The following is a 57,671-nucleotide window of genomic DNA, read 5'->3' as shown; positions in this document are numbered from 1 at the left end:
GGACGCGGCGATCAAAGTCCTTGCCGGGCAGGACCGCCCGATGGTCTTTATTCTCTGGGGACGTCCCGCACAGCGCAAAAAAGAGATGATCCACAATCCAAAGCATCTGGTGCTGATGTCCGCTCATCCGAGCCCGCTCTCTGCATACCGCGGATTTTTCGGCAGCCATCCGTTTTCCAAAACGAACGAATATCTGGAAGAAAACGGTCTTGCGCCGATTGACTGGCAGATCGAAAATGTAATCCGGGGAGCGAAAGAATGAGTAAAAAGAAAAATACGTTACTGAGAAATACTTCTATTTTAATGGCTGCAACGATTATCTCGCGTGTGATCGGCCTTTTATACCGGTCGCCGCTCGGCGAAACCATTGGAAATGAGGGGCTTGGTTATTACAGTACAGCGAGCAATCTGTATACGATCCTGCTGCTGATCTCGTCCTACAGTATTCCGATGGCAGTATCGAAAATCGTATCCGAACGTCTGGCATTAAAAGAGTACCGAAATGCACATCGCGTGTTCCACGGTGCCCTTCTTTACGCCGTGATCGTAGGTGGAGTTGCTGCACTGGTGGCATTCTTTGGCGGGAAATTCCTTCTGCCGTATAACCAGCAGAATGCACTCCTCGCCCTGCGTGTATTGGCGCCGACGATCTTTTTCTCGGCTGTTCTCGGCGTTCTGCGTGGCTATTTCCAGGCCCACAGCACGATGATTCCGACCTCAATTTCACAGATCATCGAGCAGGTATTCAACGCCGCATTCAGTATTGGCGCCGCCTGGTTCTTCATCCAGCAGTTCGCGACAAACGATACCGAACATGCCAAATTCGGTGCCGCCGGCGGAACCCTCGGAACAGGAGCCGGTGTCCTGGCAGGCCTCTGCTTCATGTTGATTGTCTATGGCGTAAATCGGAAAACCATTCTGCGGAAAGTGGCAAAGGACACGCGCCACCGCGAAGAATCCTACCGCGAAATTTTTCAGGTTCTTTTTCTGATGGTAACACCGGTTATCTTTACGACCTTTATTTATAACTGCAACGCTTACCTGGACAATTACCTGTTCTTCACCATCCTCGGATGGCACGGAGAGAATCAGAAAGCACTGAATGCCGCATATGGAGAGTTTTCCAACTATTATGTTACCCTGATCAACGTCCCGCTTGCTATGGCAAGTGCATCCGCATCCGCGATGATGCCGGAGGTATCCTCGTGTTATGCGACCGGTGATCTCGATGAGGCAAACGACAAGATTCTTGAGACGATCCGTCTGACGATGTTCATCTCCATCCCGGCAGCTGTCGGTCTTGGCGTCCTGGCATTCCCGATCACAGGAGTTCTGTTCCCGTCAAGCTCGAGCCTTTCCGGCAAACTGTTGATGATGGGTGCAGTCTCAGTTGTGTTTTCGGCACTGTCCACCATTACCAACAGCGTCCTGCAGTCCATCGGCCAGCAGAAAAAAGCCCTGCACAACGCTGCCATTTCCCTTGGAATGGATCTTGCCATCCTGGCTTTGATTCTCGCAGTCTTCCCGAAGACAAATATCTATGCTGTTGTCTTTGCGGGAATTCTGTTCTCCCTTAGCATGTGTGTATTGAATAACCTTTCGATCCGCAAGCACCTGAACTTCCGCAATGAGTTCAAAAACACGTATGTAAAACCATTGATCGCCGCTGCCATCATGGGTGTTGTAACCTGGGTTGTTTATTATGGCCTGTTCGCCATCACAAAACGCCCGTCGATCAGTATGCTGGCCGCAATTCTGATCGCAATCGTGGTATACCTGATTGCTTTCGTAGTCGTAACCGGCACAACCGAAGCCGAAATGCGCCGCATGCCAATGGGAACCAAACTGGTAAAAGTTCTCCGTATCCTGCGGATTTACCGATAAAAACAGAAGATACACCTTAACAAAGAAGACCCCGGTCGGAAAACATGAAAAACTGTTTTCCGACCGGGGTCTTTTGAAATGAAAAAGGATTATGTAATTTTTTACGCGTTTTTCTCTCCGTCAAGTTCCTGTTTCAGGTTCTTGTTCGCGGTAGAAAGCATCAGCTTAATACGGTTCAGCTGGTTAACCTCCGAAGCGCCTGGATCGTAGTCAACTGCCACGATATTTGCCTTCGGATACTCCTTGCGAATGGCTTTAATAACACCTTTACCGACAATATGATTCGGCAGGCACGCAAACGGCTGGATGCAGACGATATTGTAAACGTCGCTGTGGATCAGCTCCATCATCTCGCCTGTCAGGAACCATCCCTCACCTGTCTGGTTACCGCAGGAAACAATCGGAGAAGCATACTTCGCCAGATCCCGTACATCAGCCGGCGGATCAAAGTGTTCGCTCTTCTTGAACTCTGCAACTGCCGCGCTCCGCAGCCAGTTGATCAGCTTAATGCCCGTATTTCCGAGCATCGAAGAGCTCTTCTTGAATCCAAGGTGCTCTACCTTGAAATTCGTATTGTAGAAGCAATAGCAGAAGAAATCGATCAGATCCGGCACAACCGGCTCGGCGCCTTCGCTTTCGAGAAGCTCCGCCAGATGGTTATTGGCCGCCGGAAGGAACTTAACCAGAATTTCGCCGACAATACCGACACGCGGTTTTTTCTCGTCCGTAATCGGAATATGGTCAAAGTCGCGGATCATGGTGCGGCAGATCTGTTTAAACCGGGTATGGCTCAGGTGTTTGGAAGAAATGAAATCAATACAGATTTTCTCCCATTTTTTGTGAATCCGGTCTGTCGTTCCCTTCTTCTGCTCATAAGGACGCATCCGGTAGATACATTTCATCATGATATCACCGAACTCCGCTGCATAGCAGAGACGAATCGCAAGATCCGGTGTAATCTTAAAGCCCGGATTTTCTTCCAGACCGCTTAAGTTAATCGAGATGACCGGAATCTGCGTCATATCGGCCTTCTCCAGTGCACGGCGAATAAATCCGATATAGTTTGATGCACGGCAGCCGCCGCCGGTCTGGCTCATGATGACGGCTACTTTATTCAGGTCATACTTACCGGAGAGCAGCGCCTGCATAATCTGTCCGACCACCATCAGAGACGGATAGCAGGCATCGTTGTTTACGTATTTCAGGCCGACGTCAACCGCCTCTTTGTTGTCATTTGGAAGCACTTCCAGATGGTATCCGGCAGCATTGAATGCAGGCTGCAGAATCGAGAAGTGAATCGGTGACATCTGCGGGCAGAGGATCGTGTAATCTTTGCGCATCTCTTTTGTGAAGACCGGCTTCTGGATCGAAGATGGAACAATTTCACGTACCGCCTGTTTGCGGTCATGTGCACGCAGAGCGGCGAGCAGAGAACGGACACGGATTCTGGCAGCACCGAGGTTGTTGACCTCATCAATCTTCAGGCAGGTGTAAATTTTACCGCTTCTGGTCAGGATTTCATAAACCTGATCGGTTGTAACGGCATCCAGACCGCAGCCGAACGAGTTCAGCTGGATCAGGTCAAGATCATCGCGTGTCTTTACGTAGTTTGCAGCCGCATACAGACGGGTGTGATACATCCACTGGTCATTGACACGAAGCGGGCGCTCGAGCGGTGCAAGATGGGAAACAGAGTCCTCTGTTAAAACGCACAGACCGTAGGAGTTAATCATATCCGGAATACCATGATGAATTTCCGGATCGATGTGGTACGGTCTTCCGGCAAGCACGATACCTCTGCGGCCGGTTTCTTTCATATACTGCAGCGTCTCTTCCCCTTTTTTCTGCATATCACGTCTTGCAGCGGCGAGCTCCTCCCATCCGGCATGGACAGCGGCGCGGACCTCATCCTCCGGCAGGCCGGAAAATTCTTTTGCCAGGCCGTCGGCGAGAACCTTTTCACTCGTAAATGCGAGGAACGGATTGCGGAATGTGATGGAGTCGTCCTGGAGCTCATCCACGTTGTTTTTGATGTTCTCCGCGTAGGAAGTAACGATCGGGCAGTTATAGTGGTTGATGGCCTCCGGGAACTCGGTACGCTCGTACGGGATACACGGATAGAAGATGAATTTTACGCCGTGGCGTAAGAGCCAGGTCACATGGCCGTGGGCCAGTTTCGCCGGGTAACACTCGGATTCACTCGGGATCGATTCGATGCCGAGCTCATAAATCTTGCGGCTTGAAGTCGGGGAGAGTACCACGCGGTATTTCAGCTGCGTGAAGAAGGTGTACCAGAACGGATAGTTCTCGAACATATTGAGGACTCTCGGAATGCCGACCTCTCCGCGGATTGCTTCATCCTGCGGCAGCGGCTGGTAGCCGAAGATTCGTTTGTATTTGTATTCGAACAGGTTCGGAATATGATCCTTGTTTTTCTCTTTTCCGATACCGCGCTCGCAGCGGTTTCCGCTGATGTACTGACGGCCGCCGGAGAATTTGTTGATGGTCAGACGGCAGCTGTTCGTACAGCCTTTGCAGTTTGCCATCGTGGTCGAGTATTTCAGCTCATTGATCTTTTCGATGGAGAGCATCGTAGTCTCCTGATCTGCCGAATAGCGCTCTCTTGCGATCAGCGCCGCACCGAACGCACCCATAATGCCGGCGATGTCCGGGCGGATGGCTTCGCAGTTGGCGATCCGCTCAAAGCTTCGAAGAACGGCATCGTTGTAGAATGTACCGCCCTGTACGACGATGTGGCGTCCCAGCTCGGTGGCATCGGAAACTTTAATTACCTTATACAATGCGTTTTTGATGACGGAGCAGGCAAGTCCGGCAGAAATATCAGCAACGGATGCGCCTTCTTTCTGCGCCTGTTTTACCTTGGAATTCATAAATACGGTACAGCGGGTACCAAGATCGATCGGGTGTTTTGCGAACAGTGCTTCGTGTGCAAAATCCTGTACACTGTAGTTCAGGGACTGCGCGAAGGTTTCGATAAAGGAACCGCAGCCGGAGGAACATGCTTCATTGAGCTGTACGCTGTCTACAGTGCCGTTTTTGATCTTGATACATTTCATATCCTGACCGCCGATGTCGAGAATACAGTCGACTTCCGGATCGAAGAATGCTGCGGCATAGTAATGAGAAATCGTTTCAACCTCACCCTCGTCCAGCATCAGCGCAGCTTTGATGAGTGCTTCGCCGTAACCGGTGGAACAGGACCAGGCGATCTGTGCGGAATCCGGCAGTTTGGAGTAGATTTCCTGGATCGCGCGGATCGAGGTGCCGAGCGGATTTCCGTGGTTGTTGCTGTAGAAGGAATACAGAAGAGCGCCATCCTCACCAACGAGTGCAGCTTTTGTGGTTGTGGAACCGGCATCGATTCCGAGATAGCAGTTTCCTTCGTAAGTGGAAAGATCAGCCGTTACAACATTGTTGACGCTCTGGCGGGCCAGGAATGCATCGTACTCCTCCTGGTCTTTAAACAGCGGTTCGAGACGGGCAACCTCAAAATCAATGGCTACTTTTTCTTCGAGCCGTTTTTTCAGCGCGAGAAGAGAAACCTCGGTCTTTCCCTCTGCATTCATTGCAGAACCGATGGCTGCAAACAGATGAGAGTTGTCCGGCACGATCGCGTGCTCGTCATCCAGTTTTAAGGTGCGGACGAACGCTGTCTTTAATTCCGAGAGGAAGTGCAGCGGGCCGCCAAGGAAGGCAACGTGGCCGCGGATTGGTTTACCGCAGGCAAGACCGGAAATGGTCTGGTTGACGACTGCCTGGAAAATAGAAGCGGCAAGATCCTCTTTTGTTGCACCGTCGTTGATGAGCGGCTGGATATCCGTTTTTGCGAATACACCGCAGCGGGCAGCGATCGGGTAGATGGCCTGGTAATGTTTCGCATACTCATTCAGGCCGGTTGCATCGGTCTGCAGAAGAGAAGCCATCTGGTCGATGAACGAACCGGTACCGCCGGCGCAGATACCGTTCATACGCTGTTCGACATTGCCGCCTTCAAAATAGATGATTTTGGCATCCTCGCCGCCGAGCTCGATGGCAACATCGGTCTGCGGAGCCAGCGCTTTTAACGATGTGGAAACTGCGATAACCTCCTGCGTGAATGGAATGCCAAGATGGTTGGCAAGCGCGAGTCCGCCGGAACCGGTGATGACCGGCTGCAGGGTCAGTTCGCCCAGTTTTTCGTGGGCTTCCCCGAGCAGATGGGCAAGTGTTTCCTGGATGTTTGCAAAATGGCGCTCGTAATCGGCAAAGAGAAGCTGGTTCTCTTCGTCGAGGATCGCAATTTTAACAGTAGTGGAACCGATGTCGATTCCAAGAGTATATTTTTTATCAGTCATGAATCAAACTCCTTTTATAATAAGAAACAATCTCAACACATTATACGACAAAAAATAAGGAAATACAATTGGAAAAAAGGCGATGTCTTATGAAAAAAGTATAAAGTCCTTGTGAAAAATGGAGAAAGCGGGAAAGAAAAAAGAGAGAAAAAAGAAAATTCAGGCATTGTCAAAAACAGATTTTGCCTGTATACTAAAAATAGTATGCCCTGCATGAAAACAGGAGGCAGGGATCATTGAGAAAGGATGAAAAGCGTTATGTATAAAATTCTGAAAATGGAAGGAAGAGCGAAGCGCGCCCATATGGAAACCGTGCACGGCAATATCGAAACGCCGGTATTCATGAATGTCGGAACTGCAGCAGCAATCAAGGGAGCTGTTTCCACCGAAGATCTCCAGCAGATCGGCACGCAGGTAGAACTTTCCAATACGTATCACCTCCATGTGCGCCCGGGAGATGAAGTCGTAAAGAAGATGGGCGGACTCCACAAATTCATGGTCTGGGACAAACCGATCCTGACCGATTCCGGCGGATTCCAGGTGTTTTCTCTGGCAGGCCTTCGGAAAATCAAGGAGGAGGGTGTCTATTTCCACTCGCATGTAGATGGAAGAAAGATCTTTATGGGACCGGAGGAGAGTATGCAGATCCAGTCCAACCTGGCTTCAACCATCGCGATGGCTTTCGACGAGTGCCCGTCGAGTGTGGCAGAGCGCCGTTATGTGCAGAACTCGGTCGACCGCACGGCGAGATGGCTGCAGCGATGCAAAAATAAGATGCAGGAGCTGAACCAGCGGGAAGACACGATCAACAAACATCAGCTTCTGTTCGGCATCAACCAGGGTGCGATCTATGAAGACATCCGCATCGACCATGCAAAACGGATTTCCGAGATGGATCTCGATGGCTATGCAGTCGGCGGTCTGGCAGTAGGAGAGAGCCACGAGGAGATGTACCATATTCTCGACGAAGTCGTTCCGTACCTGCCGAAAGACAAACCGACGTATCTGATGGGCGTTGGAACGCCGGCAAACATTCTGGAAGGCGTAGAGCGCGGCATCGATTTCTTCGACTGCGTATATCCGAGCCGGAACGGACGCCACGGCCACGTTTACACAAACCATGGAAAAATGAACCTGTTCAATCAGAAATACGAGCTGGATCCGCGTCCGATCGAGGAAGGCTGCCAGTGCCCGGCGTGCCGTCACTACAGCAGAGCCTACATCCGTCATCTGCTGAAAGCAAAAGAGATGCTCGGCATGCGGCTCTGTGTTCTGCACAACCTGTATTTCTACAACAATATGATGACAGAAATCCGGACCGCGCTGGACGAGGGCAATTTTGCTTCCTACAAACGGGCAAAACTCGCAGGATTTGAGGAATACGACAAAAAGTAATCGGGAAAGTATGAAATCTTTGGAAAATATCCGAAAAAGACTTGCCCATCGGTTCCGGATTGTGTATTATGATAGGTGTGTCTAAAGAACGGGATGTACTCTCGAATAACAGGAGGAAAGAAAATGTTTTTAGCAACAACAACAGCAGCAAACAGCGGTGTGATGAGCACTGGTATGTTAATTATGTGGCTGGTCATCATGTTCGGTATGATGTATTTCTTAATGATCCGCCCGCAGAAGAAAGAGCAGAAAAAACTGCAGGCAATGCTGAATGACCTCGCAGTCGGCGATGCAGTCATCACAACAAGCGGTTTCTACGGCGTAGTCATCGATATCACAGACGACGATGTCATCGTAGAGTTCGGAAACAACAAAAACTGCCGTATCCCGATGCGCAAAACAGCCATCACAGAGGTTGAAAAACCGGAGACAGCAGTCGTTGAAGAGAAAACAGAAAAGAAAAAATAATTTCACACGGCGAAAAGCCAGGAAAAACGCAGGTATTCAAAAAGAACGAATGCCTGCGTTTTTTTCGCCCCCGAAACTTCTTCGGCGGAACACGGCGAAAACGGGGAAAAATGCCGCGTATTTTTCTTTTAAATGGCAAAAAAGCAAAAAGATTATTGCGTTTCGTCCGATGCAAAGAAATTTCGTGTTGAAATTACCGGAAAAATGGCGTATAATTTAGAAATGCTATAGACGCAGAGAAAATAGAACGGTTTTTCAGCCGGAAGAAAAGAGGGAGAAAGATATGGAATACCGTATTGGATTAATTCACGGTGACGGAATCGGACCGGAAATTGTAAAGGAAGCAAAAAAAGTTCTGGACGCTGTCTGCGAGAAATATGGACATAAGTTTGAATATACCAACCTTCTGCTGGGCGGAGCCTCCATTGATGTGCACGGCGTGCCGCTGACAGATGAAACCATAGAAGAAGCAAAGAAATGCGACGCTGTCCTGATGGGCTCCATCGGAGGAGATGCAAAAACATCCCCATGGTACAAATTAAGCCCGGACAAGCGCCCGGAGGCAGGACTCTTAAAAATCCGGAAATCGTTAGGTCTGTTTGCAAACCTGCGTCCGGCTTACCTGTATCAGGAATTGAAAGATGCCTGCCCGTTAAAAGAAGAGATCATCGGCGAGGGCTTCGACATGCTGATTATGCGTGAGCTGACCGGCGGCCTGTACTTTGGAGAGCGCAGCACTGTAGAAGAAAACGGCATCCGGAAAGCAACCGATACGCTGACCTACAGCGAGACCGAAATCCGCCGCATTGCAATCCGTGCATTCGACATCGCCATGAAGAGAAAGAAAAAAGTAACGAGTGTAGATAAAGCAAACGTTCTCGATTCCTCCCGTCTGTGGAGATCCGTGGTAGAGGATGTTGCAAAAGATTACCCGGAAGTTACCTTAGAGCATATGCTGGTCGACAACTGTGCGATGCAGATCGTCCACAATCCGTGCCAGTTTGACGTCGTTCTGACCGAGAACATGTTCGGAGATATTCTTTCCGATGAGGCAAGTATGGTAGCAGGCTCGATCGGAATGCTTTCTTCCGCCAGCCTGAACGAGACAAAATTTGGTCTGTACGAGCCAAGCCACGGCTCTGCACCGGACATCGCAGGAAAGAACATCGCAAACCCGATTGCAACGGTTCTGTCCGCAGCCATGATGCTCCGCTATTCCCTGGATCTCGATCAGGAGGCAGAGGCAGTCGAAAATGCTGTACAGAAAATTTTAAAAGACGGATACCGCACCGTAGACATTATGTCTGAGGGATGTACCCAGGTATCTACATCCGAAATGGGAGATCTGCTGGTAAAAGCACTGGCATAAAACTGTAAGATAAGAAAAGAGGAAAAAATCATGAGAAGTGATGCTGTAAAAAAAGGAATCGCACAGGCGCCACAGCGTTCTCTGATGCGTGCGCTGGGTCTGACCGAAGAAGAAATGAAAAAACCGCTCGTAGGAATTGTAAGCTCCTACAATGAGATCGTACCGGGTCATATGAACCTGGATAAAATTACAGAAGCTGTAAAAATGGGCGTTGCCATGGCAGGCGGAACACCGATCGTGTTCCCGGCCATTGCAGTCTGTGACGGTATTGCCATGGGCCACATCGGAATGAAATATTCCCTCGTTACCCGTGACCTGATCGCCGATTCCACCGAGTGTATGGCAATGGCTCACCAGTTTGATGCACTGGTATGTATCCCGAACTGTGATAAGAACGTACCTGGCCTTCTGATGGCAGCAGCAAGAGTCAATGTTCCGACCGTATTTGTCAGCGGCGGTCCGATGCTTGCCGGCCATGTAAAAGGTGAGAAGAGAAGTCTTTCCAGCATGTTCGAGGCGGTTGGATCCTACGCTGCCGGAACTATGACAGAGGAAGATGTTTATGATTTTGAGTGCAATGCATGCCCGACCTGTGGTTCCTGCTCCGGTATGTACACTGCAAACAGCATGAACTGCCTGACCGAGGTTCTCGGCATGGGCTTAAAAGGAAACGGAACGATTCCGGCCGTATATTCCGAGCGTCTGCGCCTGGCCAAGAGAGCCGGTATGCAGGTTATGGAGCTGTTAAAACAGAATATCCGTCCAAGAGACATTATGACAAAAGAAGCATTCTTAAATGCTCTGACCGTCGATATGGCACTTGGATGTTCCACCAACAGTATGCTGCATCTGCCGGCCATCGCGCATGAGGCAGGCGTAGAGCTGAATCCGGAGATGGCAAATGCCATCAGTGAGAAGACCCCGAACCTCTGCCATCTGGCTCCGGCAGGATACCACTACATCGAGGAGCTGAACGAGGCCGGCGGTGTTTATGCCGTTATGAACGAGCTGAATAAACTGGGACTTCTGCACACCGAGTGCATGACCGCAACCGGAAAGACCGTTGGCGAGAATATCAAAGGCTGTGTCAACAAAAACCCGGAGATCATCCGTCCGGTAGAAAATCCATACAGCAAGACCGGCGGTATTGCTGTCCTGAAAGGAAACCTGGCACCGGATACCGCAGTCGTCAAACGTTCTGCCGTTGTACCGGAGATGCAGGTTCACGAAGGACCGGCCAGAGTCTTCGACTGTGAGGAGGATGCCATCGAGGCAATCCGCGGCGGCAAGATTGTGGCAGGCGACGTTGTTGTCATCCGTTATGAGGGACCAAAGGGAGGCCCTGGTATGCGTGAGATGCTGAATCCGACCTCTGCGATTGCAGGTATGGGACTTGGCTCTTCCGTAGCTCTGATTACAGACGGCCGTTTCTCCGGCGCATCCCGCGGTGCATCCATCGGCCATGTCAGCCCTGAGGCAGCAGAAGGCGGTCCGATCGCGCTCGTTGAGGAAGGCGACCTGATCCGCATCAATATTCCGGAGCACAAGCTGGAGCTTGCCGTATCGGATGAAGAGCTGGCACGCAGAAAAGCTGCATGGACTCCGAGAGAGCCGAAAGTAACCACAGGCTATCTGAAACGCTACGCAAAGATGGTTTCCAGCGCAAATAAGGGAGCCATTCTGGAGTTCTAATAGAAAAAAATCATATCAGCCGTCCGAACGTGCATTTTCATCGGATGGCTGATTTCATACACAAAGCCAAAAGATAAGGAAGGAATCATACAGACATGGAATTAACTGGATCACAGATTGTTATTGAGTGCCTGAAGGAGCAGGGCGTGGACACCGTGTTCGGCTATCCGGGGGGAACGATTTTGAATATCTATGATGAGCTTTACCGTCATCCGGAAATCCACCACATCCTGACCTCCCACGAGCAGGGTGCTGCCCATGCGGCAGACGGGTATGCGCGTGCGACCGGAAAAACAGGCGTATGTATGGCAACAAGCGGCCCTGGTGCGACAAATCTTGTCACTGGAATTGCAACTGCCTACATGGATTCCACCCCGATGGTAGCCATCACCTGCAACGTAGGAAAGGCACTGCTTGGAAAAGACAGCTTTCAGGAGATTGACATTGCAGGCGTTGCGATGCCGATCACAAAATACAGCGTGATCGTAAAAGATATCACGGTTCTCGCAGACACGCTGCGCCGTGCGTTTTCGATTGCAAAGAGCGGAAGACCGGGCCCGGTTCTGGTGGATATCACGAAAGATGTCACGGCGGCAACGTATGAATATGAGCCAAAGACACCGGAAGCAATCGCACCGTCTATCGAAAAAATCACAGAAGAAGGACTGGATCACGTTGTATCTCTGATTCGGGAGTCGAAAAAACCGTATATTTTCGTGGGCGGCGGCAGCATCATCTCAGGTGCGGCCGAGGAAGTGCGTGAACTGGCACACCATATACAGGCGCCGGTCTGCGATACCCTGATGGGAAAAGGCGCTTTCCCGGGAACCGATAAGCTGTACACCGGCATGCTCGGTATGCACGGAACAAAAACATCGAACTATGGCGTGACGAAGTGCGACCTGCTGATCGTGCTCGGTGCAAGATTTTCCGATCGTGTCACCGGAAACGCCGCAAAATTTGCAAACAATGCAAAAATCGTTCAGATCGATGTAGATGCGGCAGAAATCAACAAGAATGTTGTTGTCGAGTCGAGCATCATCGGAGACGTCAAAGAAGTCTTAAAACGCCTGAATGCGAAGCTGGAGCCGATGCATCATGACGAGTGGATTGCCGAAATCGAGGCAATGAAAGAAAAATTCCCGTTAAAGCATGAAGAAGGCCTTACCGGACCGTTCGTGATCGAGGAGATCTATAAGGCAACCGACGGCCAGGCTGTCATCACGACCGATGTCGGACAGCATCAGATGTGGGCGGCGCAGTATTATCGGTATACGAGCCCGAGAACCCTTTTAACCTCCGGCGGTCTTGGAACCATGGGATTCGGTCTTGGAGCTGCCATGGGCGCCAAAATGGGACGCCCGGACAAAACCGTTATCAACATCGCAGGCGACGGCTGCTTCCGCATGAATATGAACGAACTGGCAACCCTTTCGAGACACAACATTCCGGTGATCGAAGTCGTTGTCAACAACCATGTACTCGGTATGGTACGCCAGTGGCAGACACTGTTCTATGGAAAACGGTATTCCAACACTGTTCTGCAGGATCAGGCGGACTTTGTCAAGGTTGCTGAGGCGCTCGGCGTAAAGGGCATCCGTGTGACGAAGAAAGAGGAAATGGGACCAGCCATCCGTGAGGCGATTGCGAGCGGAAAACCGGCACTGATCGACGTATGGATCGACTGCGATGAAAAAGTATTCCCGATGGTTCCGGCCGGAGCACCGATCGAGGATGTCTTCGATGCAGAGGATCTGGCAAAAAAGGAACAAGAAAAGGATTGACATATTTCTAACAAAGAGGTATCATAGTTTCAACGTGGTAAAGTAATACCGTATTACCATATGAATTGCAGACTTGTAAGAAAAACTGCAATACAGGTACAAACGATTACAAGGAAAACCACCGGCATAGGAACGGTGGTTTTCCAGTAATATAAAGTAGCAAGAGAAACAGGAGGATGAAAAATGAGCAGAGTTTATAATTTTTCCGCAGGACCGGCAGTTCTGCCAGAGGAAGTGTTGAAAGAAGCCCAGGAGGAAATGCTGGATTACCGCGGATGCGGCATGTCCGTCATGGAGATGAGCCACCGTTCCAAAGTATTCCAGAATATTATCGATGAGGCAGAAGCAGACCTTCGCGATCTGATGGGAATCCCGTCAAATTACAAAGTCCTGTTTCTCCAGGGCGGTGCATCGCTGCAGTTTTCCATGATCCCGATGAACCTGATGAAAAACGGTGTCGCAGATTACATCGTAACAGGCCAGTGGGCAAAGAAAGCATACGCAGAAGCACAGAAATACGGAAAGGCAAACAAAATTGCCTCCTCTGAGGATAAAACATTTTCCTACATTCCGGACTGCAGCGATCTTCCGATCAGCCCGGATGCCGATTATGTTTATATCTGTGAAAACAACACCATTTACGGAACCAAATACAAAAAACTGCCGAATACCAAGGGTAAAACCCTGGTGGCAGACGTCTCCTCCTGTTTCCTCTCCGAACCTGTTAATGTCTCCGATTACGGCATCATCTACGGCGGTGTCCAGAAAAACATCGGACCTGCCGGAATGGTCATCTCCATTGTCCGTGACGATCTGATTACCGACGATGTCCTGCCGGGAACACCGACCATGATGAAATTCAAAACGCATGCAGACGCCGGCTCTCTGTATAACACGCCGAACTGCTACTGCATCTACATGTGCGGCAAAGTGTTCAAGTGGCTGAAGAAAATGGGCGGACTGGAAGTCATGAAACAGCGCAACGAAGAAAAAGCAAAACTGCTGTATGATTTCCTGGATCAGAGCAAGCTCTTCAAAGGAACCGTTGTACCGGAAGACCGTTCTCTGATGAACGTTCCGTTTATCACCGGAAATGCAGATCTGGATGCCAAATTCATCAAAGAGTCCAAAGAAGCCGGACTTGAGAACCTGAAAGGTCACCGTACCGTCGGCGGTATGCGTGCAAGTATCTACAATGCAATGCCGAAAGAAGGCGTAGAAGCACTCGTAGCCTTCATGAAAAAGTTCGAGGGGGAAAATCTCTAATGTTTCAGTATCATTGCTTAAATCCGATTGCAGGCGTAGGCCTTGCAAATTTTAATGAAAACTATCAGCAGAGTGAAAGCCTGGAGGGAGCCGATGCGGTTCTCGTCAGAAGTGCAGCCATGCACGGTATGGAGCTGCCGAAAAGTATTCTTGCCGTAGCAAGAGCAGGAGCCGGTGTCAACAACATTCCGCTTGCCGACTGCGCAGAGCAGGGTATCGTTGTATTCAACACACCGGGAGCCAATGCAAATGGCGTCAAAGAGCTGGTGCTTGCCGGCATGCTGCTTGCATCCCGCGATATCGCAGGCGGTATTGAGTGGGTGAAGAGCGACAAAGAAGACGGCGACATTGCAAAGACAGCAGAAAAACAGAAAAAGAAATTTGCCGGCTGTGAGATCAGCGGAAAGAAGCTCGGTATCATCGGACTTGGCGCGATCGGTCAGCTTGTAGCAAATGCAGCGACGCACCTTGGCATGGAAGTATACGGATATGATCCATACATCTCCGTCGATGCAGCATGGAACCTGTCCCGCGACATCCATCACATCCAGAATGTGGAAGATATCTACCGCACCTGCGATTATATCACCATCCATGTGCCGCTTTTGGACAGCACGAAAGGTATGATCAACAAAGCAGCAATCGATGAGATGAAAGACGGCGTCGTTCTTCTGAACTATGCAAGAGACCTTCTCGTTGACGAGGATGCTGTTCTCGCGGCTTTAAAGGCCGGAAAAATGAAGAAATATGTGACCGACTTTGCAAATCCGAAGGTAGTCGGTGCAGAGGGAACGATCGTTACCCCGCACCTTGGAGCCTCCACCAAAGAATCCGAGGACAATTGTGCTGTGATGGCAGTCAAGGAAATCCGTGATTTCCTTGAGAACGGAAACATCAAAAACTCCGTCAACTTCCCGAATTGCAGCATGGGTGTATGCACAGGCGCAGGCCGTGTGACGATCTGCCACAAGAATATCCCTGGTATGCTGGGAGCATTCACCACCGTTATGGGTAATGCAGGTGTCAACATCAGCGATATGACAAACAAAGGTAAAGGCGATTACGCTTACACGATGATGGATCTGGAAAGCGAAGCAACCGAGGAGATGGTAAAGGCCCTCGAAGCAGTTGATGGTGTATTAAAGGTTCGTATCATTCAATAAAGAGAATCAAAGAAAATCCAAAAGTGACAGGAAAAGGCGGTGCCCGAAAACAGGGGCACCGCCTTTTCCTGTCAAGAACGGCAGAAGTTACTGCTGTTTGACTTCCTTTGAGTAAAGAACGGCACAAAAAAGAGAACTGCCCTGGGACAGTTCTCTTTGCCTGTAATGTATGGTTACGAAAAGATTTTCAGATTCGTTTCCAGACGGCTCCGCCGCGTACATCGGCAACTTCAATGCCCTGTGCTTTCAGATCGTCACGGATCTTATCTGCGTCCGCAAAGTTTTTGGCTTTCTTTGCTTCATATCGTTTTAAAATGAGCGCATCAATCTCCGGATCTCCCTCGCCGGTAATCTGATAACCGGATGCAGTGGAAGCGGAAGTTGTCTTTGCGGCCTCTTTTCTCTTTGCTTCTGCATGGGAGAGAAGGGCAAGACCGAGCACCTGATCGAAATTGTCGAGAAGTGCCAGTTTCGTTGCGTCGTTCATGTCTGCCTTTAAGACATCATACAGCGTTGTGATGGCAAGCGAAGTATTGAGGTCAGCGTCGAGTGCTTTCTGGAATTTTTCTTTTAAAGCAGTCATAGAAGCTTCATCGACGGATCCGTTCTCCGGGTTTAAAGCGGCGATACGGGCGATCAGCTTGTCGTAGGCGATTTTTGCGTTGTCCAGGTTCTCCCAGGTAAACACAAGCGCCTTGCGGTAATGGGACTGCAGGCAGAAGAAACGGTAGATAAGCGGATCGTAGCCTTTTTCTTCCAGAAGAGAAACCGTCAGGAACTCACCTTTTGATTTCGACATTTTTCCGGTCGAGGTATTCAGGTGATGTACATGGAACCACTGCGGGCACCATGCATGGCCAAGGTAGCTTTCGGACTGCGCAATCTCGTTGGTGTGGTGCGGGAAGGCATTGTCCACGCCGCCGCAGTGCAGGTCGAGGTATTCTCCGTTGTATTTCATGGAGATACCGGAGCACTCAATGTGCCATCCCGGATAACCGACGCCCCATGGAGAGTCCCATTTGAGCGCTTGGTTCTCGAATTTTGATTTGGTAAACCAGAGAACGAAATCGTTTTTGTTGCGTTTGTTGGTATCTTCCTCTACGCCCTCGCGGACACCAACGGCAAGATCATCCTCATCGTGGTCGTTGAATACATAGTAGTGGTCAAGACGGCTGGTGTCAAAGTAAACATTTCCGCCGGCAAAGTAAGCGTAGCCGGTGTCCATCAGTTTTTCAATGATTTTAATATATTCGTCAATGCATCCGGTCGCCGGCTGTACGACATCCGGGCGCTTGATATTCAGCTTTTTGCAATCCGCAAAGAATGCATCGGTGTAATACTGTGCGATTTCCATGACTGTTTTATGCTCGCGCTTGGCACCTTTGACCATCTTGTCCTCACCGGTGTCCGCATCGGAGCTTAAATGGCCGACGTCGGTAATGTTCATGACACGGTTGACGTTGTAGCCTTCATAGCGGAGTGCCTTTTCAAGAACGTCCTCCATAATATAACTGCGCAGGTTTCCGATGTGCGCAAAATGATAAACGGTAGGTCCGCAGGTGTACATTTCTACACGGCCCGGTGTGTGTGTCTGGAATTCAGCTTTTTTATGGGTTGCAGAATTATAAAGATACATAAAAGAAGTCTCCTTTTTTCTTTTCGTGCGGATACGGATGCAGAAGTGATGATACACAGGAAAGCAAAAAAGCGTCTGCTGTATCCGACAAGGATATCAGAGACGCCGCGTGCGGTGCCTGTTTTCCGTGTACTGCACTGGTTCCTTATTAAAATTAATATTAGCAGGATTTTTTTTTGCTGTCAATAGTCCGGAGACTGTCGAAGACAAAAAGTAAAACGCATTTGATAAGAAGAAACACATTTTTCAGAAATAAAAAGGCAGTGCTGCAGAACGCAAATGGAAAGAAACAATTATTTGTGTAATCTTTTTTTATTCTAAAACCGAAGAATACAGGAAAATAGAAAAACAGCATCAGAACAATACCCAAAAAGAGGAAAATAGAGGATTTTGATGACTTTAAATGCAGTTTATACACTTTTCTCCTGCATCGGATATTGACAAACAGAGAGAGTTCTGGTTATAATGAACCCAGTTGTTTTTGGACAAACGGACAAATGTACGGGCATGAGGGATGAAGAAAACAAATCTTGTTGGACGCATCTCCTTTTTGTACTATTCGTTTTGATGTGGTAAAGTGCCAAAATGAAAAACGGTGGAATGGCGAAGCCGTTCCGGTAAATGTCCGGATGATGCAAAAACAACGCGAATCCATGAAAGGAGTTAGGAAGAAATTATGAAAAGAAAAATTGTAAGCGCATTACTTGTTATGAGTATGACTGCAAGCCTGGTTGCCTGTGGAAATTCCGGCAGCGGAAGTTCTGATCCGGCGGATGAGAGTGTAAGCGTAAGCAGCAGCGCATCTTCCGAAAGCAATGCAAGCGCATCTGCAAGCAGTGAGAGCGAAGCCGAGGCAGAGGAGTCCGAAATGCCGGAAGGATACGACGAGACCAGCACAGAGCTCTATAACGAGGCACTGGGCGATTTCAACGATGCACTTGCTACTGCAAAGGAAGCAGAAACGGTGGATGAGAGATATGCCCTGATGGCAGTTGCCGAGGGAAAACTGATGGAGTCCGCCATGATGTACCCGCTCACCTCAAGAGGTGGTACGTACGCGATGTACAGAATGGCTCCGCGCACCAAGGACTATACCCTTTGGGGAAGCGATAAAGACCGTTATCATCAGTATGTTGTAACAACTGACTTTATCAAGGCAGAAGATTACAACGAGATGAGAGCAAAATGGGATGAGCTTAAAGGAACAGGAACCTATGAGAGCTGGGTAAAAGAATATCTGGCAGGAAAAGGTTACACCTTAAAAGACAGCTTCTCCATGCCGTATGCGAGCGATCCGGTAACATGGGACGGACTTGCAACTTCCCGTGCGGCAGATACCGATGCGATCATCAATACCTATGACGGACTGATGGAGTACGATGTAGAGGGAACTCTGCAGCCGGCACTGGCAGAATCCTATGAAGTATCTGATGACGGACTGACCTATACCTTCCACCTTCGTAAAGATGTAAAATGGACCGATTCCCAGGGACGTGAAGTGGATACTGTAAAAGCAGATGACTTCGTGGCCGGAATGCAGCATATGTGTGATGCACAGGGCGGTCTGGAATACCTGGTACAGGGCGTGATCAAAAACGTATCCCAGTACATCAGCCGTGAAGTTACCGATTTCGACGAGGTTGGTGTAAAAGCTGTTGATGACTATACCGTAGAGTACACACTGGAAGAGCCATGCAGCTACTTCATGACCATGCTTGGCTACACCATCTTCATGCCGATGAGCAGAAGCTACTATCAGTCCCAGGGCGGTAAATTTGGTGCTGAGTACGATTCCTCCGCAGCAGATTATCAGTACGGAAAAGATTCCAACTCGATCGCATACTGCGGACCGTACCTGGTAACCAACGCTACAGCGAAAAATACCATCGTATTTAAACTGAGCGATTCTTACTGGAACAAAGACAACGTAAACATTAAAACCCTGACCTGGCTGTTCAATGACCAGTCTGATGTTACCAAAATGTACACAGATGCAAAAGCAGGTACCGTTGACTATGTAAACCTGAACACCTCCACTATGGAGACAGCAAAATCCGAAGGTCTGTACGACCAGTACGCAGTAGTTTCAGATACCGATGCTACTTCTTTCATGGCATTCTACAATATCAACCGTACTGCGACTGCAAATGCCAACGACGGAACAACAGCAAAGAGTACAAAGTCTGACGAAGAAATCCAGAGAACGAACAAAGCACTGCAGAACGTTCACTTCAGAAGAGCGATCAGCTTTGCAGCAGATCGTGGCGCTTACAATGCACAGCAGGTTGGCGAGGATCTGAAGTATACTTCCCTTAGAAATACCTTTACCCCGGGATATTTCGTAAGCCTGTCAAAAGACACTACCATTCAGATCAACGGAACCGACACAACCTTCCCGGCAGGCACCTACTATGGTGAAATCGTACAGAAACAGATCGACGCCGACGGCGTGAAGATCAAAGTATGGGATGCCGAAAACAAGACCAGCGATGGTTTTGATGGATGGTACAATCCGGAAAACGCAGTAGAAGAACTGAATACCGCAATCGAGGAGCTCGCAGAAGACGGTATCACCATCGATGAGAGCAACCCGATCCAGATTGAGTATCCATATCCGTCTGCAGTAGAAGTTTACACCAACAAAGCAAACTCCTACAAGAAATCAGTAGAGGCTGCCCTTGGCGGAAAAGTTGTGATCAATCTGGTTGATGCCGTAGACCTGGATGGATGGTACTATGCAGGATACTATGTAAACTATGGTTATGAACAAAACTACGACGTATATGATGTCTCCGGATGGGGTCCGGACTTTGGTGATCCGTGCTCTTATCTGGATACCATGCTTCCGGACTACGAAGGATACATGACCAAATGTTTCGGTATCTTCTAATTTTGGAAAAGGTAAAATTGGAAAGACCAGAACAGTTGAAAGCCAATGAATAAACCGGCAGGGGGATGGGGACAAAAAAAGCCATTCCCCTGTCATATTGTGTTAAGGAATGAGAGAATATGACAAAATATCTTTTTAAGCGTTTGTTGCATGGCCTTGTTTCCGTAGTAATCGTCGTTGGATGCGTTATGACTATGATCTATTCTCTGATGGACCGAAATCTGATTTTCGCACAGGATACCACCTATTCCCATCAGAGCAATAACCAGAAAAAGGTGTACAAATATCAGAAGTGGGAGACATACGGATATCTTGATTATGTAACCTATGCAGATTATTTGAACGCTCTCAAAGCAAAAGGCGAAATTGACGAGGATACGAGATCCAAAGCAGTAGCATTCGGAAGAACGAAAGACCAGGATTCAGAACTGGTATCTGAATATGTAAAGGAATTTACAGCTTATTATAAAGCAAAAGGTTACACCGTAAGAAGATACGATGCGATCATGATGGGTAAGAAAAAATATGCCAACGGCGGACAGCAGCAGCTGTTTGCATACAGGGATATTCCGCTTGCAACACGTCTCGGAAAATATTTTTCCGGTTTGATTGACATCGACAGCATTCACGATGCTGCAAAGGTAGAAGGTAAGAGGGGGATTACATTTACCTTACACGATCCGGTATATGGGGGAAAGAAATTTTCACCGGCCATCATGGGAAATGGCACAACACACAAGTACCTGATGTACTTTGACTCAAAATTCCCATATTTCCATCAGAATATAATCACCATAAATTTAGGAAAGTCCTATTCCGTAAATGAGGGTGTGGATGTAGCACTGACCATGACCCGCGCGCAGGGATCCTACGTAAAATCGGAGATTACCTACCCAAGCGGTCTGGTGGAATACAGTGCAGACGATCTGCACAGCGCAACGTATATGAGCGAATCTCAGGATGCAAGCGCTGTTCATTCCGATCGGTTCACAGATGACTATACCAACGTGGATACAGTTAAGAGTGGTAAATCAAAAATCGGCTATTCCTTTGTGATCGGTATCATTGCCGTAATTCTTTCCTATCTCATCGCAGTGCCGCTTGGCATTCTGATGGCGAGAAAGAAAGACAAACTGGTTGACCAGCTTGGAACCATCTATATTGTATTCATTATAGCAGTACCTTCACTGGCCTATATCTTCCTGTTTAAGGCAATCGGAGGAAAAATGGGTCTGCCAACCACCTTTGACATGGATTCGAAGAGCAAGCTGATGTATATTCTGCCGATCGTTTCTCTGGCACTGCCGCAGGTGGCAAACCTGATGAAATGGCTGCGTCGATACATGATCGACCAGATGAACTCCGATTACGTAAAATTCGCAAGATCCGGTGGACTGACAGAGGGAGAAATCTTTACGAAACACATTTTGAAGAACGCAGCGATTCCGATCGTGCAGGGTGTTCCGGCGAGCGTACTGTTCGCACTGACCGGAGCCATCATCACCGAGCGTGTGTACGTAGTACCTGGTGCCGGTAATCTGCTGACCGAAGCAATCAGCAAATATGATAATGGTGTTATCGTAGGTGTTACACTGTTCTACGCAGTGCTCTCCGTGATTTCCATCATCCTGGGCGACGTTTTGATGTCCATGGTGGATCCGCGAATCTCATTCTCAACGAAAGACAGGTAGGGACTTATGAATTATGATTTAGATAAATTCGGTCTGTCTGAGGAAGAACTGTTTTCTCCTGTAGATAACAGCTCTCTGGAGTCTGAGAAAATTACGGCTCCGAGATATTCCTACTGGCATTCCGTGTTCCGCGTATTTTTTAAGAAAAAAATCAATATTGCCGTACTTTGCCTCCTGGGTGTGATTCTGCTGATGACGTATGTGTATCCGCTCTTTGTGGAGTACGACCGTTTCGCCAATCTGATGAACGGCGCGACAAAACATCTGTCTCCAAGCAAAGCATTGCAGCAGCTTGGATTCAATATTCACTGGATTTTAGGATCCGGTGCTTCCGGACAGTCGACCTTTGATGCTGTCTGGTTTGGTTCCAGAATTTCAGTTTCCCTGGCGTTTATCTGTGCGCTCATCAACCTTTCGATTGGTGTGATTGTCGGATCTGTCTGGGGATTTTCGAAGAAGGTTGATGTCTTCATGATGGAGGTTTACAACATCATCGGAAATATTCCGTATGTACTTCTGATCTCCGTCCTGGTGCTTATCTTTTCTCCGAGCTTCTGGACCATGGTATTTGCACTGACCGTTACCGGATGGCTTGCCATCGCGTACTTTATCCGTACGCAGGTCGTTATCATCCGTGACAGAGAGTATAATCTGGCATCAAAATGTCTTGGAACTTCGATTTTCCGCATTGCGATGAAGAATATTCTCCCGTTTATGACATCTGTCATTGTTACTCTGGCGGCAACTGAGATTCCGTCCTACATCTCTTACGAGGTGTTCCTGGCTTACATCGGTATGGGACTTTCTGACATGTCTCTGGGAAGACTGATCTATGAGGCTGAGGGTGCCATGCTGACACCGGGATGGGGATTCGAATTCTGGAGTCCGGTTGTTGTCGCTTCAATTATCACCGTAGTATTATATGTAGTTGGACAGAACCTTGGAGATGCGTCCGACCCGAGAACACATATGTAGGAAGGAAAGCCGCATGGAAGATAAAAAAGTATTATTATCGATTAAGGACTTACAGGTAAAATTCCGTGTCCGCGGCCGTATCCTGACGGCAATCCGGGGCGTAACGCTGGATATTTACGAGAATGAGTCCATTGCTATCGTAGGAGAATCCGGTGCCGGTAAATCCGTATTCACAAAAGCGTTTGCAGGAATGCTGGACAGCAACGGCTTCATCGATCAGGGAGATATCATTTTTAACGATGCCGAGCTGAGCGATACCGTTGTGCCGCTGAATTCTTATGCGAAAAAGACCATCGCATCCACCTGGGAAAAGCTGAATGAGTATTCCAAGCTGGAATATGGTGCAGAAGTATTCCTGAAAATGAAGGCGCTGGAGCAGGAAAAAGAAGAAAAAATGACGCTGAGCGAGGAAGAGCGTGAGAAAGCAGATGCTGAAATCAAGGAACTTGTAATAAAGAGAACCGAACTTTTCAACTATAAGCAGACACTCGATACTTCCAAAGAAAAAGCGAAAGTCAAAGAGACATCCGCGGAGATTTCCAGACTGGATGGAGAGATTAAGGCTCTGCAGAAAGCAAAAGAGGAAAAAATCAAGGCTCACAAACAGGCTGCCATGAACGATACGGCATACAATCAGGCGTATGAGGCAAAAATGGCAGAGTACAAAAAAGAGTACGCCGGCCTGACAGCAAAAGAAATTACGGACGAGACGAGAAAGAGAAACGAGATTCTTGCCAAAGAGATCTATCTTTCTGTCGGACGTTATAAACTGCGTAAAAAGGTTCGCATGATCAAAAAGCTGCACGAGGCATTCAAAGCTGCAATGGAGCGCGGTGTGGATCTGAACGATGAGCAGAAGCGAAACGGCGTTTTTGACCAGGCTACTTTCCGTGTGCGCTATCTGGATGAGACACCGGAGCAGCTTCATGGAACCTGTATCATTAACCTGGCAAAAATCCAGGACCCGAATGACTGGGGCCAGATCCGCGGCAAGAAAATTGCAACCGTATTCCAGGATCCGATGACTTCCCTGAACCCGATTATCACAATCGGAAAACAGATCACTTCTGTTATCATGAAGCATCAGAATGTTAGCGAGGTGGAAGCAAGGGCACAGGCGCTTGAGCTGATGGAAAAGGTTGGTATTCCGAACGCAGAGCAGCGTTTCGATGATTATCCGTTCCAGTATTCCGGCGGTATGAGACAGCGTATCGTTATTGCGATTGCACTTTCCTGCCGTCCGAAGATCCTCATCTGCGATGAGCCGACAACTGCGCTGGATGTTACGATTCAGGCGCAGATCCTGAAGCTGATCAAGGACCTTCAGAAAGAGTATAACTATACCATCGTGTTTATTACCCACGACCTTGGTGTCGTAGCGAATATCGCTGACCGTGTTGCCGTTCTGTACGCAGGACAGATCATCGAGTTTGCGAATGTAGAAGAGCTGTTCTACGACCCGCGCCATCCGTACACCTGGGCACTGCTTTCTTCCCTGCCGCAGCTTGCGGAGCGGAATACAAAGCTGTTCTCGATTACCGGTACCCCGCCGTCTTTGTACAACAAAATTATCGGAGACCCGTTCGCGCCGCGTAACCAGTACTGTCTGAAAATCGACACACTGGAAGAGCCGCCGATGTTCAAAGTAACGGATACCCACTATGCCAAGACCTGGCTGCTGGATCCGAGAGCGCCGAAGACGGAGAAGCCGGAAGCTATTCAGAATATTCACGAAAAACTGTTAAAAGCATATAACTTATAGGAGAGTTTGAAAGTGTCTACAAAGCAGGAAAGCAAGACCACTGTTTCGCATCTGCCGGAGCATGGTCCGATTGACGAAAATGGAAGAGAAATCTTACTGCAGGTAAAAAATGTAGATATCACTTTCGGCAAGGGCGATGACGCAGTCAAAGCGGTAAAAAATGCTTCTTTTGACATCTACAAGGGAGAGACCTTCTCCCTCGTAGGCGAGTCCGGTTCCGGAAAGACAACGATCGGCCGTGCGGTCATTCGTGTCAACCCGTGTTCCGCAGGAGAGATCCTGTATAAGGGCGTTAAAATTTCCGGTAAGATTCCGCATTCCCTGGACCGGGAGGTTATCCGAAACATTCAGATGGTATTCCAAGATCCGGCCGCATCGTTAAATGAGCGTGCGACCGTCGATTATATCGTATCCGAGGGTCTTTACAACTTCCATCTGTACGAGAACGAGGCAGACCGTGTAAAGAAGGTAGAAAATATGATCAACGAGGTTGGTCTTCTGCCGGAGCACCTGACCCGTTACCCACATGAGTTCTCCGGCGGACAGCGCCAGCGTATCGGTCTGGCCCGTGCCATGGTTATGGAGCCGGAGCTGGTTGTAGCCGATGAGCCGATCTCCGCACTGGACGTATCGATTCGTGCCCAGGTCCTCAATCTGCTGAAGAAATTCCAGAGAGAAAAACAGGTTACTTATCTGTTTATCGCCCATGACCTTTCCATCGTACGGTTCATTTCCGACCGTATCGGTGTTATCTACAAAGGAAATATCGTAGAGGTTGCGGACGCAGAGGAGCTGTTCAACTTCCCGCTGCATCCATACACCCATTCCCTGATCTCTGCGATCCCGATTCCGGATCCGCAGCTTGAGAAGAACAAAGTGCTGTACACCTACGATCCGTCCATTCACGATTATTCCGTGGACAAACCGGAGTTCGTGGATATCGGACACAACCACTTTGTATACGGAAACAAGAAAGAGATCGAAGAGTACAAGGCACTCCGTGAAAAGGGAGAGCCGCTGCAGCCGATCACCATCAAAAAGCCTGGCGAGAAAGTAAAAGAGGAGAACCACGAGGTTCATCTTTCCAAGGCAGAAGATGAGTTCCTGAAAACTCCGGTTCACGATACCGGAAGCATCTGGTACAAAGTGCTGTCGTTCTTCTTCCCGATCATCGGTATTATCGCAGCAATGGTATACAAAAAGAAACAGTACTATCACAACTATAAAGCATGTAAGCAGGGCGCGCTGTACGGATTCGCCGTACTGGCCGTGATTCTCCTGATCTTTATCATTGCATTGATATTGGTTGTCCTATAGCAGACTGTGAAAAGCAAAGCAGTGTCAGAATCGAAAGTCTTTTGATTCCGGCGCTGCTTTTTTTGTGCCGTTTTACTTGACGGGAGACATATTTTCTGGGACAATAAAACACAGTGCGAATGAAGGGGAGAACTTAAAGTAAGAGGAGTAAAAGAATGGGAAGAACAGTAAAAGATCCAAACAGACGGCAGCCGAAGCCGGTGCAGAAAGTTCAGCTCTCTGAAAAGAATGTCGGACGGCGCATCGTGCTTGTGGTACTGTTTCTGGCGATCGGATCCGGTTTTCTGGTGTATGGTTTTATGAATTTTCTGCGCGGCGATTCCGGCTGGCGCGAAATCAGCGTGAAGGCGGGCTCGGAGCTGAACTGCAGCGAGGATTTCACACTGAAATATAATGTCGGTGCAGGCGGCGTATCGGCGGGTGGGGAGGCAAAGGCACTCTCGCTGATTTATACCGATGCGGCGGTGAAGGGCTACCGGCTTTTCAATATCGACGAGAGTTTCGATGATGTGACAAACCTGTACGATATCAACCAGCATCCAAACGAAGTGATGACGGTAGATCCGGTTTTGTACGATGCCCTGAAAAAAGTATCCGATGCCAACTGCCGGGAAATCTATCTGGGACCGCTGTACGCGTCACTGGAAAATCTCTGCATGAGCAATGATGATGCGGCCGCAGCACAGTTCGATCCGGAGAAGGATGATGATGCGGCAGAGGAAGCGGCAGCCGTCGCAGCCTTTGCGCAGAACCCGGATGACATTTCCATGGAATTCCCGGGAGAAAACCAGGTCTGCCTGCATGTGTCGGATGCGTATCAGGCATATGCCGCAGAGATGGGCTACACGGCGTATCTCGACTTTTTCTGGATGAAAAATGCTTTTTTGATTGACTATCTGGCGGACATGATCCGCGGCAAGGGCTATCAGCTCGGCATTATTTCCAGCAAGGACGGATTTGTGCGCTGTCTCGATGAAACAGGGGAAAAAGAGTACCAGTACCCGCTGTACCATCTTTCCGGGAATGAAATTCAGTCACATGGAACGATGACGTACGAGGGACCGAAAAGTATCGTATTTTTCCACGCTTACCAGGCGGGCAGTCCCGATACGTACCGCTATTACCAGTATCAGGACGGAACGATGCGCACGCCGTATCTTAGCGCGTCAGACGGAAAAGATCACACGGCAGCATCAGAACTGATCGTCTATTCCGGTGAATATGGCTGTGCTGATACGCTGCTTGCAGCATTTTTCGATTATCAGGCCGAATCGCTTTCCGGGGAGCTCTTGAAAACACTGGCTTCACAGAAAATTTACAGTGTCTGGTTTGAGAACAATGAGATTCAGACCACAGACGGAAAGTTTTCCGTGACAGCGGTGAATAAATAAAAAAACAGAATAAAAAAACAAACCAGATTTGCATTGTACAATCGCGGTTAGGATGGTAAAATAAAAACAGAATTTGAAAAATCATTTCCACAATCTGCAAGCCCCACTTCGCGATCTGTTTTGACCTTATCCGGTTGCTGCAGACCGTTTGGGCTGAAAATGGGACTCGCAGCTCACGAAAAGCTTTTTTCAAACACGCTCTGGCATGAATGAGTGCTTTTTTATGCGATTTTGTATGGGGGAAGCAGCAGCGAGAGCACGTAAAATAAATAAGGAGGGGTTACAATTTTGAAAATGGAAGAAAAATTATACGATTATATGGATTGGGCAGAGATTGAAGCTGTGGTCTATTCTGAGGAGAATCATCCAAGAGACATCTTGGGACCGCGTGTAACGGAGGATGGTATTTTGATTCAGGCGTTTTTCCCGGGCGCAACCCGTGCAGCCGTACATACGATCCGCGACGGAAAACAGACCGAGATGGTTTGCGAGGATGAGGCGGGATTTTTCGCTGTGCTGCTTCCAGGAAAGAAAATTCCATCCTATACGCTGATCTACTGGGACGGCGACGGAAACCAGATGGAGCATTACGATCCGTACGCCTATCCGATGCAGTTCACCGAGCAGGAACAGAAACAGTTTGAAAACGGCATCTGTTATTCCATCTATGAGAAGCTGGGTGCACACCCGGTAAAGATCGATGGTATCAGCGGTGTTTACTTCGCTGTCTGGGCACCGAATGCGATCCGTGTCAGTGTTGTCGGAAATTTCAATAACTGGGACGGAAGAGCATATCAGATGAATCTTCTGGAGTCCGGAATCTACGAGCTCTTTATCCCCGGTGTTCGCGCGGGCGACATCTATAAATATGAAATTAAGGCAAAGGGCGGTCTGACGTATCTGAAATCGGATCCATACGCGAATGCAGCACAGCTGCGTCCGAACAATGCGAGTGTTGTGGTTGATCTTGGAAAATATGCCTGGCAGGATGAGAACTGGATGAAGAAGCGTGGTGTCACACAGGGCGACAAAGCGCCGATTTCTGTTTATGAAGTGCATCTTGGCTCCTGGAAAAAACCGGACGATGGCCGTGAATTTTATAACTACCGTGAGATCGCTCCGATGCTGGCTTCTTATGTGAAAGAGCTCGGCTACACCCATGTTGAGCTGATGCCGGTGATGGAGCATCCGCTCGATGAATCCTGGGGTTATCAGGTAACGGGCTATTACGCACCGACAGCACGATACGGAACGCCGGATGATTTCCGCTATTTTATGGATACGATGCATCAGAATGACATTGGTGTTATTCTCGACTGGGTACCGGCACACTTCCCGCGCGATACCTTCGGACTTTCTGCATTTGACGGAACGTGTCTGTATGAGCATTTCGATCCGAGACAGGGATCCCACCCACACTGGGGCACACTGATTTACAATTACGGCAGACCGGAAGTAAAGAACTTCCTGATCGCCAATGCTCTTTTCTGGGCAAAAGAGTACCATGCCGACGGAATCCGTATGGATGCGGTTGCCTCGATGCTGTATCTTGATTATGGCAAGCAGGATGGGGAGTGGGTCGCAAATATCTATGGCGGAAATGAGAACCTCGAAGCGATCGAATTTTTAAAACATCTGAACTCCATCTTCAAAAAAGAGTTCCCGGATGCGCTTCTTATCGCGGAAGAATCGACCGCATGGCCGAAGGTGACGGGAGAACTCGATGACGAGGGCCTTGGCTTCGACTACAAGTGGAACATGGGCTGGATGAATGATTTTACGGAATATATGAAAAACGATCCGGTATACCGCGGGGCACATCACGATCAGCTGACTTTTTCTATGGTATATGCATACTCGGAGAAATTCATGCTGAGTCTGTCGCACGATGAAGTGGTTCATCTGAAGGGATCCATGTATACCAAAATGCCGGGTACACCGGAGCAGAAAATGGCAAATCTTCGTCTGGCGTACGCTTATCAGATGGTGCATCCCGGAAAGAAGCTTCTGTTTATGGGACAGGAATTCGGACAGGAAAAAGAGTGGAATGAGAAACAGTCCCTGTCCTGGGAGCTTCTTGAGGACAAGGAACATCTGCAGTTAAAGAACTATATGGCGGCACTTCATGCATTCTACAAAGCAAATCCGGCACTGTATCAGCTTGACGAAAAGCCGGAGGGCTTTGAGTGGATCAATGGCATGGAGTGGGAAAAGAATCTTCTGATCTTCCTTCGCAGAACAAGGAAGAAAGAAGATACGCTGCTTGTCGTATGCAACTTCTCGAATGTCGAGTACGATGATTTCCGCATTGGTGTGCCGTATCCCGGAAAGTACAAAGAGATGTTCAACAGCGATGCGGAAAGCTATGGCGGAACAGGCGTCGGAAATCCACGCGTGAAAATGTCGAAAAAAACAGAGTGCGACGAGCGGAAAAACTCGATTACCGTAAAACTCGCACCGCTTTCTGTTCAGGTATTTTCTTATACGAAGCCGGAGACGGGCGCTGCAAGCAATAAGAGCGCAAAGGCAAAAACTGCAGCGAAAGCGGCAGCAGAGAAGAAAACCGGAAAGAAGGGAAAACCGGCTGGAAAAACGGAAGAAGCAGTAAAAGCAGTAAAAGCAAAGAAAACAACAAAGACTGCCCAAAAAGCAGAGAAAAAGGTATCGGAAAAAACGGTGAAAAGAGCAGAGAAAAAGCAGGGAACTACGACTGCGACAGAGAAGGTGGAGAAAGCCGTAAAGCAGGCGATCGACAGCAAACCGGTGAAAACGGTAGAGCAGACGGTGGACAAGCTGGTGAAAGCCGGAAAATCCGCAGCGGCAGAGGCAGCAAAAGCCGTGGAAAAATACCGCGCAGCCGCCGATCCGGAAAAGAAGCCGGCTACAAAGCCGGAAACAAAGCCGGAAACCAAGTCGGAAGCAAAATCAGAGGCAAAACCAGAGACAAAAACGAAAAAAAGCACAGGCATGAGTGAACTTGGCGAGGAGCTGCAGAGAAAATTCGCGACAGAGGAGAGATAACACATGGTGAATCTGACAGCGGCGGAACGCGTCTATGAATACTGGATCGACAAGGCCTCTTCGGCTGCCGATCTGGTGCTGAAGATCGTGTTTGCGGTAATCCTTTTTCTGGTTGCACGCAAACTGATCCTGTGGCTCTGTGGTCTGATCCGGAAAAACATGCGGCGTTTTCACACGGAGGAGGCGGTGGTCAGTTTCACCGTTTCCATGGTGAAATACAGTCTGAACACGCTGCTGGTGCTGACCATTATCGTTCAGCTCGGTATCGTATCCGAAGCGTCGATCGCAGCAGCCATCGCCTCCGCCGGCGTTGCCGTATCCCTGGCACTGCAGGGCGGCCTCTCAAACTTTGCAGGCGGCGTGATGATTCTGCTGCTGAAACCATTTAAGGTCGGTGACTACATCATTTTTCCGGGCGAAGGTCAGGAGGGAACGGTCAAAAAGATTGAGATGTATTACACGACAATCAACAGCATCGACAACCGTACCATCATGATCCCGAACGCTAATCTGACGAACCACACCATCATCAACGTGACGGCGATGGACCGGAGAAAGCTGGAGATCAAAGTCGGCATTTCTTATGAGTCCGATATCAAAAAAGCGAAGGACATCCTGCGCCGCCTCGTTGAGGAGGAGCCGCATTTTCAGTCGGAGGAACAGCAGTTTTTCGTAGATGAGCTGGGCGAGAGCGCGATTACGGTCGGTCTCCGCGCCTGGGTCGCAACGGAAAATTACTGGCCGGTCAAATGGAAAATGAATGAGCGCATCAAAGAAGAGTTTGACGCGGCGGGAATTTCCATCCCGTATAACCAGCTCGATGTCCACATCTGCCCGGAACCGGCGAACAAAAAAGCCGGAAAAGGCGATAAATAAAGGATATTTTGAAAATTAACCCTTGCAATTGCACGGAAAAGGTGCTATAGTAAAGCTGTTAATAAGTGACTGTTAAGGAGTGGACGATTTCGTCCACTCTTTCTTGTGTACAGGGAAATGAAAGAATTTTTCGAAAGTTTCCCTGAATCAAAAAGGTGGTGAGGATTTGAGCAGAAGAGAAGAATACGAACAGAAGGCAGAAGAACTGATCACTCCGATTGTAGAAGCCAATGGTTTTGAACTGGTGGATGTGGAGTATGTCAAAGAGGGCGGTACCTGGTACCTGCGTGCTTACATCGACAAAGAAGGCGGAATTACCGTGGATGACTGCGAAATCGTCAGCCGTGCATTTTCTGACCGGCTGGACGCAGAGGACTTTATCGATGACGCCTATATCATGGAGGTCAGCTCCCCGGGCCTTGGACGTCCGCTGAAAAAAGAGAAAGACTATAAGAGAAGCATGGGAAAAGAGCTGGAAATCCGGACATACCGTGCGATCGAGAGAAACCGGGAATTTTACGGAATACTCACCGCATATGATGATAACAGTGTGACCATTTTGGAGGAGGACGGAACAGAGCGCGTCTTCCAGAAAAGCGATATTGCATTGATCCGTTTAGCATTTGATTTCTAAACAGACGCAGATACAGGAGGAAAAGAGAAAAATGAATACAGAATTAATGGAGGCCCTTGAAGTTCTTGAGAAAGAGAAGAATATCAGCAAAGATACCCTGCTTGAGGCAATTGAGCAGTCGCTGATCCAGGCCTGTAAAAACCATTTTGGCAAAGCAGATAATGTAAAGGTAAGCATTAACGCCCAGACTGGTGATTTCAAAGTCGTAGCAGAGAAAACCGTTGTTGATCTGGTACAGGATCCGATCATGGAGATCGCCCTTTCCGATGCAAAACGTGCAGACTCCCGCTATGAACTCGGCGATATCGTTCCGGTAGAAATCAAATCCAAAGAGTTCGGCCGTATTGCAACCCAGAATGCCAAAAACGTCATTCTTCAGAAGATCCGTGAGGAAGAGCGTAAAGTTCTGTTTGATCAGTACTTCGAGAAAGAGCACGATGTGGTTACCGGTGTGGTACAGCGCTATGTAGGACGCAACGTCAGCATCAACCTCGGTAAAGTAGACGCTCTGCTGACCGAGAACGAGCAGGTCAAAGGCGAGAAATTTGAGCCGACCCAGCGTGTGAAAGTATACGTTCTGGAAGTAAAGAATACAACCAAGGGACCGAAAGTCATGGTATCCCGTACCCATCCGGAACTCGTAAAACGTCTCTTTGAGTCTGAGGTTTCCGAGGTTGCAGAAGGCATCGTAGAGATCAAGAGCATTGCCCGTGAGGCAGGAAGCCGTACGAAAATGGCAGTATGGTCCAACGATCCGAACGTCGATGCAGTCGGCGCATGCGTCGGTATGAACGGAAGCCGTGTCAACGCGGTTGTCAATGAGCTGAACGGAGAGAAGATCGACATCATTACATGGGATGAGAACCCGGCACTCCTGATCGAGAACGCACTGAGCCCGGCAAAAGTTATCTCCGTTATGGCAGATCCGGATGAGAAGACCGCAAAAGTAATCGTTCCGGATTACCAGCTTTCCCTTGCCATCGGTAAAGAGGGACAGAACGCAAGACTTGCCGCACGTCTGACCGGATTCAAGATCGACATTAAGAGCGAGACTCAGGCACGCGAGGCAGGAGACTTCGACTACGTAGAAGAAGAGGAATACGAGGAAGAGGACAATTACGATGAGTCCGCAGCAGAGGAGGGAACCATCTCTGCAGAAGAAAACTTCGACGAGAATGATGTAGAAACAGCAGAGAAAGCCGGAGACGAAGAGTAATTAAAATAAAAACAAAGGCGGGATGAGCATTTGAGTACAGTTCGTAAAGTGCCGCTGCGTAAATGCATTGGCTGCAATGAAATGAAAAACAAAAAAGAAATGATCCGCGTGGTGAAAACCACCGAAGGAACGATTGTTCCGGACACAACCGGAAGAATGAACGGACGCGGTGCTTATGTCTGCTCTCTGGAATGCCTTGGGAAAGCAATGAAAAACAAAGGACTTTCCCGTTCTCTGAAGGCAGAAATTCCATCAGAGGTTTATGAGCAGTTAAAGGAGGCATTTGCGAAGATTGAACAGTCAAAGTAAAGGATTATCCATGCTGGGCCTTGCCATGAAGGCGGGTAAGGTATCGAGCGGCGAATTTGCGACCGAGCAGGCCGTAAAGAGCGGAAGCGCATACCTTGTCATTCTGGCGGAAACGGCGTCGGCCAATACACAGAAGAAATTTCGCAATATGTGTGCATACTATAAAGTGCCATGCATTCTTTTTGGGGACAAAGAGCAGCTTGGAAGAGCCATCGGAAGAGAATACCGTTCTTCCCTTGCCGTATGTGAAGCGCATTTTGCAGAAAAAATAGCAGCATTGTTGGCAGAAGCGTAAGGCGTAAGGCCGGAAAGGTCGGTGGATGGATGCAGGAAACACGAAAACCGCAGAAAGAGGAGAAAAGATCATTGGAAAAGAAAGATACAGAAAATATGGAAATGAAGAAACCGGAAGAGCAGGCAAAACCGAAGAAAAAGAAAATTATTTCCGTTGTGCGTCCGCAGAACGCAACAAGTAAAGAAGCAAAAGAGTTCACAAAGAACCAGGGACAGAAAAAAGACCGCCCGTCCCGCGGAAATGGCCGTCCGGAAGGAAACCGCAATGGAAACGGAAGAAGCGAGGACCGTCCGAACCGTGGAAACGGAAACGGCGGAAATGGAGATCGTCCGAACCGCAATGGAGACCGTCCGCAGGGAGAGCGCCGTTTCAACAATAACGGAGACCGTCCGAACCGCAATGGAGACCGTCCGCAGGGAGAGCGCCGCTTCAACAATAACGGAGACCGCCCGAACCGCAGCGGAGACCGTCCGCAGGGAGAACGCCGCTTCGGCGGAAACAATGGAGACCGCCCGAACCGCAGCGGAGACCGTCCGGGAGGAGACCGCAATAACGGCGGAAGAAGCGGAAACGGTGAGAGAAGCGGAAGACCATTCGGTGAGCGTTCCGCACGTCCAAACGGAGGCAGACCGGGAAATAATGGCGGAAGACCGTTCGCAGGAAAGGATGATGATTCCCAGAATCAGAACCGCCGTCCGGGAGGAGACCGCCGCAGAACCGAGCATAAGAGCTCTGCAGGCGATACAATGAGCCTTGGCATCAAGAAGCCAGGCCGTGATACAGGAAGAAAAGAAAAAGACAAAAACAAAGATTCTTTAAGAGAAAATAAATTCAGTGAAGACAGAGGAAGAGGCGGAAACCGTCCGAACCAGGGACATCATCAGCAGTCCAGACTCCCGAAAGCGCTCCAGAAACCGGTCAACAAACCGAAACAGGAAGCTCCGAAGGATGAGGTAAAGGAGATTACCCTGCCGGAGAAAATGACTATCCGCGAGCTGGCTGAGAAGATGAAAATGCAGCCGGCAGTCATCGTAAAGAAACTGTTCATGGAAGGAACGATGGTTACCGTAAACCATGAGATCGATTTCGAAAAAGCACAGGAAATCGCGCTTGATTATAACATCATCGCTGAGCCGGAAGAGAAAGTCGATGTGATCGAAGAGCTCTTAAAAGAGGACGAAGAGGATGAAAAAGACATGGTTCCGCGTCCGCCGGTAGTCTGCGTTATGGGACACGTTGACCACGGTAAAACATCTCTTCTGGACTGCATCCGGAACACCCATGTCACCGACCGCGAGGCTGGCGGTATTACCCAGCACATCGGTGCATACACCGTTTCGATCAACAAACAGAAGATTACGTTCCTCGATACCCCGGGACATGAGGCATTCACCGCTATGCGTATGCGTGGAGCCAATGCAACGGATATCGCCATTCTCGTTGTCGCAGCAGACGACGGTGTGATGCCGCAGACCGTTGAGGCAATCAACCATGCAAAAGCAGCCGGCGTTGAGATCATCGTTGCGATCAATAAGATCGATAAACCAGGCGCAAACATAGAGCGTGTAAAACAGGAGCTCTCCGAGTACGAACTGATTCCGGAGGACTGGGGCGGAAGCACCGTATTCGTTCCGGTATCTGCAAAGAACAACGAAGGTATCGACGATCTGCTGGAGATGATCCTTCTGACTTCCGAAGTGCTCGAGCTGAAAGCAAACCCGAACCGGAAAGCAAGAGGTCTTGTCATCGAGGCTGAGCTGGATAAAGGAAAAGGACCGGTTGCTACCATTCTGGTACAGAAAGGTACCCTGCATGTCGGCGATTACATCGCAGCAGGCGCATGCTCCGGTAAAGTCCGTGCGATGATGGATGATAAGGGACGCCGCGTCAAAGAGGCAGGCCCGTCTACTCCGGTTGAGATTCTCGGACTTTCCGATGTTCCGAACGCAGGAGAGATCCTCGTTCAGACCGATAACGATAAAGAAGCAAAGAACTTCGCAGCAACCTTCGTGGCAGAGAACAAGAAGAACCTGCTTGAGGAGACAAAAGCGAAGATGTCCCTGGATGATCTGTTCAACCAGATTCAGGAGGGTAACTTAAAAGAACTGGCACTCGTTGTCAAAGCCGATGTACAGGGATCTGTCGAGGCAGTAAAACAGAGTCTTGTCAAACTCTCCAACGAGGAAGTTGCCGTACGCGTCATCCACGGCGGTGTCGGTGCGATCAACGAGTCCGACGTTATGCTGGCAACCGCATCTTCCGCCATCATTATCGGATTTAACGTACGCCCGGATGCGAACGCAAAATCCATGGCAGAGCAGAACGGCGTAGACATCCGTCTGTACCGTGTCATCTACCAGGCAATTGAGGATGTTGAGGCAGCCATGAAGGGTATGCTTGAGCCGGTTTACGAAGAGAAAGTTATCGGCCATGCCGAGGTACGTCAGCTCTTCAAGGCATCCGGTGTCGGAACGATCGCCGGAAGCTATGTACTGGACGGAACGTTCCAGAGAGGCTGCAAAGTTCGAATCAGCCGCGAAGGAAACCAGATCTTCGAAGGAAATCTGGCATCCCTCAAACGTTTCAAAGACGATGTCAAAGAAGTGCGCTCCGGCTATGAGTGCGGTCTTGTATTTGAAGGATTCAACGATCTTCAGGAGTTCGATCAGGTCGAGGCCTATATCATGGTAGAAGTGCCGAGATAGAAATGAGGAATTAAGTTGAGAAAAAACAGTATTAAAAACACCAGGATCAACGGGGAAGTACAGAAAGAGCTTTCCAACATCATCCGGAACGAGATCAAGGATCCGCGCATCGGAATGATGACCTCTGTCACAGCGGCAGAGGTAGCGCCGGATCTGAAGACGTGTAAAGTATATATCAGTGTGTTTGGCGATGATGAGGCGAAGAAAGAAACCATCCGCGGCTTAAAGAGCGCGGAGGGCTTCATCCGCCGTATGCTGGCCAAGACCATTAACCTCCGCAATACACCGGAGCTGACCTTTGTCCTGGATGAGTCGATTGAATATGGCGTTACGATGTCGAAACTGATTGATGAAGTAACACACAAAGAAGACAAAAAGGATGAGGAAAATGAAGAAAATTGATGAAATTCTAAACGGAGTCTCCTGCATGGCCATCGCCGGACACGTTCGTCCGGACGGTGACTGCATCGGTTCCTGCCTGGGATTATACCAGTATCTTCGCGACAATCGGCCGGAGATTCAGGCAGATGTCTATCTTGAGGATCCACGGCCGGAATTTTCCTATCTTCCGGGCTTTTCTGAGGTAAAGACAAGCTGTGAAGAGAAAGCGTACGACCTTGTGGTCCTTCTGGATGTATCCAGCGAGGAACGCATCGGCGTTGCCGTACCGCTTCTTGCAAAAGCGGGAAAGACGATCTGCATCGATCACCATGTGACGAATACAGAATATTGCGAAATCAATCACGTAGAGCCGGATGCAAGCTCTGCCTGCGAGGTGCTGTTCGGACTTCTGGAGGAAGAAAAGATCTCCGAGCCGTGCGCCGAGGCGCTGTACACCGGTATTGTGACCGATTCCGGCGTATTCCAGTACAGCAGCACCTCTCCGCACACGATGCGGGTTGCGGCCGCTCTGATGGAAAAGGGAGTTCCGTTTACCAGAATCATCGAGGATGCATTCTTCAAGAAAACATACGTACAGAATCAGATTATGGGACGCACGCTGACAGAGAGCATCATGCTTCTCGACAAGCAGTGTATTGTCGGTATCGTGCGGAAGAAGGTCATGGACTTCTATGGCCTGACACCGGGAGATATGGACGGCATTGTCATCCAGTTAAAAAATACAGAAGGCGTTCACGTAGCGATCTTCCTGTATGAGCTGGAGCCGCAGGTCTTCAAAGTAAGCCTCCGCTCCGACGAGCTGGTTGATGTGAGCAAAATCGCAGCCGTATTCGGCGGCGGCGGCCATATCCGTGCGGCTGGCTGCACGATGTCAGGTTCTCCGTATGATGTAATCAACAATCTGACTCTGTATATCGAAAAACAGCTTCTTGCAGAAGAGGAAGAAGAGACGACAGAGGAAGAAGCATAAACAGGAAACAGCCGGGCGCAGAAAATATATCCACGCCCGGTTTTCTTGTGAAAAAGAGGGAGACAAAACAACATGATAAACGGAGTTCTGAACGTATGGAAAGAGGCGGGATTTACGTCGCATGACGTGGTTGCGAAGCTGCGCGGCATCCTGCACCAGAAAAAAATCGGCCACACCGGAACCCTAGACCCGGATGCGACAGGCGTGCTTCCGGTCTGCCTTGGAAAGGGAACGCGTCTCTGCGATATGCTGACCGATGAAACGAAGACGTATGAAGCGCTGCTTCACCTTGGAATCGCAACGGATACGCAGGACATGAGCGGAACCGTGACAGCAGAAGCGCCAGTGACCGTGACGGAAGAAGAGGTGCGGGACTGCATCGCCTCGTTTGTCGGGGAGCAGCAGCAGGTGCCGCCGATGTATTCCGCGCTGAAGGTTAATGGAAAGAAACTCTACGAGCTGGCGCGGGAAGGCATCGAGATCGAGCGGAAGGCCCGCACGGTGCACTTTTACGAGATCAGCATTCTGGAAGTGAAGCTTCCGCTGGTGCGCATGGAGGTAACGTGTTCGAAGGGAACGTATATCCGCACCCTGTGCCACGATATCGGCGAAAAACTGGGCTGCCACGGATGTATGGAGCAGCTGATCCGCACGAGAGTCGGCCAGTTTGACCGAAACGGAGCGCACACGCTTGACGAGATCGCAGCGATTGTCGGTGAGGGCCGCCTTTCGGAGATCCTCGTGCCGGTCGATGAAATGTTTGCCGCGCTGCGCAGCTTTGCGACAGCGGACGATCATGCGAAAAAGCTTGCGGAAAACGGAAATCCGCTGAAACCGGCGCAGATCCGCGAAATCGGGGAAACTGCTTCCGGCGGGGACTTCGCAGAAGACGAGGAGTTCCGCCTTTATCTCGATGACGGAACGTTTGTCGGTATTTATCAATACAGACCATCACAAAACTTAACCAGACCGGTCAAGTTATTTCTGGAGAGAACATGAGATATCTAACAAAAACACTGGATTTTGACAGCAGAGGGGACAGCGTTGTAACCCTGGGAAAATTTGACGGCCTCCACCGGGGGCATATGCTTCTGATCCGCCGTGTCCTTGCAATCGGCAGAACGGAAGGACTGGAAACGGTTGTGTTTACGTTTGACGTGCCGCCGCAGTCGAAAGTGCAGCATGTCAAGCCGCATCAGCTGCTGACGAATGAGGAGAGAAGAGCCCGCCTCGAACAGCTTGGCATGGACTGCCTTGTGGAATGCCCGTTTGTGGATGAAGTGATGCACATGACGCCGGAAGCCTTTATCAAAGAGATTCTGGTGGATAAGCTGCACGCGAAAAAAGTTGTTGTGGGAAAGGATTTCGGTTTTGGCTACAAGAGAAGCGGCACAGCCGAAATGCTGAAAGAAATGGGCCCGTCCCTTGGTTTTGAAACCGAGATCATCGAAAAAGCAGAGGAAAACGGCCGCGAGATCAGCAGCACCTGGGCACGGGAAGAGCTGGAACAGGGCAATATGGAAGCCGTGAGCGGTCTGCTCGGCTACGATTACGCGGTTCACGGCGAGATTGTCCACGGTCATGCACTCGGCAGAACGATCGGCGTGCCGACCATCAATCAGATCCCGCCGGCAGAAAAGCTGCTTCCGCCGTTCGGCGTCTACGTTTCCGAGGTGAAAATCGAAGGAAAAATTTATTACGGTATCACAAACATCGGTGTTAAGCCGACGGTACAGGAAAAATTTACCGGCGTGGAGACGAATCTTTTTGACTGCAGCGAGGATCTCTATGGAAAACATGCGGAGGTTTCTCTGTTAAAATTCCTGCGCCCGGAGCAGAAATTTGCTTCGATCGACGCGCTGAAAAACCAGCTCGACCATGATGTTGCGGCAGGAAAAAAATATGTAGAAAAAAAGTTCGCTCAGCAGTGAAACACTCGCTGTTTCGCTGCGTAAGAAAGTGATTCAGGTGTGAGCAGCTCTCCTTTTGCGAAGCAAAACTTAAAATGAGAGCTGCGAAAGTTACAGTTCGGAGAACTGTAACTACGTGAAAATTCATCGCGAAAACATCTGATTTTAGTATTTACAATTCGAAAAGCGTATGCTATACTAATCGAGTATGCGGGACAAAAAAGATCCCCGGACCCTGATTCAGAGGCAGGACACTCCGACCACTTCTTAGTCAGCGGTGCAATCAAAATAACAGGAGGAATTTAAAATGATTTCGAAAGAAAAAAAACAGGCAATCATCAAAGAGTATGCAAGAACTGAGGGAGATACAGGATCACCGGAAGTACAGGTAGCTGTTCTTACCGCAAGAATCGAGGAGCTCACTGAGCATCTGAAAGTTCACCACAAAGATCATCACTCCAGAAGAGGTCTTCTGAAAATGGTTGGTCAGAGACGTGGTCTGCTTGACTACTTAAAGAAAACTGATATTGAAAGATACCGTGCTTTAATCGAGAAGTTAGGAATCAGAAAATAATCAGCTTGGAACAACGGGCGGGATACATTTTCCGCCCGTTTCTTTGCTTGTAAGATCAAAGACGCAAACGACATGGAGCCATTCTGAGCTGCATTGCATCCGTAAGAAGCTGCCAGTGGCAGGTTCTGGAGGTGCAGGAATTTTATCCGAGACCACTGAAAAACACATTGAAAAGCTGCATCCTGTCCGTATTCCGGTGTGCTTTTCAGTTGTTTCGGAAATTCTGCTCAGAAGAAAAAAAGGAGATTATTTATGTACAAGAGTTTTTCTATGGAACTGGCAGGCAGAACCCTGACCGTAGACGTAGGCCGTGTAGCAAAACAGGCAAACGGCGCAGCATTTATGCATTATGGCGATACTGTAGTTCTTTCTACAGCAACCGCATCTGAGAAACCGCGTGACGGCATTGACTTCTTCCCATTAAGCGTTGAGTACGAAGAGAAGATGTACGCCGTTGGAAAAATCCCGGGCGGATTCAACAAAAGAGAAGGAAAAGCAAGCGAGCACGCAATTCTGACCAGCCGTGTCATTGACCGTCCGATGCGTCCGCTGTTCCCAAAAGATTACCGCAACGATGTTACATTAAACAACATGGTAATGTCCGTAGATCCGGAGTGTGATCCGGAAGTAGTCGCAATGCTGGGTTCCGCAATCGCAACCTGCATTTCCGACATCCCGTTTGACGGTCCGTGTGCCATGACTCAGATCGGTATGATCGACGGCGAGTTCATCGTAAACCCGACTCTCGCACAGAAAGCCGTATCCGACCTGAAACTGACCGTAGCTTCCACCAGAGAGAAAGTCATCATGATCGAAGCCGGAGCAAAAGAGATTCCGGAAGCAAAAATGATCGACGCCATCTACAAAGCACACGAAGTAAACCAGGAAATCATCAAATTCATCGACAGCATCGTAGCAGAGGTTGGAAAACCGAAACACGCTTATGAGAGCTGCGCTATTCCGGAAGAGCTGTTTGCAGCGATCAAAGAGATCGTTCCTCCGGCAGAGATGGAAGAGGCTGTTTTCAGCGATGACAAACAGACAAGAGAAGAAAACATCCGCGTCATCACCGAGAAACTCGAGGAGGCATTTGCCGACAACGAAGAGTGGCTGGCAGTATTAGGCGAGGCTGTTTACCAGTATCAGAAAAAGACCGTTCGTAAGATGATCTTAAAAGACCACAAACGTCCGGACGGCCGTGCGATCACAGAAATCCGTCCTCTGGCAGCAGAGGTTGACATTATCCCGCGTGTTCATGGTTCCGCTATGTTCACCCGTGGACAGACTCAGATCTGCAACGTAACAACACTGGCTCCGCTTTCCGAAGCACAGAAACTGGACGGACTGGATGAGTTCGAGACCTCCAAACGTTACATGCATCAGTACAACTTCCCGTCCTACTCTGTAGGTGAGACAAAACCGTCCCGCGGACCGGGACGCCGTGAGATCGGCCATGGTGCTCTGGCAGAACGTGCCCTGGTTCCGGTACTTCCGACCGAGGAAGAGTTCCCGTACGCAATCCGTACCGTATCCGAGACCTTCGAATCTAACGGTTCTACTTCCCAGGCAAGTATCTGTGCATCCACCATGTCTCTGATGGCTGCCGGTGTACCGATCAAAAAACCGGTTGCAGGTATCTCCTGCGGTCTGGTAACAGGCGAGACCGATGATGATTACCTCGTACTGACCGATATCCAGGGTCTCGAAGACTTCTTCGGCGACATGGACTTTAAGGTAGCTGGTACCCACGACGGAATCACTGCAATCCAGATGGATATCAAGATCCATGGACTGACCCGTCAGATCGTAGAAGAGGCGATTGCCAGAACGAAACAGGCAAGAGAGTACATCCTGACCGAGGTTATGGAGAAAGCGATCGCAGAGCCGCGTAAGACGGTCGGCGAGTTCGCTCCGAAGATCATCCAGATGATGATCGACCCGCAGAAGATCGGTGAAGTTGTCGGCCAGAGAGGAAAGACCATCAACGCCATCATCGATGAGACCGGCGTAAAGATCGACATCACAGATGACGGTGCAGTTTCCATCTGCGGAACCGAGCAGGCTATGATGGATCAGGCAAAGAAATATATCGAGATCATCGCAAGCGACTTTACCGAGGGACAGATCCTGACCGGAAAAGTTGTCAGCATCAAAGACTTCGGTGCTTTCCTTGAATTCGCACCTGGAAAAGAAGGTCTGGTACACATCTCCAAGCTCGCCAAACAGCGTGTTGAGAAAGTAGAAGACGTTGTCAGCCTTGGCGATGTTGTAAAAGTAGTCTGCATGGGCAAAGATAAAATGGGCCGTGTAAGCTTCAGTATCAAGGATGTTCCGGCAGACGCGAAATAAATAGATCTGCCAGACGATAAAGAGCGGGGAACACAGAAAAAGGGATCTGTAAAACGGTTCGTTTTTCTGTGTTTTCTTATGTCCAATAGGAGTGAAAGCTATGAGATACCATAATATAACGAAAGACGATATGCTGAACGGAGACGGCCTGCGCGTCGTGCTCTGGGTCGCCGGATGTGGTCATCACTGCAAGGGATGTCAGAATCCGATTACCTGGGATCCAAATGGCGGCATCCCGTTTGATGACGCGGCAAAGGCAGAAATTTTTGAACAGCTGGACAAGGACTACATTTCCGGCATCACCTTCTCCGGCGGAGATCCGCTGTATGAGGCAAACCGGGCGGATGTGACGGCTCTGGCAAAAGAGATCAAGGAAAGATATCCGAAAAAAGATATCTGGGTTTACACCGGATATGAGTGGGAATCCGTCTGTGATCTGGAACTGATGGATTACACGGACGTGGTTGTGGACGGCCGCTTTATTCTTGCCCAGAGGGACGTTACCCTGGAATGGAAGGGTAGCCAGAATCAGAGAGTCATTGATGTGAAAAAGACGAGAGCACGCGGCGAAGTCGTACTGTTCGGCGAAAAGTAGTCACGCAAAAAGAAAAGGAGACGCTTTATGGAAACCATTAAAATTCAGTATTTAAACGATGAAATTGAGCGCCTGCGCTATATCGACGGAAAGTCCGACTGGATCGATCTGCGCGCAGCAGAGGAAGTGGAGTTAAAGGCCGGAGAATTCAAGCTGATCCACCTCGGCGTTGCCATGCAGCTGCCGGAAGGCTATGAGGCGCATATTGTGCCGAGAAGCAGCACCTTCAAGAACTTCGGTATTATCCAGACGAACCACTGCGGTATCATCGACGAGAGCTACTGCGGACCGAACGACTGGTTCTACATGCCGGCGTATGCCCTGCGCGACACCGTGATTCATGTGAATGACCGCATCTGCCAGTTCCGCATCGAGAAACACCAGCCGACCATCGGCTTTGAAGAAGTTGACCACTTAAACGGCGAGGACCGCGGCGGAATTGGAAGTACAGGAAAAAGATAACAACAGACGAAATAAAAAGAGCCTCCGGGTGTCAGAAAATCTGACATTTCCGGGGGCTTTTTGTTGCGGGCACACCAAACATGTACATGGTATATCAAACACGATCCGGATCCGGCGAATCTGGTTTATGTTTTGAATGCTATTGTTTCATCTGTACCGTATTGTTTGTGATTTTGAATTTTTTGAAACTGTTGATAAAACTTGAAATCCTGCTATACCCATACTGCTTCACATCGAAGCCCGGGAAACGGTTCCGCAGGGCATCGTGAATAATGCTGAGGTTGTCGATATGGCCTCCGTTGGAGCAGATCAGATCCGTGATACATTTTTCGATCTGCTGGCGCGATACGGTGTTCTGGCGTTCCTTTACGAGGTAATTATGACCGGTTTTCAGCACTTCGATATCGTTCATGCTTTCTAGAAACGTGGAAAGTTTGGAATAACCGTAATTTCGAACGTCAAACTCTGAGAATTTCTTCTGCAGGATACTGCCGATCTCACTAAGTGTCGTATTTTTTCCGTGATCATTGTTCTCTGTCAGTACACGGGAAACCGTCCGCTCGATTTCTGCCTTGCTTGTAATGGAAGGGGTTTCGTCCTGAGAAGTGCCGTAGCGCGCCGGATTTTCCGAGACAGCGGTAATCGCAGGGGAGATATCGTCCTCGTTCTGGGAAATGATTTCGAGAATTTTAAAGGCATCGCACGCAACGCGGAAGGAAGAAGGGGTTTTCTGCTCGCCCATGCCGAGCACAAACATGCCGGATTCACGCAGACGCTGCGCCAGCTTGGTAAAATCAGAGTCCGAAGAAACCAGGCAGAAGCCCTCCACATTTCCGGAGTAGAGGATGTCCATGGCATCGATGATCATCGCGGAGTCAGTTGAATTTTTTCCGTTCGTATTGCTGTACTGCTGGATCGGATTGATCGAGTAGCGCAAAAGCTGCTCTTTCCAGCTCTTTTTCGAGATATCGGTCCAGTCCCCGTAGATCCGTTTGTACGTGGCAACACCCTGGTCCGAAACCTCGTCCAGGATATATTTGATGTATTTCGGGGAAACATTGTCCGCATCGATCAATACGGCAAACCGGCTGTCTTTCTGTTCCATAGATTCTGTCCTTTCTGCGGCTTGAATAGTTACGAAAATAGATATCTCTAGTTTAGTACATTTCGGCCTACAAATCAACCGGGAGTTTAACCGAATCAAGTAAGTCCCCTGCTTCCATTGCGAATATCCGCTTGACAATGACAAAAAAACTTGTCAAAACTATTGACAAATAAAGTTGTCAATAGTAGAGTAGTAGATGACAAGAAAAGTTGTCAAATAGAGAGCTCATCTAAAAACAAAGTGAAAGGGGATACTGCGATGCCGCTGTACAATCAGTTAAAAGAGTACCGTTCGAAGCTTGGCATCAACCAAACCGACCTTGGAAAAATGGCGGGAGTATCGAGACAGACCATCAGCCTGATCGAGCGGGGAGACTATTCACCGTCGGTGACACTGGCATTAAAACTTGCAAAAATCTGTGAAGTAAAAGTAGAAGATATTTTTCAATATGAGGAGGATGAACCATGAAAGAAAAACAGGGGAACAAACCAAATTCCTACGGAAAGTTGATGAAACGGATGCTGATTTATCTGGGAATCGGCGGAGTCTGCGGTTTTTTTGTCGGAATTTTTATGACGTTCGGAGTGAAAAATGGCATGAGTGATCTGAGCGATCTGGTCCGCCCGCTGGCACTGCCGATCATTGCGGTAATTTTCGTTGTAAGCATTGTCCTGATGGAATTTTACAGCCGGAAATTAAAGGATACGATGAAGCATCTCGAAGAAGCAGAGGATGAACAGTACGAAGTCTTAAGCTATGAAGAAGAGAAATACGGCGCGATGCTGATGAGCTGCAATGTGATTTCGCAGGTCTGCGATATCATCGTGCTGACATTTACCTTTTCCCGTTCCTGGCTGGAAGAAGCATCGGGAAAAGAGCTCGCCGGATTCCTGGCAACCTGTGCTCTGTTTTGTATCAACTTCTTTCTCTATGGCTATTATCAGATGCGTTATGTAAAAATGGTTCAGGCAGCTCACCCGGAGAAGAGAGGCGATATGAACTCAAAAAACTTCCAGAAAGACTGGATGGCAAGCTGCGATGAGGCAGAAAAAGAGATGGTATATCAGAGTGCCTATAAGGCCTATATGGCGCTGGGCAAGATGATTCAGATCCTGCTGTGTGCGACGATGATCCTGCATCTGGTGTTCCATACCGGTATTCTCGCAGTCATTGTCGTGGGCGTCATTTATCTGACGATGACACTCACATATCATCGTTCCTGTGTAAGTCTGCAGAAAGCAAAACTGAATCTGTAATCCTGTAAATACAAAAAACTGCGTGGAATGCATTTCAGAATCGTGCATTCCGCGCAGTTTTGCGTTTGGTATGAAAAATGTCAGCTGATCGGAGCCGTCGGTATCTTTGAATTATACTTTTTGTCGATATCCTTCATGACAAACAGATACGAAACACCGGTAAAGACAGCTGCCGTCACCCAGGCTGCCGGGTCACAGAAGCAGGCGAGCGGGTAGCTGATGACTTTCATGGCAATCACAGCTACAATAAGGCGCGCAAAGAGTTCAGAAACACCGCCCATCATAGGCAGAAAGCCGTAGCCGCAACCCTGCATTGCATTTCGGAAAATAAAGATGGTACAGAGCGGTACATAAAAAAGAGCACACATATAGGAATAAGTCTTTGCCCATGGCATCATGGCGGCCATATCGACATCACCCGAGAAGAAGAGGGAAAGACATGGCTTCAGAAGAAGGAAGACGAGAACAGCGGCTGCGATCGAATATGTGATGGAAGTCAGAAGTGCAGCGCGAACTCCCTTTTTAATCCGTGGAATATCGCCCTTTCCGAAATTTTGCCCGCTGTAGGTTGCCATCGTCTGTCCCATTGCGGAAAAGCCCTGTGTGACCAGATTCTGCAGCTTACAGGCCGCCGTAAAAGCGGCAACCGCCTCCGAGCCGAACAGGTTAATGGCAGCCTGCATAATCATTGTACCGGATGCGGTGATGGCAAACTGGAGTGCCATCGGAATGCCCATCGAGAGCTGATGGCGGGAATCTGCCGCATGAAGCTTCCAGTGGTGTTTTTCCGGCCACATATCCGGCATGGAGCGATAAATATAAAAAAGACAGAGCACAGCAGAAATTCCCTGAGAGAAAACGGTTGCATATCCGGCTCCCGCAACGCCCATTTTAAAACGAATGATGAGAAGCAGATCCAGAAGAACATTTAATACAGCCGAAAAAATCAGGAACATCAGCGGAGTCTGGCTGTTTCCTACTGCACGCAGATAGGAGGAAAGCAGATTGTAAAAAATCGTAGCGATCAGGCCACCGCAAATAATCATAATATAGGTATAAGCGTCCTGAAAAATATTTTCCGGTGTGTTCATGAGATGCAGCAACGGCCGCATGGAGATCATGCTGAAGAATGTCAGGACAACCGTGAAAAGGAGAGCCAGTAGAATGCCGTTTGCCACACTTCGCTTTACTCCGCGCGTATCCTTTGCACCGAACCGTTGCGATGTTAGAACCGTAAAGCCTGCTGTGATGCCCTGCGCAAATCCAAGCACCAGGAACATAATCGTTCCCGTAGAACCAACTGCAGCCAGTGCATCCGCTCCGACATATCGGCCAACGATAATCGTGTCTGCCATGTTGTAGAGCTGCTGGAAAATATTTCCGATAATCAGCGGCAGCGTAAACTGCAGAATGACCGGAAGCGGACTTCCCTTTGTCATGTCTTTTTCCATGAGAAAACCTCCTCGAAATGATGGTAAAATAAGTTTTATCTTCGTTTAAAACGAAAGTTATTTTATCACATTCTGAAGAGGTTGTCATATCCTTATTTTGACATTTTTTCTGCGAAATTTGACGAAGGGAAAAGTGAACGACTTGAATAGACAGTTATAAAAATTTTTCATATGCAGACTTTATTTTTTCCGCCATTTGCTGCAGCCTTTGCGCGCGTAGACCGAAAATACGAACTGCAAGATCACCGCAGGAAAGTATAGTTGCGCCGCCGTCAATTTTCGGATCGAAGGCAAGAAATTCCCGGATTTCCTCCAGAAGGGTATCTGCGTGCTCCGATCGTGAGAGAAAGAGATTTACGTCTCGAGTCCCTGCGAGTGTGAATACGCACCGATTGGAAATAAAGCATCGTTGATCTGAAGAAGATAAAAATTAAGTTCGGACATAAAAAGTCTCCTGAAAATCATAAGATACGGAATGAGCCTGCCCGCGAAAAGAGGTCGGCCCATTCTTCCGAAGGTACGGACAAAAACCGCATCAGTGATGATGGTTGTGGATGGATGCGGAAATTCGCTGGTCAAAATCGAGCTTTTTCATCTCTTTTTCTTCACCGGGCTCAAAACGGACCGAAGTTCCGGAGGGAAGAATCACCGGACTCATCGGAAAAAACGGAGCAGGAAAGAGCACGGCGATCCGCCTGATGCTCGGCCTTGTAAAAGCGGAGAGCGGAACGATCGAACTCTTTGGAAAACCGATCACAGAGATCACACTGCAGGACCGGCAGAAAATCGGTGTATCGCTGGCAGAGTCGGGCTTCAACGGGCAGTTTACGATCGCGGAGCTGCTTGGCACCATCATGGGAACCGTTCCTGGACAGGCGGGAATTTTTGCGGTAAGCATCGCAGTTGTGCTGATTTCGTATGGGATCAGTGTAAGATTTATGGAGAAACGGGAGATTTAGAGAAATTCAAAGACGCCGGATTTCATGTTTGTATGTGAAATCCGGCGTTTTTGCCGTGGGGAAAAACAATACGGAAACTTGAAAAAGCTGCCGTGATATGGTATTCTCATAGAGTCGTTGACTCGAAAATAATAGAAGAAACAAGAGGAAAAACATGAAGAAATTATTTGCACAGATTGTGAAATTCGGTATCGTCGGCTTTATCAGCTTCGGCATCGACTACGTGACCGGTCTTATTGTCCTGAATCTTGTGATGGCGCTGACTTCCAGCTCTTACTTTGAAGCGGCATCCCTCATCGGTTCCGTTGCCGGATTTACCGTATCGGTCATTGCAAATTACATTTTAAGCTTCAAATTTGTCTTTGAGCGGAAAGAAGACATGAACAAAAAAGTCGAGTTCATCACCTTCGTTGTCCTTTCCCTGATCGGCATGCTGCTCAACAGTTTCCTGATCTGGATCGTCGTAGGCCCGATCTACGGCGGTAATGTTGCACTGCAGCAGAACATAGGCCATAACCTGATCTACACAATCGCGAAAGTATTCGCGACGGCGATTGTTATGGTATACAATTTTGTGACCAGAAAAATATTTCTGGAGAAAAAGTAATTTTGAAAAGAGTTTGAAAAAGGCAGCGGAGAAAAACGCTGCCTTTTTTGAAAAAAGAAAGGCTGGTGCATAAAAAATGGAACATTCGATCTTACAGACAGTATTGTGGAGTTACCTGATTTGTATTAATATCATTACCATAGCAGTCTATGGAATCGACAAACGAAGTGCGGTGCGGGGAAAATGGAGAATCCGCGTTTCCACCTTGCTTGGACTTGCGGCAGCCGGCGGCTCGGTGGGAGCCTTGCTGGGCATGCACCTGTTTCATCACAAGACAAGAAAAAAGAAATTCACGAGTGGAGTCCCGCTGATGCTGGCGGCGCAGATCCTTCTTCTTTTCTTTCTGGCAAAAGCAGGTCTGCTGTTTTTTGCATAGAGAGCAGCAGAATTTGAAAGAGGGTTAAAAAAATGAGAGAAGAACAAACGAAGGCGACAACAGAACGCCTGATTTTTCACGTAGATGTCAACAGCGCCTTTTTATCCTGGGAGTCGGTGCGGCGGATCCAAGAGGGACTGCCGGATCTGCGGGACATTCCTGCCTGTATCGGCGGCGATCCGACGAAGCGGACAGGAATCGTTGTGGCAAAGTCGATCCCGGCGAAAAAATGCGGTGTCCAGACCGGTGAACCTGTGGCAATGGCACTGCGGAAATGTCCGAACATGGTCATTGTCCCGAGTGATTTCGACCTCTACGTCAGGTGTTCCCGTGCCTTCAAGAAAATCTGCGCCTCCTACACCCCGGTCATGGAATCCTTTTCGATCGATGAGGTATTCCTCGATATGACGGGAACTTCCCTTCTGTATCCGGACCCGATTGCGGCGGCGCACGAAATCAAGGACCGGATTTACGAGGAGCTTGGATTTACCGTCAATATTGGAATCTCCACAAATAAACTCCTGGCCAAAATGGCGTCCGATTTCGAAAAACCGAACAAAGTGCATACCCTGTTTCCAGAAGAAATCCCTGCGAAGATGTGGCCTCTTCCGGTACGCGAGCTTTTGTTTCTCGGCAAAGCGTCCGAAAAGAAGCTGACCGAGGCCGGAATCCGCACGATCGGAGATCTGGCACATGCATGGGAAACTGATATTCAGACCCTGATTGGCAATAAAAACGGCCATCAGCTGTACCAGTACGCCCGCGGCATCGACGATTCCCCCGTAAAAGCACAGCCCGATGAGGCGAAAGGCTTCAGCGCAGAGACGACCTTTAACGAGGACATCGTCTCTATCGAACAGGTCGACCCGATTCTTCTCGCCCAGTGTGACATCGTGGCCGCCCGCATGCGTCGGAAAAAGAAAAAATGCACCTCCGTTTCCATAACCTTCCGCACCCTCGATTTCCGAAACCGCTCACACCAGACAAAACTTCCAAATGCGACCGATATCACAGATGAAATCTACCGCTGCGCCAAACAGCTCTTCCGCGAATCCTGGAAAGGAGAGCCCCTCCGCCTGATCGGTGTCTCCGTAACCGGCCTTACCGAAGACGATTTCGAACAGCTCTCCCTCTTCGAAGATCCCGAAAAGAAGGAGAAAAGCCGTAAACTCGATGCCGCCCTCGACGCAATCCGCCAGAAATACGGCAACGACAAAGTCACCCGCGCAAGCATCCTGAACGGAGCACAGGGAATTGCAAGAAAAGCGAAGGCACAGATGAAAAATGATGCGGAAAACTGAAAAATAATCTTCAAAGAAGGCAGCGGAGAAAAACGCTGCCTTCTTTGAAAATAAAGCAAAACAACGATAATATTCGGAAAAATGAAAATACAACAATTGATATATTTCTGAAAATAAGATATAATAATCGGAAAGAAGCACACTGGAAAGGAGGGAACGAATGAAAACATGCAAGGAAATGGCAAAGCTATGGGGCGTTACGGAACGCACTGTAACAACTTTCTGCAAAACAGGTAAAATTCCAGGAGCCGTAAAAGAAGGAAAAAGCTGGCGCATTCCGGATGAGGCAGAAAAACCAGTGGATGGCAGAGTACTGTCAGGAAAGTATGTAAAAAAAGAGGAAAAAGAAGCAAGAAAGCCACTCCCGATCGGAATATCTGGTTACGTACGGGCACAGTCGGAATATTATTATGTGGACAAGACAGGAATGATCAAAGAATTTCTGGATCGAAAACCACTGGTATCACTGTTTACGCGGCCGAGACGATTTGGAAAGACGTTGAATATGGATATGCTTCGCGTTTTCTTTGAAATTTCCGATACAGATACCAGCCAGTATTTCCGGGACAAAGAAATCTGGAGATGTGGAGAAGAATACCGAGAGCATCAGGGAAAATATCCGGTTATTTTTCTGACGTTTAAAGATATAAAATTTGCGTCCTGGGAACTGACTTTTGCAAAAATTGCAGAGCTGGTACAGGAAGAGTTCGGCAGACATAAGGAACTTGGAACGAGTGAGAAACTAGAACTATATGAGAAGGATTATTTTCGGAAAATACTGGAAGGTCAGGCAAATGAAGTAGAACTTTCTTCGTCTCTGCAGAAACTTTCCAAAATGCTTCATGAACATTATGGAAAAGCACCGATCATTATGATCGATGAATATGATGCACCGATTCAGGAAGGCTATTCGAAAAAGTTTTATGAAGAAATTGTTGGATTTATGTGGAATTTCTTTTCCGGCGCATTCAAAGACAACCGGCATCTGTCGTACGGTTTTTTAACTGGAATTCTGCGGATTGCACAGGAAAGTATATTCAGTGGTCTGAATAATCTGACGGTAAATTCCATTCTGGATGAGACATATGATAAATACTTTGGATTTACCCGTGCAGAAGTCCATAAAATGCTGCGGGATTACGGTGCTCTCGAAAAAGAAGCAGAGCTTAAAACCTGGTATGACGGATATCTTTTTGGCGCAGAAGAAATTTACAATCCCTGGTCCGTGGTCAACTATATTGCACAGGGGTGCATTCCAAAGGCATATTGGGTAAACACCGGAAAGAATGAAATTTTGGAAGAAGTTCTGAAGGCAGCGACAGAGGATGTCATAGAGAAATTGTATGCATTGCTGCAGGGAGAGCGAGTAGTTGCGAGAATTGATCAAAATGTAGTGTACTGGTCACTGCTGGAAGAGCCCGCAAGTATTTATAGTCTGCTCCTGGTCGCCGGATATCTGAAGACACCCCAAAAAGAATTGCAGACAGACGGCGCTTATCTGTGCGAGGTATCTATCCCCAACCGGGAGATTGCGGCAGTTTACAAAGCCGAGATTTTATCCTATCTGCTGCAGATTGGAGCAGTAACGAGGACAACAGCAGATCAGATTGCGGAAAGTTTGTATACGAATGACGTGAAAAAGCTGCAGAGTGCGATTGCAGAATATATGGACAAGTCGATCAGTTTTTACGATGCGGGCGCAGAAGGTTTTTACCATGGACTGGTACTGGGACTAATTGCATTGCTGGATCAACAGTATAAAATCACATCCAACCGGGAATTCGGAGAGGGACGGTACGATATCAGCCTGTTCCCGCGAGAACTCCGGTATCCTGGCATTCTGATGGAACTAAAATGGAAAAAGGGGATTACAGAAGACACACTGAAAAAATTAGCGAAAGAAGCATTAAACCAGATTGAAACACAGCGATACGATGCAGAAATGCGGCAGGAAGGGGTTAGGGAAGTCATCAAACTTGGAATCGCCTTTTCTGGAAAAAATGTAAAAATTTGGACAGTATAAAAACAGGAGAAGACAAAACAGGGGGAAGCAAAATGAAAAAATTAACAACGGCAAAGATATGGCAGTTCGCAGCAGGCCAGTTTGGATGGGCGCTGCTGTCTGGTATCATATCGAACTGGCTTCGGGGTTTTTACCATCATTGGAGGGATCACAGCCTTCGGAAGAATTTTTGATGTATTCACTGATCCGATGATTGCGTCCTGGTCAGATCGGTGCACTTCAAAAAAGGACGGCGGATCCCGTTCTTAAAAGGCACGTCCCTGCCGCTGGCACTTTCCACCGTGCTGGTGTTTTGGTCACCGGTGAATGAAAACAGCTGGATCAATGCGGCATTCGGTGCAGCTGTATTCTGCGGCGCAGGCGGACTGATACTGATGTTTTACGATGAGAAAAAGATTAACTGCGTGATGAACGGAAAAGCATAGGTCAGTACTCAGCACGGCGGCCTTTTTTATGTGTAGAAGCTATCCGGCATAAAGGAGAAAGGATCACAGGTGATACAGACCAGATGCTGCGGCAGCTGCAGTTTCACATTATCTCGAAATCAGCTCCTCCGCATGCTTTAATGCATCCGAAATATTCGAACAGAAATTTTCTTCCCCGACAAGCTCCACAAAGCCGGATTTTTTCATCACCTTCATCGGCTGCTCATTCACATGAGAGAAGACGAGGGTGATCCCTTTCGATTCGTAGAGCTTCGTCAGATTCTGGAGTGCATTCATGGCTGTACTGTCGATCGCCGGTACGCTCCGCATCCGGAGAACGAGACATTTTGTGAAATCCTTTACCACGATGTGCTCAATCGCATCCGCCGCGCCAAAGAAGAGCGGTCCTGTGATCTCGTATACACGGATTTCCAGCGGCAGCTTCTGCAGATGTTCATCCACCGCCGGGGAATCATCGTCCACATAGACCCAGCTGTCGGCGTGCGTCCGCCGTTTTTGATATTTGCCGCCGTTCTGGCAATCGCTCCCGTAGCCGGAATACCGCCGAAAAGCGCAGAAGCAATATTTCCGGCACCCTGTGCAATCAGCTCTGTATCCGAACGATGCTTGCTGTTGATCATGCCGTCCGCAACAACACAGGAGAGAAGCGACTCAATCGCCGCAAGCACCGCGATCGTAAACGCATTTGGAATCGCCGACTGAATCAGTTTCATGTCAAAAACCGGCAGATGAAGCGCCGGAAGCAAGAACCTTTCAAGTATAGCATAAGAGACGGGAAGCAGGAAACCTTAAAAGGAATTGTTTACCTTTCTATACAATCATGTTATGCATGACATTGCACACAGCCGGCAGAAAAATCCGAATGGAAAATTTTTCTGTCACTTTTTTGATTTTTTCAGTGACTTTCCTCTATGATCTATGGTACACTAATCCATGCGCGTTAAAAACGAGAATAGAATATCAAATGGAGGAAATCTCAAAATATGAGCAAAAAGAAAGGCGAAGGCCTGAAATCATTCAACAGGGGATTTGACGTGCCGGATACCTACATTATCATCTTTTTTGTGGTAGTTATCGCGGCCGTCATGACCTTCCTCGTCCCGAAAGGCTATTACGAGACGGAGGATGTCACGTACCTGATGAACGGGGTAGAAAAGACCCGTACCGTCATCAAAGACGGAAGCTTCCAGTATCTGACCGATGCTGCAGGAAAACCGGTCACAGAAGGCGTTTCACTGTTCAGCGGCGACGGCGGAACCGGATTTTTCAATTACATGTATAACGGAATTATCAGCAGCTCCGCCATCGAAATCATCGCATTTCTGATGGTAGTCGGCGGCGCTTTCGGTATCATGATCCGCACCGGAGCCGTTGAAGCCGGTCTGATCGGCCTGATCCGTAAAGCAAAAGGAGCCGAAAAACTGCTGATCCCGGTCCTTTTCGTCCTGTTTTCCCTCGGCGGAGCCGTGTTCGGAATGGGAGAAGAGGCCCTTCCGTTCACCATGATCCTCTGCCCGCTGTTCGTCGCTGTCGGATACGACACGGTCATTGCCGTGCTTGTCACGTACGTCGCAACACAGATCGGCTTCGGATCCTCCTGGATGAACCCGTTCTCTGTCGGAATAGCACAGGGAATCGCCGGCGTTGACGTCTTCTCCGGCGCAGGTTTCCGTATGGTGATGTGGGTGGTGTTCACCGCTCTTGGCTGCGGCATGACCATGTTCTATGCAGCAAAAGTCAAAAAGACCCCGGAAATCTCCGTTGCCTACGAAAGTGACCAGTATTTCCGTGATCAGAACGAAAAAACAGGCATCGACGAGGGCCATTCCTTCGGCATCGGCCATATCTTAGTTCTGGTAACACTGGCCGTTACCGTTGTCTGGGTCATCTGGGGCGTTATGGCAAAAGGCTATTACATGGCCGAAATCGCAACCCAGTTCTTCATCATGGGAATTGTGGCAGGTGTGATCGGTGTCATTTTCCATCTGAATGACATGAAAGTAAATGATATTGCCGTTTCCTTCAAAGACGGCGCAAAAGACCTGATCGGCGCAGCACTCGTTGTTGCGATGGCACAGGGCATCATGCAGGTGCTCGGCGGTTCTGATCCGACCACACCGACCGTTATCAACACCATTATGTACGGCATCTCACAGGCACTGGCCGGTCTTTCCGGTGCAGCCGCAGCCGTGCTGATGTATGTGTTCCAGTCGGTCTTCAACTTCTTCGTCGTATCCGGCTCCGGTCAGGCGGCGATCACCATGCCGATCATGGCACCGCTCGCGGATCTTCTCGGCGTATCCCGCCAGACATCCGTCCTTGCGTTCCAGCTCGGTGATGCCTTCACAAACCTGATCGTCCCGACCTCCGGCTGCCTGATCGGCTCCCTGGCGATTGCAAAAATCGAGTGGTCGAACTGGATCAAATTCATGTGGAAATTCTTAGGGATACTGATGATTGGAGCAGTCATTACGATTCTGATTGCGGTTGCCATTGGATTTTAAGAGGAGTGAGAGAAAATGATATTATTTCAGAACATAGACGTCTATGCGCCGGAATACCTCGGAAGAAAAGACGTTCTTACTGTGTATGATAAAATTGTCAAGATCGCAGATGCCGGCACGATAACGGCAGACGGCCTGCTCTCTGGCACGGAGACCGTAGACGGAACCGGACTTGTCCTGACACCTGGCTTTGTCGACTGCCATGTTCACGTGCTCGGCGGAGGCGGCGAGGGCGGCTTTGCCAACCGCACCCCGGAGGCGACGATGGAAGGCCTGAACAAGTTCGGTGTGACAACCGTTGTCGGCTGCCTCGGAACTGACGGCATTGGCCGTGACATGTGCGCGCTCGTGGCAAAAACAAAAGGCCTCCGGGAGCAGGGCATGTCCGCCTGGTGCTACACCGGCAGCTATCAGGTTCCGGTGCGTACACTGACGGATGGAATTACGAAAGATATCATGATGATCGAAGAAATTATCGGAACCGGCGAAATCGCCATCTCGGACCACCGATCCTCACAGCCGACCTTCGAAGAATTCGCCCGACTGGCAGCAGACACGCGCCTCGGAGGTGTTCTTTCCGGGAAAGCGGGAGTGATCAATGTCCACCTTGGCGACGGTGCAAGATGTATGGAGCTGATCGAACGCGTCATCAGCGAAACCGAAATCCCGGCCAGCCAGTTCCTCCCGACCCATGTCAACCGGAACGAGAAGCTGTTCCAGAAGGCAATTGAATACGCCGTAAAGGGCGGTGCGGTCGATTTCACCGGAAATGAAGAGATCGATTACTGGGAAACTGTCTGTGATGAAGTCCGCGTGTGCAAAGGAATCCGCCGCATGCTGGATGCAGGCGTGAACCCGAAACACATCACCATCTCATCCGACGGTCAGGGCAGTCTGCCGATCTTTAATGAGAAGGGAGAATTCCTGCGGATGGGCATGGGCCAGTCGAGCTGTTTGCTGAAAGAAGTAAAAGAATGCGTGGAGAAAGCGGGAATTCCGCTGGAAACCGCAATTTCGACGATTACGGCAAACCCGGCAGAGATCCTGTCACTGAAAGGAAAAGGAAAAATCCAGGAAGGGTTTGATGCAGATCTTTGCGTACTGGATCAGGGAATGGAGATTCAGGAAGTCGTTGCACGGGGGAAGACGGTGTATCGGAAATAGCATATTGGTAATATTGGGAAAAGGTCACAGCTTTGCGGAGCTGCGGCCTTTTTTGATGGGAATGCCTGCGGAAAGAATGTTTTACAATAGTATTTTGTAAGAAGGTACGATATAATGAACATATATCTTGCGACAGGGAAGGAGAAATTGCAGTGTCGGAAATAAAACTTTTTGAGGTCGGAACGGTTGTGAAAGAGCGCACCTCTTCCACGGTAGTATTGGAGAAACAACTGCAAACAACGATAGAGCAGAACATGGAGACATTTTTCGGCGTTCGTTTTCTGAAAAGTGAATATATGATCACATCCGGAAGAATGGACAGCATCGGAATTGATGAAAATAATAGCCCAGTGATTTTTGAGTATAAGAGAAGCTCGAGCGAGAACGTAATTAATCAGGGATTATTCTATCTGGATTGGCTTTTGGATCACAAAGCGGATTTCAAACTGCTTGTGATTGAAAAACTGGGTATGGAAGTAGCAGACCAGATTGATTGGTCGGTGCCTTGTGTGATTTGTATTGCAAATGATTTTACGAAATACGACGTGCATGCAGTGAATCAGATGCAGAGGAATATCAAGTTGGTGAAATATCGGAAATATGGGGAAGATCTGTTGCTGTTTGAACATCTGAACACACCGGTGGCAAAGCCAGTAACGGAAACATCAACCATTTCAACAACAAGTAGTACATACACACAGAAAACACATTTAGAGAAGCTGTCATCAGCAAGCAGCCATTTCAAAACATTATATACGGCGCTTTGTGACTACATCGAATCGCTGGGAGACGATCTTGTTCCAAACCAATTGAAGCTGTATTTGGCCTATAAGAAAGTGCAGAACATTTTCTGCATTGAAATTTATAACAAACAGATCCTGCTCCGAATGAAACTCGACCCGGACACTGTTGAACTGGAAGAAGGATTCACAAGAGATACCCGCGGGATTGGACATTACGGAACGGGGGAGCTAGAAGTGTCAATCAAGACGGCAGAAGACTTTCAGAAGGCAAAGAAGCTGATTGATCGGGCGTATCAGGAGACGTTATAAAGCATGGTAAAAACTGGACTGTGATAGAATGAGAATGGTGTCGCAAGCCAAACTCAAAATCAAAGGAGGCG

At 48.8% G+C, this 57,671-nt stretch carries 45 protein-coding genes and 3 pseudogenes (1 of these 48 running past the window's edge); 42 read left to right on the top strand and 6 right to left on the bottom strand.

The genetic code is table 11. The features are described from left to right. Together DWX26_RS00245 and DWX26_RS00240 are read left to right on the top strand one after the other, a co-directional pair. Nucleotides 1-262 carry the 3' portion of a uracil-DNA glycosylase gene (locus DWX26_RS00245; RefSeq protein ID WP_118600482.1) on the top strand. 431 nt of this gene lie to the left of the window's left edge, so 262 of the gene's 693 nt are visible here — the last part of the coding sequence; its start codon lies beyond the left edge, outside the window; it ends in the stop codon at nt 260-262. Then, nucleotides 259-1,884, top strand: coding sequence for a putative polysaccharide biosynthesis protein (locus DWX26_RS00240; protein ID WP_118600480.1), 1,626 nt, complete (start codon nt 259-261; stop codon nt 1,882-1,884). The genes DWX26_RS00245 and DWX26_RS00240 overlap by 4 nt, the downstream gene beginning before the upstream one ends. A 101-nt stretch (nt 1,885-1,985) precedes the next feature. Here DWX26_RS00240 and DWX26_RS00235 read toward each other — a convergent pair whose 3' ends face one another. Next, a complete protein-coding gene (locus DWX26_RS00235; protein WP_118600478.1) occupies nt 1,986-6,239 on the bottom strand; it encodes a 2-hydroxyacyl-CoA dehydratase in 4,254 nt (1,417 codons plus the stop codon). A gap of 258 nt (nt 6,240-6,497) precedes the next feature. On the opposite strand from DWX26_RS00235, the gene tgt reads away from it, so the two are divergent. From tgt to DWX26_RS00195, 8 genes are all read left to right on the top strand, one after another. After that, nucleotides 6,498-7,634, top strand: coding sequence for a tRNA guanosine(34) transglycosylase Tgt (gene tgt, locus DWX26_RS00230; RefSeq protein WP_117804425.1), 1,137 nt, complete (start codon nt 6,498-6,500; stop codon nt 7,632-7,634). 123 nt (nt 7,635-7,757) lie between these two features. Beyond that, complete coding sequence (yajC, locus tag DWX26_RS00225) at nt 7,758-8,102, top strand: preprotein translocase subunit YajC (protein WP_117509198.1); 345 nt, start codon at nt 7,758-7,760, stop codon at nt 8,100-8,102. Next, on the top strand, nt 8,074-8,322 hold the full coding sequence (locus tag DWX26_RS16820) for a hypothetical protein (protein WP_117509197.1): 249 nt from the start codon (nt 8,074-8,076) through the stop codon (nt 8,320-8,322). Before yajC ends, DWX26_RS16820 begins: the two co-directional genes overlap by 29 nt. Nucleotides 8,323-8,385: 63 nt before the next feature. Then, on the top strand, nt 8,386-9,471 hold the full coding sequence (gene leuB, locus DWX26_RS00215) for a 3-isopropylmalate dehydrogenase (protein WP_117801683.1): 1,086 nt from the start codon (nt 8,386-8,388) through the stop codon (nt 9,469-9,471). A 30-nt stretch (nt 9,472-9,501) separates the two neighbouring features. Next, nucleotides 9,502-11,163, top strand: coding sequence for a dihydroxy-acid dehydratase (gene ilvD / locus DWX26_RS00210; protein ID WP_117801682.1), 1,662 nt, complete (start codon nt 9,502-9,504; stop codon nt 11,161-11,163). 95 nt (nt 11,164-11,258) lie between these two features. Further along, nucleotides 11,259-12,947 (top strand): biosynthetic-type acetolactate synthase large subunit, encoded by a 1,689-nt coding sequence (gene ilvB / locus DWX26_RS00205; protein ID WP_118600476.1) that lies wholly within the window; start codon nt 11,259-11,261, stop codon nt 12,945-12,947. Nucleotides 12,948-13,130: 183 nt separating this feature from the next. Next, nucleotides 13,131-14,213, top strand: coding sequence for a 3-phosphoserine/phosphohydroxythreonine transaminase (serC, locus tag DWX26_RS00200; protein WP_118600474.1), 1,083 nt, complete (start codon nt 13,131-13,133; stop codon nt 14,211-14,213). Next, entirely contained in the window at nt 14,213-15,376 is a 1,164-nt protein-coding gene (locus DWX26_RS00195) for a phosphoglycerate dehydrogenase (RefSeq protein ID WP_118600472.1), read from the top strand. The genes serC and DWX26_RS00195 overlap by 1 nt, the downstream gene beginning before the upstream one ends. 187 nt (nt 15,377-15,563) lie before the next feature. On the opposite strand, the gene cysS is transcribed toward DWX26_RS00195, so the two are convergent. Beyond that, nucleotides 15,564-17,012 carry a cysteine--tRNA ligase gene (cysS, locus tag DWX26_RS00190; protein ID WP_118600470.1) on the bottom strand — a complete coding sequence of 483 codons (1,449 nt, stop codon included), beginning with the start codon at nt 17,010-17,012 and terminating at the stop codon, nt 15,564-15,566. A gap of 676 nt (nt 17,013-17,688) precedes the next feature. Between cysS and DWX26_RS00180 the strand changes: the two genes are divergently transcribed. The 6 genes from DWX26_RS00180 (at nt 17,689) to DWX26_RS00155 (ending at nt 27,038) form a co-directional block, all read left to right on the top strand. Further along, nucleotides 17,689-19,902, top strand: a complete 2,214-nt coding sequence (locus tag DWX26_RS00180) for an ABC transporter substrate-binding protein (RefSeq protein WP_118600466.1) — start codon at nt 17,689-17,691, stop codon at nt 19,900-19,902. A 119-nt stretch (nt 19,903-20,021) separates the two neighbouring features. Next, complete coding sequence (locus tag DWX26_RS00175) at nt 20,022-21,593, top strand: ABC transporter permease (RefSeq protein ID WP_022461047.1); 1,572 nt, start codon at nt 20,022-20,024, stop codon at nt 21,591-21,593. Between the two features lie 6 nt (nt 21,594-21,599). Next, the gene (locus DWX26_RS00170; RefSeq protein ID WP_022461048.1) at nt 21,600-22,568 is read left to right on the top strand and encodes an ABC transporter permease; all 969 of its coding nucleotides are present in this window, start codon (nt 21,600-21,602) and stop codon (nt 22,566-22,568) included. A 13-nt stretch (nt 22,569-22,581) separates the two neighbouring features. Beyond that, the gene (gene oppD / locus DWX26_RS17440) at nt 22,582-24,330 is read left to right on the top strand and encodes an oligopeptide ABC transporter ATP-binding protein OppD (RefSeq protein ID WP_118600464.1); all 1,749 of its coding nucleotides are present in this window, start codon (nt 22,582-22,584) and stop codon (nt 24,328-24,330) included. A gap of 12 nt (nt 24,331-24,342) precedes the next feature. Continuing rightward, entirely contained in the window at nt 24,343-25,647 is a 1,305-nt protein-coding gene (locus DWX26_RS00160) for an ATP-binding cassette domain-containing protein (protein ID WP_279220546.1), read from the top strand. Between the two features lie 155 nt (nt 25,648-25,802). Further along, the gene (locus DWX26_RS00155; RefSeq protein ID WP_118600462.1) at nt 25,803-27,038 is read left to right on the top strand and encodes a hypothetical protein; all 1,236 of its coding nucleotides are present in this window, start codon (nt 25,803-25,805) and stop codon (nt 27,036-27,038) included. Between the two features lie 85 nt (nt 27,039-27,123). On the opposite strand, the pseudogene DWX26_RS17810 reads toward DWX26_RS00155, so the two are convergent. After that, a pseudogene (locus DWX26_RS17810) lies at nt 27,124-27,231 on the bottom strand (DUF6783 domain-containing protein); the annotation flags it as partial. Between the two features lie 101 nt (nt 27,232-27,332). Here DWX26_RS17810 and glgB point away from each other — a divergent pair. From glgB to DWX26_RS00080, 15 genes are all read left to right on the top strand, one after another. Next, complete coding sequence (glgB, locus tag DWX26_RS00150; RefSeq protein ID WP_118600460.1) at nt 27,333-30,059, top strand: 1,4-alpha-glucan branching protein GlgB; 2,727 nt, start codon at nt 27,333-27,335, stop codon at nt 30,057-30,059. Nucleotides 30,060-30,062: 3 nt separating this feature from the next. Continuing rightward, a complete protein-coding gene (locus DWX26_RS00145) occupies nt 30,063-30,935 on the top strand; it encodes a mechanosensitive ion channel family protein (RefSeq protein WP_055265441.1) in 873 nt (290 codons plus the stop codon). Nucleotides 30,936-31,101: 166 nt separating this feature from the next. Then, complete coding sequence (gene rimP, locus DWX26_RS00140; RefSeq protein ID WP_022462927.1) at nt 31,102-31,569, top strand: ribosome maturation factor RimP; 468 nt, start codon at nt 31,102-31,104, stop codon at nt 31,567-31,569. A 31-nt stretch (nt 31,570-31,600) separates the two neighbouring features. Then, nucleotides 31,601-32,785 carry a transcription termination factor NusA gene (nusA, locus tag DWX26_RS00135; RefSeq protein WP_118600458.1) on the top strand — a complete coding sequence of 395 codons (1,185 nt, stop codon included), beginning with the start codon at nt 31,601-31,603 and terminating at the stop codon, nt 32,783-32,785. 30 nt (nt 32,786-32,815) lie between these two features. Next, on the top strand, nt 32,816-33,094 hold the full coding sequence (gene rnpM / locus DWX26_RS00130) for an RNase P modulator RnpM (RefSeq protein ID WP_022462929.1): 279 nt from the start codon (nt 32,816-32,818) through the stop codon (nt 33,092-33,094). Further along, complete coding sequence (locus tag DWX26_RS00125) at nt 33,078-33,389, top strand: L7Ae/L30e/S12e/Gadd45 family ribosomal protein (RefSeq protein WP_055221524.1); 312 nt, start codon at nt 33,078-33,080, stop codon at nt 33,387-33,389. The genes rnpM and DWX26_RS00125 overlap by 17 nt, the downstream gene beginning before the upstream one ends. Nucleotides 33,390-33,484: 95 nt before the next feature. Then, on the top strand, nt 33,485-36,094 hold the full coding sequence (infB, locus tag DWX26_RS00120; RefSeq protein WP_334294901.1) for a translation initiation factor IF-2: 2,610 nt from the start codon (nt 33,485-33,487) through the stop codon (nt 36,092-36,094). Nucleotides 36,095-36,109: 15 nt separating this feature from the next. Then, entirely contained in the window at nt 36,110-36,496 is a 387-nt protein-coding gene (gene rbfA, locus DWX26_RS00115) for a 30S ribosome-binding factor RbfA (RefSeq protein WP_022462931.1), read from the top strand. Further along, nucleotides 36,483-37,466 (top strand): DHH family phosphoesterase, encoded by a 984-nt coding sequence (locus DWX26_RS00110; RefSeq protein WP_118600454.1) that lies wholly within the window; start codon nt 36,483-36,485, stop codon nt 37,464-37,466. The genes rbfA and DWX26_RS00110 overlap by 14 nt, the downstream gene beginning before the upstream one ends. A 72-nt stretch (nt 37,467-37,538) precedes the next feature. Beyond that, the gene (truB, locus tag DWX26_RS00105) at nt 37,539-38,465 is read left to right on the top strand and encodes a tRNA pseudouridine(55) synthase TruB (RefSeq protein ID WP_055265448.1); all 927 of its coding nucleotides are present in this window, start codon (nt 37,539-37,541) and stop codon (nt 38,463-38,465) included. Continuing rightward, entirely contained in the window at nt 38,462-39,397 is a 936-nt protein-coding gene (locus DWX26_RS00100; protein ID WP_118600452.1) for a bifunctional riboflavin kinase/FAD synthetase, read from the top strand. Before truB ends, DWX26_RS00100 begins: the two co-directional genes overlap by 4 nt. 286 nt (nt 39,398-39,683) lie before the next feature. Further along, complete coding sequence (rpsO, locus tag DWX26_RS00095; protein WP_022462935.1) at nt 39,684-39,950, top strand: 30S ribosomal protein S15; 267 nt, start codon at nt 39,684-39,686, stop codon at nt 39,948-39,950. Between the two features lie 252 nt (nt 39,951-40,202). After that, nucleotides 40,203-42,299, top strand: a complete 2,097-nt coding sequence (locus tag DWX26_RS00090; RefSeq protein WP_022462936.1) for a polyribonucleotide nucleotidyltransferase — start codon at nt 40,203-40,205, stop codon at nt 42,297-42,299. Between the two features lie 100 nt (nt 42,300-42,399). After that, a complete protein-coding gene (gene nrdG, locus DWX26_RS00085) occupies nt 42,400-42,894 on the top strand; it encodes an anaerobic ribonucleoside-triphosphate reductase activating protein (RefSeq protein ID WP_118600450.1) in 495 nt (164 codons plus the stop codon). 27 nt (nt 42,895-42,921) lie between these two features. Then, nucleotides 42,922-43,356 (top strand): dUTP diphosphatase, encoded by a 435-nt coding sequence (locus DWX26_RS00080; protein WP_022462938.1) that lies wholly within the window; start codon nt 42,922-42,924, stop codon nt 43,354-43,356. 139 nt (nt 43,357-43,495) lie between these two features. On the opposite strand, the gene DWX26_RS00075 is transcribed toward DWX26_RS00080, so the two are convergent. Further along, nucleotides 43,496-44,461 (bottom strand): NYN domain-containing protein, encoded by a 966-nt coding sequence (locus tag DWX26_RS00075; RefSeq protein WP_117814396.1) that lies wholly within the window; start codon nt 44,459-44,461, stop codon nt 43,496-43,498. A 258-nt stretch (nt 44,462-44,719) separates the two neighbouring features. Between DWX26_RS00075 and DWX26_RS00070 the strand changes: the two genes are divergently transcribed. Both DWX26_RS00070 and DWX26_RS00065 read left to right on the top strand, forming a co-directional pair. Continuing rightward, nucleotides 44,720-44,929, top strand: a complete 210-nt coding sequence (locus tag DWX26_RS00070; protein WP_055228608.1) for a helix-turn-helix transcriptional regulator — start codon at nt 44,720-44,722, stop codon at nt 44,927-44,929. Next, a complete protein-coding gene (locus DWX26_RS00065; protein ID WP_118600448.1) occupies nt 44,926-45,717 on the top strand; it encodes a DUF3169 family protein in 792 nt (263 codons plus the stop codon). The genes DWX26_RS00070 and DWX26_RS00065 overlap by 4 nt, the downstream gene beginning before the upstream one ends. 80 nt (nt 45,718-45,797) lie before the next feature. Here the strand turns inward: DWX26_RS00065 and DWX26_RS00060 are convergent, their stop codons facing one another. Beyond that, nucleotides 45,798-47,168, bottom strand: coding sequence for an MATE family efflux transporter (locus tag DWX26_RS00060; RefSeq protein ID WP_118600446.1), 1,371 nt, complete (start codon nt 47,166-47,168; stop codon nt 45,798-45,800). Between the two features lie 554 nt (nt 47,169-47,722). Between DWX26_RS00060 and DWX26_RS00050 the strand changes: the two genes are divergently transcribed. The 6 genes and pseudogenes from DWX26_RS00050 to DWX26_RS17600 all read left to right on the top strand — a co-directional run. Further along, nucleotides 47,723-48,127: an ATP-binding cassette domain-containing protein gene (locus DWX26_RS00050; RefSeq protein WP_118600444.1), complete on the top strand. Its 405-nt coding sequence runs from the start codon at nt 47,723-47,725 to the stop codon at nt 48,125-48,127. Nucleotides 48,128-48,281: 154 nt separating this feature from the next. Continuing rightward, nucleotides 48,282-48,734: a GtrA family protein gene (locus DWX26_RS00045; RefSeq protein ID WP_118600442.1), complete on the top strand. Its 453-nt coding sequence runs from the start codon at nt 48,282-48,284 to the stop codon at nt 48,732-48,734. 76 nt (nt 48,735-48,810) lie between these two features. Further along, complete coding sequence (locus DWX26_RS00040) at nt 48,811-49,110, top strand: DUF1294 domain-containing protein (RefSeq protein WP_118600440.1); 300 nt, start codon at nt 48,811-48,813, stop codon at nt 49,108-49,110. A 32-nt stretch (nt 49,111-49,142) separates the two neighbouring features. Beyond that, nucleotides 49,143-50,411: a DNA polymerase Y family protein gene (locus DWX26_RS00035; protein ID WP_118600438.1), complete on the top strand. Its 1,269-nt coding sequence runs from the start codon at nt 49,143-49,145 to the stop codon at nt 50,409-50,411. Between the two features lie 160 nt (nt 50,412-50,571). Beyond that, nucleotides 50,572-52,434, top strand: a complete 1,863-nt coding sequence (locus DWX26_RS00030) for an AAA family ATPase (protein WP_118600436.1) — start codon at nt 50,572-50,574, stop codon at nt 52,432-52,434. A gap of 32 nt (nt 52,435-52,466) precedes the next feature. After that, nucleotides 52,467-52,769 (top strand): annotated as a pseudogene (locus DWX26_RS17600) (MFS transporter); the annotation flags it as partial. Between the two features lie 198 nt (nt 52,770-52,967). Here the strand turns inward: DWX26_RS17600 and DWX26_RS17805 are convergent. Beyond that, nucleotides 52,968-53,623, bottom strand: a pseudogene (locus DWX26_RS17805) (SulP family inorganic anion transporter); the annotation flags it as partial. Nucleotides 53,624-53,863: 240 nt separating this feature from the next. Here DWX26_RS17805 and yfcC point away from each other — a divergent pair. From yfcC to DWX26_RS00005, 3 genes are all read left to right on the top strand, one after another. After that, complete coding sequence (gene yfcC / locus DWX26_RS00015) at nt 53,864-55,384, top strand: putative basic amino acid antiporter YfcC (RefSeq protein WP_118600434.1); 1,521 nt, start codon at nt 53,864-53,866, stop codon at nt 55,382-55,384. A 15-nt stretch (nt 55,385-55,399) separates the two neighbouring features. Further along, nucleotides 55,400-56,548, top strand: coding sequence for a beta-aspartyl-peptidase (gene iadA / locus DWX26_RS00010; RefSeq protein WP_118600432.1), 1,149 nt, complete (start codon nt 55,400-55,402; stop codon nt 56,546-56,548). A gap of 152 nt (nt 56,549-56,700) precedes the next feature. After that, the gene (locus tag DWX26_RS00005; protein ID WP_117509176.1) at nt 56,701-57,600 is read left to right on the top strand and encodes an endonuclease NucS domain-containing protein; all 900 of its coding nucleotides are present in this window, start codon (nt 56,701-56,703) and stop codon (nt 57,598-57,600) included. Nucleotides 57,601-57,671: the final 71 nt, after the last annotated feature.

The organism is Blautia sp. AF19-1, assembly GCF_003479155.1.
Lineage (GTDB): Bacteria > Bacillota > Clostridia > Lachnospirales > Lachnospiraceae > Fusicatenibacter > Fusicatenibacter saccharivorans.
This window is presented reverse-complemented; position numbering and strand designations above follow the sequence as displayed.

Coding starts and splice junctions, on each gene's coding strand:
- cysS (WP_118600470.1), bottom strand. CDS start 17,012: ATGTATCTTTATAATTCTGCAACCCATAAAAAAGCTGAATTCCAGACA.
- nusA (WP_118600458.1), top strand. CDS start 31,601: ATGAATACAGAATTAATGGAGGCCCTTGAAGTTCTTGAGAAAGAGAAG.
- DWX26_RS00235 (WP_118600478.1), bottom strand. CDS start 6,239: ATGACTGATAAAAAATATACTCTTGGAATCGACATCGGTTCCACTACT.
- truB (WP_055265448.1), top strand. CDS start 37,539: ATGATAAACGGAGTTCTGAACGTATGGAAAGAGGCGGGATTTACGTCG.
- ilvB (WP_118600476.1), top strand. CDS start 11,259: ATGGAATTAACTGGATCACAGATTGTTATTGAGTGCCTGAAGGAGCAG.
- DWX26_RS00155 (WP_118600462.1), top strand. CDS start 25,803: ATGGGAAGAACAGTAAAAGATCCAAACAGACGGCAGCCGAAGCCGGTG.
- DWX26_RS00175 (WP_022461047.1), top strand. CDS start 20,022: ATGACAAAATATCTTTTTAAGCGTTTGTTGCATGGCCTTGTTTCCGTA.
- DWX26_RS00075 (WP_117814396.1), bottom strand. CDS start 44,461: ATGGAACAGAAAGACAGCCGGTTTGCCGTATTGATCGATGCGGACAAT.
- oppD (WP_118600464.1), top strand. CDS start 22,582: ATGGAAGATAAAAAAGTATTATTATCGATTAAGGACTTACAGGTAAAA.
- DWX26_RS00070 (WP_055228608.1), top strand. CDS start 44,720: ATGCCGCTGTACAATCAGTTAAAAGAGTACCGTTCGAAGCTTGGCATC.
- DWX26_RS00195 (WP_118600472.1), top strand. CDS start 14,213: ATGTTTCAGTATCATTGCTTAAATCCGATTGCAGGCGTAGGCCTTGCA.
- DWX26_RS00060 (WP_118600446.1), bottom strand. CDS start 47,168: ATGGAAAAAGACATGACAAAGGGAAGTCCGCTTCCGGTCATTCTGCAG.
- ilvD (WP_117801682.1), top strand. CDS start 9,502: ATGAGAAGTGATGCTGTAAAAAAAGGAATCGCACAGGCGCCACAGCGT.
- tgt (WP_117804425.1), top strand. CDS start 6,498: ATGTATAAAATTCTGAAAATGGAAGGAAGAGCGAAGCGCGCCCATATG.
- glgB (WP_118600460.1), top strand. CDS start 27,333: ATGGAAGAAAAATTATACGATTATATGGATTGGGCAGAGATTGAAGCT.
- yfcC (WP_118600434.1), top strand. CDS start 53,864: ATGAGCAAAAAGAAAGGCGAAGGCCTGAAATCATTCAACAGGGGATTT.
- DWX26_RS00035 (WP_118600438.1), top strand. CDS start 49,143: ATGAGAGAAGAACAAACGAAGGCGACAACAGAACGCCTGATTTTTCAC.
- DWX26_RS00065 (WP_118600448.1), top strand. CDS start 44,926: ATGAAAGAAAAACAGGGGAACAAACCAAATTCCTACGGAAAGTTGATG.
- DWX26_RS00180 (WP_118600466.1), top strand. CDS start 17,689: ATGAAAAGAAAAATTGTAAGCGCATTACTTGTTATGAGTATGACTGCA.
- DWX26_RS00100 (WP_118600452.1), top strand. CDS start 38,462: ATGAGATATCTAACAAAAACACTGGATTTTGACAGCAGAGGGGACAGC.
- DWX26_RS00145 (WP_055265441.1), top strand. CDS start 30,063: ATGGTGAATCTGACAGCGGCGGAACGCGTCTATGAATACTGGATCGAC.
- serC (WP_118600474.1), top strand. CDS start 13,131: ATGAGCAGAGTTTATAATTTTTCCGCAGGACCGGCAGTTCTGCCAGAG.
- leuB (WP_117801683.1), top strand. CDS start 8,386: ATGGAATACCGTATTGGATTAATTCACGGTGACGGAATCGGACCGGAA.
- DWX26_RS00030 (WP_118600436.1), top strand. CDS start 50,572: ATGAAAACATGCAAGGAAATGGCAAAGCTATGGGGCGTTACGGAACGC.
- DWX26_RS00045 (WP_118600442.1), top strand. CDS start 48,282: ATGAAGAAATTATTTGCACAGATTGTGAAATTCGGTATCGTCGGCTTT.
- DWX26_RS00170 (WP_022461048.1), top strand. CDS start 21,600: ATGAATTATGATTTAGATAAATTCGGTCTGTCTGAGGAAGAACTGTTT.
- DWX26_RS00090 (WP_022462936.1), top strand. CDS start 40,203: ATGTACAAGAGTTTTTCTATGGAACTGGCAGGCAGAACCCTGACCGTA.
- nrdG (WP_118600450.1), top strand. CDS start 42,400: ATGAGATACCATAATATAACGAAAGACGATATGCTGAACGGAGACGGC.
- DWX26_RS00040 (WP_118600440.1), top strand. CDS start 48,811: ATGGAACATTCGATCTTACAGACAGTATTGTGGAGTTACCTGATTTGT.
- rpsO (WP_022462935.1), top strand. CDS start 39,684: ATGATTTCGAAAGAAAAAAAACAGGCAATCATCAAAGAGTATGCAAGA.
- DWX26_RS00240 (WP_118600480.1), top strand. CDS start 259: ATGAGTAAAAAGAAAAATACGTTACTGAGAAATACTTCTATTTTAATG.
- DWX26_RS00050 (WP_118600444.1), top strand. CDS start 47,723: ATGGATGCGGAAATTCGCTGGTCAAAATCGAGCTTTTTCATCTCTTTT.
- DWX26_RS00080 (WP_022462938.1), top strand. CDS start 42,922: ATGGAAACCATTAAAATTCAGTATTTAAACGATGAAATTGAGCGCCTG.
- yajC (WP_117509198.1), top strand. CDS start 7,758: ATGTTTTTAGCAACAACAACAGCAGCAAACAGCGGTGTGATGAGCACT.
- iadA (WP_118600432.1), top strand. CDS start 55,400: ATGATATTATTTCAGAACATAGACGTCTATGCGCCGGAATACCTCGGA.
- DWX26_RS00110 (WP_118600454.1), top strand. CDS start 36,483: ATGAAGAAAATTGATGAAATTCTAAACGGAGTCTCCTGCATGGCCATC.
- infB (WP_334294901.1), top strand. CDS start 33,485: ATGGAAATGAAGAAACCGGAAGAGCAGGCAAAACCGAAGAAAAAGAAA.